The sequence below is a fragment of the Gilliamella sp. CG16 genome (assembly GCF_046635785.1).
Classification (GTDB): Bacteria; Pseudomonadota; Gammaproteobacteria; order Enterobacterales; family Orbaceae; genus Gilliamella; species Gilliamella apicola_I.
Genome location: NZ_JBIDFL010000002.1, coordinates 57,672 through 115,342 on the forward strand (window position 1 = coordinate 57,672; position 57,671 = coordinate 115,342).

Annotated in this window: 43 protein-coding genes (2 of these 43 cut by a window edge); 16 read left to right on the plus strand and 27 right to left on the minus strand. The window is 34.6% G+C overall.

Annotated elements, in window-relative coordinates; all coding sequences use genetic code 11:
• The 3 genes in view from ACGH47_RS02775 to ACGH47_RS02785 are tightly spaced (at most 40 nt apart) and all read right to left on the minus strand, a layout consistent with a single transcriptional unit that may run on beyond the window.
• Positions 1–1,492, minus strand: partial view of a restriction endonuclease subunit S gene (locus tag ACGH47_RS02775; RefSeq protein ID WP_411622654.1) — the 5' portion only. Its footprint begins 152 nt before the window's first position; only the first 1,492 of its 1,644 coding nucleotides appear in the window; it begins with the start codon at positions 1,490–1,492; the stop codon falls past the left edge of the window.
• Positions 1,489–3,195: an N-6 DNA methylase gene (locus tag ACGH47_RS02780; RefSeq protein WP_411622655.1), complete on the minus strand. Its 1,707-nt coding sequence runs from the start codon at positions 3,193–3,195 to the stop codon at positions 1,489–1,491. Before ACGH47_RS02780 ends, ACGH47_RS02775 begins: the two co-directional genes overlap by 4 nt.
• A 40-nt stretch (positions 3,196–3,235) precedes the next feature.
• A complete protein-coding gene (locus ACGH47_RS02785; protein ID WP_411622657.1) occupies positions 3,236–6,034 on the minus strand; it encodes a DEAD/DEAH box helicase family protein in 2,799 nt (932 codons plus the stop codon).
• Between the two features lie 814 nt (positions 6,035–6,848).
• On the opposite strand from ACGH47_RS02785, the gene mutS reads away from it, so the two are divergent.
• Positions 6,849–9,407, plus strand: coding sequence for a DNA mismatch repair protein MutS (mutS, locus tag ACGH47_RS02790; RefSeq protein WP_411622659.1), 2,559 nt, complete (start codon positions 6,849–6,851; stop codon positions 9,405–9,407).
• Positions 9,408–9,525: 118 nt separating this feature from the next.
• On the opposite strand, the gene dld is transcribed toward mutS, so the two are convergent.
• The gene (gene dld / locus ACGH47_RS02795; RefSeq protein WP_411622660.1) at positions 9,526–11,223 is read right to left on the minus strand and encodes a D-lactate dehydrogenase; all 1,698 of its coding nucleotides are present in this window, start codon (positions 11,221–11,223) and stop codon (positions 9,526–9,528) included.
• Between the two features lie 362 nt (positions 11,224–11,585).
• A complete protein-coding gene (gene rlmF / locus ACGH47_RS02800) occupies positions 11,586–12,545 on the minus strand; it encodes a 23S rRNA (adenine(1618)-N(6))-methyltransferase RlmF (RefSeq protein ID WP_411622661.1) in 960 nt (319 codons plus the stop codon).
• A 231-nt stretch (positions 12,546–12,776) separates the two neighbouring features.
• Between rlmF and ACGH47_RS02805 the strand changes: the two genes are divergently transcribed.
• A complete protein-coding gene (locus ACGH47_RS02805) occupies positions 12,777–14,198 on the plus strand; it encodes a sodium:proton antiporter (protein WP_411622663.1) in 1,422 nt (473 codons plus the stop codon).
• Positions 14,199–14,720: 522 nt separating this feature from the next.
• A complete protein-coding gene (locus tag ACGH47_RS02810) occupies positions 14,721–18,179 on the plus strand; it encodes an autotransporter outer membrane beta-barrel domain-containing protein (protein WP_411622664.1) in 3,459 nt (1,152 codons plus the stop codon).
• A gap of 379 nt (positions 18,180–18,558) precedes the next feature.
• On the opposite strand, the gene ACGH47_RS02815 is transcribed toward ACGH47_RS02810, so the two are convergent.
• A complete protein-coding gene (locus ACGH47_RS02815; protein WP_411622666.1) occupies positions 18,559–21,105 on the minus strand; it encodes an autotransporter outer membrane beta-barrel domain-containing protein in 2,547 nt (848 codons plus the stop codon).
• Between the two features lie 895 nt (positions 21,106–22,000).
• Between ACGH47_RS02815 and asd the strand changes: the two genes are divergently transcribed.
• The gene (asd, locus tag ACGH47_RS02820) at positions 22,001–22,849 is read left to right on the plus strand and encodes an archaetidylserine decarboxylase (RefSeq protein WP_411604076.1); all 849 of its coding nucleotides are present in this window, start codon (positions 22,001–22,003) and stop codon (positions 22,847–22,849) included.
• Between the two features lie 4 nt (positions 22,850–22,853).
• The gene (gene mscM, locus ACGH47_RS02825) at positions 22,854–25,463 is read left to right on the plus strand and encodes a miniconductance mechanosensitive channel MscM (RefSeq protein WP_411598852.1); all 2,610 of its coding nucleotides are present in this window, start codon (positions 22,854–22,856) and stop codon (positions 25,461–25,463) included.
• Here the strand turns inward: mscM and ACGH47_RS02830 are convergent.
• Complete coding sequence (locus ACGH47_RS02830) at positions 25,460–25,990, minus strand: DedA family protein (RefSeq protein ID WP_411598853.1); 531 nt, start codon at positions 25,988–25,990, stop codon at positions 25,460–25,462. The two genes, mscM and ACGH47_RS02830, sit on opposite strands and share 4 nt — an antisense overlap.
• A gap of 207 nt (positions 25,991–26,197) precedes the next feature.
• On the opposite strand from ACGH47_RS02830, the gene fdhD reads away from it, so the two are divergent.
• The 4 genes from fdhD (at position 26,198) to ACGH47_RS02850 (ending at position 30,455) form a co-directional block, all read left to right on the plus strand.
• On the plus strand, positions 26,198–27,004 hold the full coding sequence (gene fdhD, locus ACGH47_RS02835; RefSeq protein ID WP_267361211.1) for a formate dehydrogenase accessory sulfurtransferase FdhD: 807 nt from the start codon (positions 26,198–26,200) through the stop codon (positions 27,002–27,004).
• Positions 27,005–27,249: 245 nt separating this feature from the next.
• Positions 27,250–28,068, plus strand: a complete 819-nt coding sequence (locus tag ACGH47_RS02840; protein WP_411598855.1) for a purine-nucleoside phosphorylase — start codon at positions 27,250–27,252, stop codon at positions 28,066–28,068.
• Positions 28,069–28,123: 55 nt separating this feature from the next.
• Positions 28,124–29,365: a nucleoside permease gene (locus tag ACGH47_RS02845; protein ID WP_411622667.1), complete on the plus strand. Its 1,242-nt coding sequence runs from the start codon at positions 28,124–28,126 to the stop codon at positions 29,363–29,365.
• A 184-nt stretch (positions 29,366–29,549) separates the two neighbouring features.
• A complete protein-coding gene (locus ACGH47_RS02850; protein WP_411622669.1) occupies positions 29,550–30,455 on the plus strand; it encodes an EamA family transporter in 906 nt (301 codons plus the stop codon).
• A 62-nt stretch (positions 30,456–30,517) separates the two neighbouring features.
• Here ACGH47_RS02850 and dsdC read toward each other — a convergent pair whose 3' ends face one another.
• Positions 30,518–31,453 carry a DNA-binding transcriptional regulator DsdC gene (gene dsdC, locus ACGH47_RS02855; RefSeq protein WP_267361203.1) on the minus strand — a complete coding sequence of 312 codons (936 nt, stop codon included), beginning with the start codon at positions 31,451–31,453 and terminating at the stop codon, positions 30,518–30,520.
• 696 nt (positions 31,454–32,149) lie between these two features.
• On the opposite strand from dsdC, the gene ACGH47_RS02860 reads away from it, so the two are divergent.
• Positions 32,150–32,569 (plus strand): hypothetical protein, encoded by a 420-nt coding sequence (locus ACGH47_RS02860; protein ID WP_267351328.1) that lies wholly within the window; start codon positions 32,150–32,152, stop codon positions 32,567–32,569.
• A 347-nt stretch (positions 32,570–32,916) separates the two neighbouring features.
• A complete protein-coding gene (locus ACGH47_RS02865; protein ID WP_267351326.1) occupies positions 32,917–33,396 on the plus strand; it encodes a hypothetical protein in 480 nt (159 codons plus the stop codon).
• A 106-nt stretch (positions 33,397–33,502) separates the two neighbouring features.
• Here the strand turns inward: ACGH47_RS02865 and amtB are convergent, their stop codons facing one another.
• The 9 genes from amtB to ACGH47_RS02910 all read right to left on the minus strand — a co-directional run bounded on the left by amtB (position 33,503) and on the right by ACGH47_RS02910 (position 43,673).
• On the minus strand, positions 33,503–34,783 hold the full coding sequence (amtB, locus tag ACGH47_RS02870) for an ammonium transporter AmtB (protein WP_267361199.1): 1,281 nt from the start codon (positions 34,781–34,783) through the stop codon (positions 33,503–33,505).
• A gap of 14 nt (positions 34,784–34,797) precedes the next feature.
• Positions 34,798–35,136: a P-II family nitrogen regulator gene (glnK, locus tag ACGH47_RS02875; RefSeq protein ID WP_220216771.1), complete on the minus strand. Its 339-nt coding sequence runs from the start codon at positions 35,134–35,136 to the stop codon at positions 34,798–34,800.
• Between the two features lie 262 nt (positions 35,137–35,398).
• Positions 35,399–36,892 (minus strand): dGTPase, encoded by a 1,494-nt coding sequence (dgt, locus tag ACGH47_RS02880; RefSeq protein ID WP_411622670.1) that lies wholly within the window; start codon positions 36,890–36,892, stop codon positions 35,399–35,401.
• A gap of 18 nt (positions 36,893–36,910) precedes the next feature.
• Positions 36,911–37,975 (minus strand): 5-(carboxyamino)imidazole ribonucleotide synthase, encoded by a 1,065-nt coding sequence (gene purK, locus ACGH47_RS02885; protein ID WP_411622827.1) that lies wholly within the window; start codon positions 37,973–37,975, stop codon positions 36,911–36,913.
• 7 nt (positions 37,976–37,982) lie between these two features.
• Positions 37,983–38,483, minus strand: coding sequence for a 5-(carboxyamino)imidazole ribonucleotide mutase (gene purE, locus ACGH47_RS02890; RefSeq protein ID WP_411622671.1), 501 nt, complete (start codon positions 38,481–38,483; stop codon positions 37,983–37,985).
• Between the two features lie 143 nt (positions 38,484–38,626).
• Positions 38,627–38,977, minus strand: a complete 351-nt coding sequence (locus ACGH47_RS02895) for a RidA family protein (protein ID WP_411622828.1) — start codon at positions 38,975–38,977, stop codon at positions 38,627–38,629.
• 25 nt (positions 38,978–39,002) lie between these two features.
• Positions 39,003–41,006, minus strand: coding sequence for an excinuclease ABC subunit UvrB (gene uvrB / locus ACGH47_RS02900; protein ID WP_220216767.1), 2,004 nt, complete (start codon positions 41,004–41,006; stop codon positions 39,003–39,005).
• A 395-nt stretch (positions 41,007–41,401) separates the two neighbouring features.
• Positions 41,402–42,874: a molybdate ABC transporter ATP-binding protein ModF gene (modF, locus tag ACGH47_RS02905; protein WP_411622673.1), complete on the minus strand. Its 1,473-nt coding sequence runs from the start codon at positions 42,872–42,874 to the stop codon at positions 41,402–41,404.
• 10 nt (positions 42,875–42,884) lie between these two features.
• A complete protein-coding gene (locus ACGH47_RS02910) occupies positions 42,885–43,673 on the minus strand; it encodes a TOBE domain-containing protein (protein WP_267351313.1) in 789 nt (262 codons plus the stop codon).
• Positions 43,674–43,997: 324 nt separating this feature from the next.
• Between ACGH47_RS02910 and modA the strand changes: the two genes are divergently transcribed.
• Genes modA through modC form a run of 3 tightly spaced genes read left to right on the plus strand, consistent with a single transcriptional unit; the run spans position 43,998 to position 46,151 of the window.
• Positions 43,998–44,762: a molybdate ABC transporter substrate-binding protein gene (gene modA, locus ACGH47_RS02915; RefSeq protein WP_411622675.1), complete on the plus strand. Its 765-nt coding sequence runs from the start codon at positions 43,998–44,000 to the stop codon at positions 44,760–44,762.
• A 12-nt stretch (positions 44,763–44,774) separates the two neighbouring features.
• The gene (modB, locus tag ACGH47_RS02920; protein WP_411622677.1) at positions 44,775–45,464 is read left to right on the plus strand and encodes a molybdate ABC transporter permease subunit; all 690 of its coding nucleotides are present in this window, start codon (positions 44,775–44,777) and stop codon (positions 45,462–45,464) included.
• Between the two features lie 3 nt (positions 45,465–45,467).
• On the plus strand, positions 45,468–46,151 hold the full coding sequence (gene modC, locus ACGH47_RS02925) for a molybdenum ABC transporter ATP-binding protein (RefSeq protein ID WP_411622679.1): 684 nt from the start codon (positions 45,468–45,470) through the stop codon (positions 46,149–46,151).
• On the opposite strand, the gene ACGH47_RS02930 is transcribed toward modC, so the two are convergent.
• The 4 genes from ACGH47_RS02930 to ACGH47_RS02945 all read right to left on the minus strand — a co-directional run bounded on the left by ACGH47_RS02930 (position 46,130) and on the right by ACGH47_RS02945 (position 49,051).
• Positions 46,130–46,882, minus strand: coding sequence for a UDP-2,3-diacylglucosamine diphosphatase (locus ACGH47_RS02930; protein ID WP_411622681.1), 753 nt, complete (start codon positions 46,880–46,882; stop codon positions 46,130–46,132). The two genes, modC and ACGH47_RS02930, sit on opposite strands and share 22 nt — an antisense overlap.
• Positions 46,875–47,366 carry a peptidylprolyl isomerase B gene (gene ppiB / locus ACGH47_RS02935; RefSeq protein ID WP_065559211.1) on the minus strand — a complete coding sequence of 164 codons (492 nt, stop codon included), beginning with the start codon at positions 47,364–47,366 and terminating at the stop codon, positions 46,875–46,877. Before ppiB ends, ACGH47_RS02930 begins: the two co-directional genes overlap by 8 nt.
• 65 nt (positions 47,367–47,431) lie before the next feature.
• On the minus strand, positions 47,432–48,292 hold the full coding sequence (gene folD / locus ACGH47_RS02940; protein ID WP_411622682.1) for a bifunctional methylenetetrahydrofolate dehydrogenase/methenyltetrahydrofolate cyclohydrolase FolD: 861 nt from the start codon (positions 48,290–48,292) through the stop codon (positions 47,432–47,434).
• Between the two features lie 69 nt (positions 48,293–48,361).
• Positions 48,362–49,051 (minus strand): DUF2884 family protein, encoded by a 690-nt coding sequence (locus ACGH47_RS02945; RefSeq protein ID WP_267361175.1) that lies wholly within the window; start codon positions 49,049–49,051, stop codon positions 48,362–48,364.
• Between the two features lie 379 nt (positions 49,052–49,430).
• Between ACGH47_RS02945 and ACGH47_RS02950 the strand changes: the two genes are divergently transcribed.
• Positions 49,431–49,697 (plus strand): GrxA family glutaredoxin, encoded by a 267-nt coding sequence (locus ACGH47_RS02950; RefSeq protein WP_220216757.1) that lies wholly within the window; start codon positions 49,431–49,433, stop codon positions 49,695–49,697.
• A gap of 60 nt (positions 49,698–49,757) precedes the next feature.
• On the opposite strand, the gene tsaB is transcribed toward ACGH47_RS02950, so the two are convergent.
• From tsaB to rfaD, 3 genes are all read right to left on the minus strand, one after another.
• Positions 49,758–50,441, minus strand: a complete 684-nt coding sequence (gene tsaB / locus ACGH47_RS02955; RefSeq protein WP_411622683.1) for a tRNA (adenosine(37)-N6)-threonylcarbamoyltransferase complex dimerization subunit type 1 TsaB — start codon at positions 50,439–50,441, stop codon at positions 49,758–49,760.
• 30 nt (positions 50,442–50,471) lie between these two features.
• Positions 50,472–52,376 (minus strand): ATP-dependent DNA helicase, encoded by a 1,905-nt coding sequence (locus ACGH47_RS02960; RefSeq protein WP_267351295.1) that lies wholly within the window; start codon positions 52,374–52,376, stop codon positions 50,472–50,474.
• 318 nt (positions 52,377–52,694) lie between these two features.
• On the minus strand, positions 52,695–53,621 hold the full coding sequence (rfaD, locus tag ACGH47_RS02965) for an ADP-glyceromanno-heptose 6-epimerase (protein ID WP_267351293.1): 927 nt from the start codon (positions 53,619–53,621) through the stop codon (positions 52,695–52,697).
• 284 nt (positions 53,622–53,905) lie between these two features.
• On the opposite strand from rfaD, the gene ACGH47_RS02970 reads away from it, so the two are divergent.
• A complete protein-coding gene (locus ACGH47_RS02970; protein ID WP_267351291.1) occupies positions 53,906–54,913 on the plus strand; it encodes a glycosyltransferase family 9 protein in 1,008 nt (335 codons plus the stop codon).
• 60 nt (positions 54,914–54,973) lie between these two features.
• On the opposite strand, the gene ACGH47_RS02975 is transcribed toward ACGH47_RS02970, so the two are convergent.
• From ACGH47_RS02975 to msbA, 3 genes are all read right to left on the minus strand, one after another.
• Complete coding sequence (locus tag ACGH47_RS02975; RefSeq protein ID WP_411622685.1) at positions 54,974–55,903, minus strand: sugar glycosyltransferase; 930 nt, start codon at positions 55,901–55,903, stop codon at positions 54,974–54,976.
• An 11-nt stretch (positions 55,904–55,914) separates the two neighbouring features.
• Positions 55,915–56,862: a glycosyltransferase family 8 protein gene (locus ACGH47_RS02980; RefSeq protein ID WP_411604036.1), complete on the minus strand. Its 948-nt coding sequence runs from the start codon at positions 56,860–56,862 to the stop codon at positions 55,915–55,917.
• A gap of 151 nt (positions 56,863–57,013) precedes the next feature.
• A protein-coding gene (gene msbA / locus ACGH47_RS02985; RefSeq protein ID WP_411622687.1) for a lipid A ABC transporter ATP-binding protein/permease MsbA crosses the window boundary here: on the minus strand, positions 57,014–57,671 show its 3' portion. It continues 1,112 nt past the right edge of the window; the window shows 658 of its 1,770 coding nt (coding positions 1,113–1,770); the start codon falls outside the window, past its right edge; the stop codon is at positions 57,014–57,016.

Genomic DNA, 57,671 nt, shown 5'->3' on the forward strand with positions numbered 1-57,671 from the left:
GTATCCCTAAATTAAGATTATTTATTGCATCAACTTCATCACTGTTATTGTTTTTTTCAGCAATGTTAAATTGTTTATCTCTATACGGTTCGAAATTAAACTGTGCATTTTGCCAAAATGCTTCTATTGATAAAGGATTACCTTTTTTTATATTTTTAAAGAATTGTTCAAACCAGAATTTAATTAACTCCAAACGCCCTTTTACAGTTAATATATCCACTCCCTTTAAAAAAGGATAAAGATAACGTGATGATTTGGCTTGAGTAATTGTTTGAGTATCTTGTTCTTTATTAATGTTATCAAAATATTGTTGAGTTTGTGGTACTTCAATTAAAGGAATTTTTTCTAAATCTAACTCACCTTTAAACGCTTTTTGGCTTACAGCACCATAAAGATTTTCTAATTCAGTTAAACTTTGTTGGTTTTGTTCTTTAATTTTTTCTACTTTTTCAACGATAGTGGCAAAGTGATTTTGTAACTCGACTGGAGGCCTTCTCAATTTGGTTTGCTTTATTATCCTTAAATTTAGTCCATCCATAATAGCTCCTCGTCCTTTACTTTTAAATTGTTTCAAAATATCAGGATTAGAATGAATCGAATATGCAAAAAATAGCGAATTGACTAATTTATCGTTTAACGTGATTGCAGCCAAATGTTTTGTATTAATTGCTAATGGGATGTTTTTAGGAATAACAGCTGATCTACCAACCGTGCCCATTATAGTTATAATAACATCATTAGGATAAACTCTGTATTGCTTAAGTTGCTCGTACTTCTTTATTGATATAGTACGATTTAATTTCCAAGAAAACTTATTACTTACTGCATTATCAATGCCTAATACTGCAACTTCACCATTTTCAATAAACTCATTATGTAATAGATTGGAACCAAAAGGACCTGTTCTTATTGCTCCTTTATGTTTAGCCGCTAGACTTTCAATTGTCACATTAGACCACTTTAAATAATCTTTATTATCTGGACCAAACATATCTAAAAACACACTTTTTATAAAATCATCTAATTGTTGTAAATTCTGTTTACGTTGCTTAATTAACAGCTCTATCTTGGTTAATAAATAAGCGGTGCGAATTTGGTGATTGATATTTTCATAATATTTAATAGGGATTTTTGAAATATAAGCTTTGGATATATGTTTAAGACCTGCACCTTTAAATCCATTATCTAACAACTTTCTATTATATTTAATATATTGAAAAACATAATCTATATTAATCGATGTGTTTTTTTTCGGCGTAATTACAATACAATCAGTGGATGTTGCAAATTGATTTTTAGCTAAATGTATACTCGATTTTCCACCTGTTCCGAAAATTAAACAATCTGGATAATATAAGAAGCTATTAATATATTTGGACTGTATTTCACTAGATGTATAAAAAGGATATCGTCCAGTTTCTTTACCTTCTGCTGCTTTAATTTTTGATTTTGGAAGAAATTCGAAAAGATGCTCTATTTTATCAGACTTCATTTAATCATTCCTTTTAACTCTAAAAGCTCTTTTACAATACCACTTTTAATGTTCGCTAAATCATTTTCATCAGCATTTCCCACTTCAGCCATTATCAACTTATCTAAAATAACAGTTGGCGCTTCATATTCAATTTCTTCAAAAATCTCTTCTTTATAACGATTAAACGAAAGATCATAACCTTCATCCTTAATCTCTTGATAAGGAACAGAAAAGTATTTTTGAGTACGTTCAGATTGTATATTGTTGTCACGTTGATGATATTGGGTGACAATGTCTTGTAAATCGCCGTATCCATCAAGTTTGCTACGTTTATCATCTAACGTATAACCATCAGAATGCATATCATAAAACCATACCTGTTCTGTCGCTGGTTTTATCACCTCATCTTTAGCATCCCAGACTTTTGTGAAAAGTAAGATTGCTGTACTGACTCCGGCATAAGGTTTAAACACACCACTAGGCATACTGATTACGGCTTTTAATTGACAACGTTCCACTAAAATTTTGCGTAAATCTTTGAAGGCTTTTCCACTACCAAATAGCACGCCTTGTGGGATAATTACGCCGGCCGTACCACCTTTTCTTAATAATCGATAAATGTTTTCAACAAACAGTAATTCAGATTTTGTGGTGGCAACTTGCAGATTTTCGTTAATATCACCTTTATCGATACTACCGGTAAATGGTGGATTTGCCATGATAATGTCATAGCAAGATTCTTCATTAAATCCTTTGCTTAACGTATCTTGATAATCAATTTGAGGCTCATTAATGCCGTGCATCATCAAATTCATTAAACCTAAGCGAACCATGGTACTATCAATATCAAAACCAATTAATGAGTGTTCCAATATTTTTTGATTTTCTGGTGTCAACGCGGCCGCCAATGATGTCCGGATAAATCCATCTTCATCGGCAACTAATTCAGCAACGTCAGTACCATACTTTAGCGCGAGTTGAGTAGTAACATACTGGTACGCCCCCAATAAAAAACCCGCTGTTCCACACGCCGGATCGGCAATTCGATGTCCTAATTGTGGTTGCACTAATTCGGCAATCAGCTTGATAATATGGCGCGGTGTACGAAATTGACCGTTTTTTCCTGCTGAAGCAATTTCCGATAATAAATATTCGTACACGTCACCTTGAATATCTTGAAATGCTTGTCCGTTTTCTGCAGAATCTTGCTCCATTACCTCAAAAATTAGGTCAATGGTTTTTACAGCTTCGACTAATAATGCCGCTTTGGGAATAATAAAAACTGCATTTTTCATATGGTGAGTAAAATGGGATTCTTCACCATTAAGCTCCTTTAAAAACGGGAAAACCTTATTTTGTATATGTGGTAGCAACTCGTCAGCGGGTTCTCGTTTAAATTTACTCCAACGCAACTCTTGTTTAGCAATTGCATATTTTTTTTCTTCTTCATGTTTATCTTTGATCTGTTTTTCAGTATCACTTTCTGAAATTTTGGCACGGTATTCTGGTGGGATCCATGTGCCAAAAAATTTAGATTCATATGTTTCTCCTGTGAACTCTGCATCAGCCTGTTTTTTCAATTCAACTTCATCAATTCGTTTCATAAATAGCAAATAAGTTATTTGTTCAATTGCAGTTAAAGGATTGGAAATGCCACCACTCCAAAATTTGTTCCATAATTGATTGATCAGACTTTTAAGTTGGGGATTATTTTGTAACATTAATTGTGTACCTTATTTTAACTGTTTAAACTTGCTTGAATTAAGCCGCAAGTCTTTCTGTTAGCTGTAATATGTCATTTATTTCTATTTGACTAAATACACCTCGAATACCTTGAGGGTGAATTATCGTAAATGGTGCGCTAATTAAATCTTTACGACTGACTTTTTCGCGTTCAATAGTAAAATTTTTTAGCAAATTCAAAAATTCCAACTGACGACTAGTTAAGTGAGTATGCTGCTGAATAAATTGTTCGAACGCTTCATTAACAGTATCTGGAAAACTTTTTAACACCTCAACACCAAGTATATGCCGAATAAACTGGATAAAGTGAGCTTTACGATTTTTATACACTTGGCGCAGTAAATCTTCAGTAATATGTGGATGTTCGGCATGAAGTAACTCTGCTAGTTGCTTTGCTTCTGTAGCATCAAGAGATTGACCTTCTTTTATTTTTGCTAACAAAGGATTATGCGCTGTCAGTTCAAGAACTAATGTTTCAACCATTTCCCGATAGCGGGTTATGCTAACCGATTCATGTTGTGGTCCAAATTCAACCCATTCCTTATGATGTAAACTATCTTGTAAATTTAAATACACTGGACCAGAATAACTAGGATTAGTTTCACAGAACTTCATCAATGGTCCTAATTTGTTATTCAGGTTATCTAAAGCTGATTCGGTAATATTTGCCCAAAAATAATTTCGTTGAGCTTCTCGAATGAGCGGTTCTTCTAACTGAACAAAAGAGATATTCAAAGGTAAAAGACAAATTTTTTCAATAATAGCTTGCTGTAATAATTCAGCTCGTTCTTGCGCTTGATTTAATCGCGCTAATGAAAATTCTAACAAATCTCGTTCAAATCGCATCGCTTTAAAGTCGGTGTTAGAGAGAGTTCGAAATAATGGTTTAATGTCATTACGCAAATAAGCTATTTTTTGATGATCGACTTTTGCCCAGAAATCAACCAAATTAAGTTTCTCTAAAATTCCAGTAGCCTCTTTAATGACAATAGAGTCTTGTGGTAAGTCTTTAATTTGTGCTTGCAATTTTGAGATTTCATTTTGAGCAATGGCTACTTCGTCAATATCTAAAGCTTTTTCGATTTTATCTAACCGAATTCCAACTAAACGTACTGGCAACGGCAATTGAGGTTTTAGTTCTTTACCTTTAGGCGTTATCTTAAAGTATTCAAAATTGTCCCAACAATCTAAAATAAGAAATGTATCTTTCTCTATACACCATGGTTTTATTTTATTACTTTCCAATAATCGACTACCACGACCTATCATTTGCCAAAATTTAGTATATGAATATATCGGTTTAGCAAAAACTAAGTTAACAATCTCTCGAATATCAATACCAGTGTCCAACATATCAACACTTATTGCGATCCTAGGCATATCATTATTGGTGAATTGATCTAAAAGACCGCTTTTACCATAAACTCGAGAATCATCAGACACTAATACTTTAGCCAGTTCACCATTATATTGCGGATAGAGTTTATCAAAGGTTTCTTCAATACGTCGAGCGTGCGCCATAGAAGAACAAAAGAAAATTGTTTTACCTGGCAAAACTCCGTTTTGGTCTTTAATACATTCTTCCATAAACTCTTTGACAATCAGTGTATTAGTACCTTTATTTATAACTGTTTTTTCAAGCTGTGAACCTTCAAAATTCAACTCTTCAATATCTTTGCCATCTAAGATAAGCTTCTTTTGATCTTCTAAAGATATGGTACGTTTACTAATACCATCTATCTGGAATTTAGTTTGAATTTTCATTACCTGAAAATTACATAAATAAGGCGGTAAATTGTTCACTGCTTCTTCATAGGTATAAGCAAAGGTAGGAAGACCGTCCTCACAATCAAATAACCGGAAAGTGTTATGATCAATAATATCGGTTGGTGTAGCCGTTAGTCCTAATGTTAGAGTATTAAAATAGTTTATGATTTCGCCAAAAGTGTTATAAATAGAACGATGGCTTTCATCAATAACAATTAAATCAAAAAAATGTGGTGATAAATGCTGAATATCACCTCTGAGAATATTGAGCATTGAAGGATATGTTGATACATAAATACGCCGATCAGTGGTAATTAATTTCTCACCGACATTCGGCCAGCGAGGTTCATTGGGTAAATGCTCTTTAAATGCTGCTAATGCTTGCTCACGTAACGCTATTCGGTCAACTAAAAACAACACTTTTTCGATGTGTTTAGCACGCATTAAAGCATCAATCATGGCGATACAAGTGCGAGTTTTACCTGTTCCTGTTGCCATAACCAAGAGAAAATTTCGTTTTTTTTGCTCAATCGCCTCTAATACCGAACGTATTGCACGAATTTGATAATCTCGTCCAGCAATATCTGTATTAATCAGTTCTTGAGAGAGACTTTTTCGATGGCGACGTAGATACTGTAAACGTTCTAAATCATCTCGTGTTGGAAACCCTAAAATTTTTCTCGGAGGTGAATTTCCCAAATCCCAGAAATATATTTCAAGTCCGTTTGTATAAAAACAAAAAGGTAACTCATCATTAAACTGTTTTTGAATGTGATAGCAGTACTGTTTAGCTTGTTCTCGACCTAACTTTGCGTCTTTGCTTGTTTTTTTAGCTTCTACTACAGCAATAGGTTTGCCATTTTTACCTAATAAAACATAATCACTAAATTGGTGGCGTTGATAAGGAGGTACAGGCTCAGCAGCAGAATTCGGTGAAACAACGACATTAAACTCCTGTTTCACTTGCGTTAAATCCTTAACATTCCAGCCAGATTTAAGCAATTCACTATCAATAAGTTCTTGACGAGTTAGCTTTTCTGATTTCCCCATAGTTTTTAACTCATTTCTTTAACGTTTAAAGTCTCTAAAAATAATTTTTATTTTTTGAAGATAATATACCATAGAAGATTAAATATATTTAAAAATATTCAATTGCTAGATTGCAAATTATATTACTCCATGGTGTTGAGGATAGCCAATTGCCTTACCATAATAATGTTCATCAATTACAACTATTGGATCTAATAATTTATCACCCGCAAGTAAATCTGATAACTTTAGTTTATTTGTAGTTTAGAATGTTTTGCTATCAATATTTACTATATTCTTGAATCGTTAATTTAACTACTGAAATAAGATATAAATTCAAAAACTATGGATTCGTAATAAATCAATTTTACAAATCTTTTGAACTATTCAAAAATCTATCCCTTTTCTGTAACCATCCTCAACATTCATCATCGCAACGATATAAATAATATGTTGCTTTGATCCCTTTTCGTAAGTACTCATATGTATCTTCTGCTACCTCATTCAACACAATTGCCAATTATATAAAACTTACTTTTTACCTGTTTTAGATCCTCTATGGTTACATCCTGTTAAGATTTTAATCATTACCAGACTAAACTCTGTTATTAAACTTTAATGTGATTATGACTTAATCCCCTCATTTTCAATACAGCCTATAAAGTGATACAATCATTTAATATTAAACAATGCCTAATATAATAAGTTTCACCAATTTTTAGGTTTTTTAAGACAGTTACCTAGTTACTTAAGAGCAAAATCAAAGATTTTGCGATAAGTGAGTAAGAATAGAAATAGTAATCGCCTGAGTTTTAGATAAAAAAGAATTGATAATATGACCGAATACGACAACTTCACCGACCACACACCAATGATGCGACAATACCTAAAATTGAAAGCAGAAAATCCGGATATTTTACTGTTTTATCGTATGGGTGATTTTTATGAGATGTTTTATGATGATGCCAAACGGGCTTCGCAACTTCTTGATATCTCGTTAACAAAAAGAGGCTCTTCAAATGGTGAACCTATTCCAATGGCAGGCGTGCCTTATCATGCAGTTGAAAGTTATTTAGCAAAACTCATTGCGTTGGGGGAGTCGGTCGCAATTTGTGAGCAGATTGGCGATCCTGCTACAAGTAAAGGGCCTGTTGAGCGTAAGGTTGTTCGTATAGTCACCCCTGGCACAGTAAGTGATGAATTACTTTTAGAAGATCGAAAAGATAATTTGCTGGCTTCCATTTGGCAGCACAAAAATCATTTTGGTTATGCAACCCTTGATATCAGTTCTGGTCGTTTTTTTGTATTCGAATGCGATAACGTTGAAGCAATGCAAGCTGAACTACAGCGAACAAATCCGGTTGAACTTCTTTATCCTGAAGATTTCGAATCCATGTCATTAATTGACAATCGTAATGGCTTAAGACGGCGCCCATTATGGGACTTTGATCTTGAAACAGCAAAACAACAGCTTAAGTTACAATTTGGAACGAATGATTTAGTCGGATTTGGAGTTGAAGATTGTTGTTATGCATTGTCTGCCGCAGGTTGTTTATTACAATATGTTAAAGATACTCAACGCACAGCCCTGCCCCATATTCGCTCTATCATTAAAGAGTCAGCCTATGATTTTGTTGTTTTAGATGCGGCTACTCGCCGAAACTTAGAAATCACCGAAAATTTATGTGGTGGCACTGAAAATACGGTTGCCGATATATTAGACAAAACACAAACCGCTATGGGAAGCCGAATGTTAAAACGTTGGTTGCATTCGCCTATCCGTAATGTGGTTATTTTGCAAAATAGACAAGAAGCCATTAGCGAATTACAACAAGATCTTGGTGATATTCAACCGATCTTAAAGCAAATTGGTGATCTGGAACGAATTTTAGCCAGATTAGCGTTAAGAACCGCACGCCCACGTGATTTTGCTCGTTTACGCGATGCCTATAATGTATTGCCAGAATTACAACAATTTTTAAGTCATCACTCATCACCTTATTTAATTGCTTTACGATCTAAAATCAATCAATTTAATCATATAGCCGATCTTTTAAATCAAGCTATTGTTGAAGCCCCACCCGTTATTATTCGTGATGGAGGGGTGATTGCAACTGGCTATAATGCCGAATTAGATGAACTTCGTAATCTTGCTGACGGTGCAACGAATTATCTGGAACAACTTGAGATTCGCGAGCGTGAAACGCTAGGTATCGATACCTTAAAAGTCGGATTTAATGCGGTACATGGTTACTATATTCAAATCAGTCGAGGGCAAAGCCATTTAGCGCCGATTCACTATACCAGACGGCAAACATTGAAGAATGTTGAACGTTATATTATTCCAGAATTAAAAGAATATGAAGATAAAGTGTTAACCTCTAAAGGTCGTGCATTAGCTTTAGAAAAACAACTTTACGATCAACTTTTTGAGTTACTATTGCCTGATTTAGCGAATTTGCAAATGAGTGCTGATGCAATAGCTGAACTTGATGTACTAACTAACCTTGCTGAACGTGCTTTAACACTTAATTATCAGTGCCCGACATTATCTAATAGTGCAGGAATTGAAATTAAAGATGGTCGACATGTGGTTATAGAACAAGTATTAAAAACACCATTTATTGCGAACTCGCTTTTGCTATCACCAAACCGAAGAATGCTTATTATTACGGGCCCAAATATGGGCGGGAAAAGCACCTATATGCGTCAAGCTGCATTGATTGTTTTACTGACTTATATTGGTAGCTTTGTTCCTGCATCTAAAGCCGTGATTGGGCCTGTTGATCGCATCTTTACGCGGATAGGTGCATCAGATGATTTAGCATCCGGGCGTTCTACTTTTATGGTTGAAATGACCGAAACAGCCAATATTATGCATAACGCAACTGAACAAAGTTTGGTACTGATGGATGAAATTGGTCGTGGCACCTCAACCTATGATGGGCTTTCATTGGCTTGGGCATGTGCAGAAAATCTAGCTAATCACATTAAGGCGATGACCCTATTTGCTACTCATTACTTTGAATTAACTCAACTACCTGAACATATGCAAGGTGTCTATAACATCCATTTTGATGCTATTGAACATGATAATACCGTTGCATTTATTCATGAAGTTTCTGAAGGTGCAGCAAGCAAAAGTTTCGGTATCGCCGTTGCGGGTTTAGCGGGTGTGCCTAAAACGGTTTTAAAAAGGGCTAAACAGAAATTAAAAGAGCTTGAAATGATTTCAAAACAGACAGCGAACAGCCATGTTGATAGCTCGCAACTTTCGTTTGAAACAGAGCCAGAACCGTCTGAAGTTGAAGAGGCTTTAAAACGTATTGATCCTGATGCATTAACACCGAAACAGGCATTAGAAATGTTATATCAATTAAAAAAATTACTTTGATATACAAATGATTTTCAAGACAATATATTAATCGATTTATTGAACAATATGATTATTTAGTCATATCAACATAACACCGCCAGTTTATCGATACTGGCGGTTTTCGTTTAAGGTCAAATTACTGCCAATATTTGTTTTTCGATGTCTTACCAATACCTGGATTGAGGCTGTTAGTCGGATCTAATTGCTGATAGAATTTTTTCAAATCAGCGTTAGCTTGATATAAATGACCAACATTATGTTCAGCAGGATATTGTGCCCCACGCTGATCTAAAATGGCTAACATCTCTTCTTTCACTTTGTGACAATCTGTTCCTTTTTTGGCAATATAATCTTGGTGAAAAACAGAACAAAAGAAATGCCCATAATATAATTTATGAATAAAATGCTGACTTATATTTTCCGGTAATGTTTCAAACCAATCTTTATCATTACGTCGTAAAGCAATATCCAGTGCCACCAAATCTTCAACCGTATCCGAATGGACACTACGATAAACAGTTGCAGCACCAGCTGTCGCAAAACGATGCAACATCGCCGCTTCTGCTTCTTTCTCATTACAATGAAAATAGTCGCTTTGTTTGTTTTGAAAAAATGTTTGCAAAAATGCCTGAGCTTCCGCTATGCCATCATCGGCCATTTTTAAAATAAGATGATGTTCAAAACGATCACGATAATCACGAATAGATTTAGGTAAGTGGTTAGGAAGTAATTTACTCACAGACACCGCAAATCGATCTGAAAAATTATTGGGGAAGAATGGAATTTTTGTACTGACACGATCAACAAAATTTTTAAATGCATATAAGCGAGGAATCACATTTGTCCCTAATTTTTGTATGGCTAAATAGATATGTTTACCATATACAGCAGCGATATCAAATGCATCACGATGAATATATTCGCCCGATACCGGCAAGTTTTTAAAGTGAGCTAAAATATGACGTCGGATTTCATCAAGATCATCAGTATTATTAGTACCGATATAAAATACTGCACTATTTTTTTCAAGTGGAAATGTATCTAATCGTACAGCAAATACCATTAACCGACCTGCACTACCCGAAGCTTCGTAATGTCTAGTTGGATCGGCATTAAAACGCGCTGGCGTATCGGCATCAATCTCACGAACATGATCGCAATAATGATGATCGTGTCCTAAACCTGCATCATGATTAATGTCTTTTTCAGTATAAGTATGATTTTGAAGATTTTGTAAGATAGTCTCTGGATCGTCACCTAATTCAATCCCTAAATGGTTAACCAGATGCAATTGTCCTTGATCATCTAATTGAGCAAATACGGCCATTTGTGTATAGGCAGGCCCATGCTGGATTAAGGCACCACCAGAATTATTACACACCCCACCCATAACGGATGCACCAATACAAGATGAACCTATTACCGAATGCGGCCCACGATTATATTTTTTCAACTCTTTTTCAAGTTTAAATAGCGTACTGCCTGGCAAACAAACCACTTGCTCACCATTTTCAATCACTTGAATACCTTCAAGGCGACGAGTACTGACAATTACCACAGGCCTATCATAATCATTACCGTCAGGTGTAGAACCACCGGTTAATCCAGTATTTGCCGATTGAGTAATCACAATGACATCGGCTTCAACACACGCTTTTAAAACTAGCCACTGTTCAACTAACGTACCGGGTAAAACCACTGCAATAGCATCACCTTCCCCAAAACGAATACCTTTACGATAAAGTAATGTACGGGAAGGATCAGTTAATGTGTGCTTTTTGCCCACAATAGTTTCTAACTTTTCAATCAGTTCTGCCGTCGTATTCTTACTCATATTATCTTCCTTATACCTAAATGGATATCGCTTCAGTATTGATTATATTATAACCATTACTGTTCATTGCAAAGCATTTTAATTATCGTTAATTTTTTATAAGAAAAATAATAATTTTTAGTTATAACAAAGAATTATATAATTAATGAATACCCATTTTTAATATTAAACATTGATTACATATCATTTTTTTATTTATGTTAAAAATAGCATGTTGATTAAACATCTGATTAGATAAAACAAGAAAAGGTCAACTAACAACACAAAAATTATTGAATACTATTTGCAGGACACATTGGGGGATTAATCACTCGCCTTTGTAGTACTTAAATACCTGTCTGTTTGAGATATGTTACTAAACATTAATAATTTGCTAGAAGCTGTTGACGTTCCGCTTTATTAAAGTAAGTCCATGCTACAAAACGGCTAATTTTTTGTCCTTGTGCCATAGGCACAATTTTTGTCTCAATAGCTTTAACGGCTTTTAAGTGTTTTCTAATTACCGGTAATGATTCTTTTTTTGAAACCAATGTCGTAAACCATAAACACTGTGTTTTATAATTGGCACTCTCTTTTATCATATTACTGATAAATGTACTTTCGCCACCTTGACACCATAACTCCATATGTTGCCCACCAAAATTCAGTACTGTTTTTTGTTTTGAATCACCCAATTTTCCTAGATTTTTGAGTTTCTTCTGGGTACTGGCCAAGGCAGCTTGCGCTGACGCATGAAAAGGAGGATTACAAAGGGTAAGCATATAAAACTCTTTAGGCTGAATAATCTCATCAAAAATCGCCAAACAATTTTTTTGCAATCGACATTGAACAGATCCCTTGAGTAACATATTAGCCTTTGTGATTAATGATGCAACTTTTATCGCAGTTGGATTGATATCACTGCCCACAAATGACCAACCATACTCAGCTCGACCAATGATAGGATAGATCATATTGGCTCCCATACCGATATCCAACACCTGAACTTTTTTACCCGTAATCATGATATGTTGATTATCTTCTGCCAGCAAGTCGGCCAAATAATGCATATAATCGGCTCGTCCGGGTATTGGTGGACACAAATAATCGTTAGGAATATCCCAATAAGAAAGTTGGTAATAGGTCAATAGTAATGCTTTATTTAACATTCTAACAGCGTCAGGATCAGCAAAATCAATCGATAAATTTCCGTATTGATTTCGTTTAACAAAAGCTGAAAATTCTGGCACGGCTTTAATTAATTGTGCAAAGTCATATCCATGGCGATGTTTATTGCGAATATGTAAAGGCGATGTGTTGATAGTTGGTGATCGGTTTGGCATGTTTATTCCAGAAATATGTACTATTATTTATTATAATAGCGTTTTGCATTGAGAAAAATACAAACATGATGAATTAGGCATCATTCACATAGGTTACTAGCAAATTGCAACTATTAACATAGCAAATATTCAAACTTTTCAGCACAGTAACGGATACAACAATCAGCAATCATTATTACCTTTAAAATATTTGTTATAATAGGTGATAAATAAATAATTAAAATAGATCTAATGAAACAATTAATTAAAATATCACTCGCACCACTGATTATATTAACCTTCATCCCTTTCGACTTGTATGCTGATGATTTTAGTGGTCAACATCTATCACTCTGTTGGGGTACCCCATTTGTTGGTATTTTGTTGTCGATAGCATTGTTACCATTATTGATCCCCCGAATTTGGCATCATCATTATGGCAAGATCACCATTTTTTGGACGTTGCTCTTTATGGGATCAGCATGTTATTTTTTTGGGTGGCAATCAACTCTTGAGCTAACTACTCATGCAATATTCGCTGAATATCTCCCTTTTATTCTGTTATTGCTGGCGCTGTTTACCGTATCAGGTGGTATTTTAATTAAAAATGAAATAGTCAGTACCCCAAAATTAAATGTATGCTTATTAGCAGTGGGAACTTTATTAGCTTCAATCATGGGAACAACTGGAGCTGCCATGCTAATGATACGCCCCCTTATCAGAGCCAATCGCAATCGAAAACAAGCCGTTCATATCATTATTTTTTTCATTTTTTTAGTGGCCAATATAGGAGGGGGATTAACTCCACTTGGTGATCCGCCACTATTTATCGGTTTTTTAAAAGGTGTCGATTTTTTCTGGACAATGAGCCATATGCTATTACCAGTATTGTTAACCTCGACACTATTACTCACGATTTTTTATTTCATTGATCGCCACTATTTCCAATTACAATACGGAAAGCAACATTTAGCCACAATGCCCAAAAATAACAGTTCCATAAAGTTTTATGGATTAAATAATGTGTTGCTGTTAATCCTGATTATTGCAATGGTTCTATTATCTGGAATATGGCATTCTTCTATAGAGATAACGCTATTCGGGACGCATCTAAGTTTACCTAACCTTGTCCGAGATGGCGTTTTTATCATTATCACCCTAATTTCTATTTGCATAACTCCGAAAAACATTCGCACAGCTAATGAGTTTAATTGGGAACCTATTATTGAAGTAGCTAAACTATTCATTGGTATATTTATTACAATTGTACCTGTTCTGGCCATTTTAAAAGCAGGCAGTGACGGAGCGTTATCGCCACTAGTTTCGTTAGTCAATAATCAACAAGCGCACCCCATTAATAGTATGTATTTTTGGCTTTCCGGGCTCCTATCAGGCTTTTTAGACAATGCACCAACTTACCTTGTCTTTTTTAATTTAGCATCGGGTGATGCAACAATATTAATGACTTCGCTTGAAAAGACCTTGTTAGCCGTATCTATGGGGTCTGTTTTTATGGGGGCTTTAAGCTATATTGGTAATGCACCTAACTTTATGGTTAAAAGTATTGCGACCCAAAATCAAATCGAGATGCCTAGTTTTTTTGGGTATATGAAATGGTCAATTGGCATATTAATCCCTGTTTTTATTGTTAATAATTTATTATTTTTTATTTGACAACGTAAAAATAGAATGGGGTCAGTCAGTGACATGAGATGAATATTGCCTGTTAATAAATCCTAAAAGAACTTTAAATATTTCTTTTTTACTAGTTGAAGACACTTCACTTAATTTTATTTCATCGGGATTAGCATTATTTTTTAATGTTAACCCGATGCCTATCGAAATAATATTAATCCCTAATCACGGGTCGAAATGAACACTTACACATTTTAACAAAAATTTAATTTTTGATTTTAACCACTAATTTCACTGATCAAATTATGATCATAAAAAGATGATTTTTATATATACTTATTAATCGAATAAGAATAGAATTAATGGCCTTTAACGAGTTCCTGACAATAAAATCAATTTAGATACATAATTCACATCAAATTATTATTTAAATGTAAATATTGTTAGGATAATTTTTACGCAACCCGTTAAAGACAAGTAATAAGATCTAATTATAAAAAAAACTTTGTTGGCTTGATTTCTAACAAAGTTGACTAAGAAATACCTTAAAAGGATGAAAATATGAATAAAGTTTACAAAATAGTCTGGCACACCTCTAAACGACAATGGGTTGTTGTTTCAGAGCTGGCAAAAAAAGGGAAAACGAAAAGTTCAAAATTGTTAGCAGTAACAGCATTGGCTTCGCTTTCCGCTAATGCATTAGCTGGTCCTTGCTCAATCAATGTTCAAAACCAAATAAATGTCAATGGTAGTAACTGTGAACTTACTGATGACAGCTATACGGGCATTGAAACTAAAGGGCAAGATAATAAAGTCATTACTGTTGATAACGGCGGTAAACTGACTTTTAATCCAACTAACGGTAAAGTGACCATTACCAGCAAAAACCAAAATCATGCTTTGGTCGTTGGGACGACAGAACCTTATCCTAAGCAAGACCCAGTAAATAATCGTCCAAATTTAGGCGGAACGGTGACCGTTGACGGCGATTTAACGATTAATCTTAACGCTCAAACTTTACCACCAGATGCTACAAAAAAACAATACCGACCAAGTAGTATTTTATTAGGGGACAATAGTGAATTAGTGGTTAATGGTAATTTAAACATCAATCACACCGATTTCTGGCCCGATAAAAATGATCAGTCACAAACCGAATTTGAAACGGGTGCCCCGATCGATGTGTCTTTGACGAAGGCAAACTCAGCACGCATCACGGTAAAAGGAGAAACCAATATAAAATCGAATGGTGACGGTATTCGTAATGGTTCGGAATTAAATGATACCCAATTAGGGGGAATCTTAAATTTTGAGAAAAACGTCAATATTGAAGCAAATTATGTTGGTTTAAAAAACAGCGCAGGTGACACTACATTTCATAATGATCTAAATATTAATATGAAAGAAGGAAAAGGAATTGTTCAAACTTCTGGTTCGATTCATGTGAAAGGTAATCTGGGTGTAGAATCAAATAAATTAAGCGGTGCTAGCCATAACGCCATCGATATTTATGGTGGTGAAATGAATATTGATGGTATAACCACAATTGAATCATATGGTGCAGGGAATCAACATTATGCATCAGGCACTTCATTATATGTCTCAGGACAAGGGAAAGCGTCTTTTGGTTCCGAACTTAACGCAACCACCAATAGCGTCAATTCCAATAATACGGATACCGGTAACGGTGATGTCATAAAACTGCAAGATCTGGGAGAAATTAATTTAGCGAGCAAAACATCCCTTACTGCAAAAGGCGCCGGTAATGGTATAACTATGGGTGGTAATAGTAAATTAAACCTTAACCGACAAACGACTATTTTTACCGAAATGGGTGATGGTCTCAATATTAATGGTGGCACAATCAATAGTGATAAAGCCGATCAATTAAATATCAGTTCAAATGCGAATAATGGTAATTTAATTAAAGTTACAAACGGTACTGTCAACTTAGCCAAAAGTACCACGCTTAATGCTAAACATGCTACTCACGGTATTCATGTTGAAAATGGTACAGTTAATTTGAATCAACAAACCACTATCAATACCCAATTGGGCAACGGTATTCATCTTAGCGGAGGAAACATCATTGCCGCAGATGATTCACAGTTAGACATAACCACGACAGAATCAAGCGCTATTTATCAAACAGGTGGAAATTTAATATTAAAAAATACAAATATTAAATCTCCGCAAGGTTATAAAGCCATTATTCTCGATGGTGGTTCACTATCTAATTTAGGTAAATTGACTATTGAATCCGTGACGGATACGGCAGCGATACATAGTACTGTCGAATCTGGCAAAAAAGCGGTATTTAATAATGCTGGAACATTAGATACCAGTAAAATTGATAATATTCAATCTATTGTTAGTCATGATAAAACAGGTACGTTAGAAATTAACAATGCGAAAACGGGTGTATTGAATGCTAACAATGGTAATCTTTTTACCAACACATCTACAGGAACTATCGTCGTTAATAATGCTGGTAATTTGTATGGCAAGATAGAAACCGGAAATGGTAGCATTAATTTAAATAACTCTGGTCTTTGGGAAATCACTGAACATTCTACTCTCACCAATGTCAAAAATGCCGGAACCATTCACTTTAAACACCCAACATCGCTTAACCGCAGCGCAAGCGAATTCTATTCAATTGATATTGCCGGTGATTATGTTGGTGATCAAGGTACAGTGAAAATGCATACTATATGGAATGCTTCAGACGACCCAAATAATAGTAGCATCAAGTCAGATGTTTTAAATATAAGTGGAACAGCTAAAGGCACAACGACCATCGTTCCATTATCTGCTGATGGTACAGAACGCATTATTGATGGTAATATAAAGCAAATTGAAAAAAGTTTGAATAGTGTTTTAGTTGTCAATGTTGCTAATAGCGGATCAGAAGTTGCCTTTACGGGTAAAGCTCAAACGACCGGATTGACAGAAGTTCAGTTAGCTAAACGTACCGTCGATAATCGAGATGAATACTATTGGACAATGAAAGCAAGAACCAAATCACTTGTCGAAACCAATAAAACTATTTATGCCGATCCAATTGCGGCTTATGCACTTATGCCGAGTGTCAACTTTGAACAAGGATACACAACGTTAGCTAATTTAAGGGAACGTCGTGGAGATATCTATTGCTTGGACTGTGCTACTGACGATAGTCAAAATACTTGGGCTCGAATTTTTGGTAAACATCAAAAACAAGATGGTGAACATCGCCTCAATTTTGAGACCAATATCTATGGTTTCCAAATTGGGCACGACTTCGCCATCACATCGTTGGAAAATAATGGTCTGAATTTATTTGGTGGTTATCTGTCTTACAACAGAGCTAAAACTGATTTTTCTGATAAATATCGTACTAAAGACGGTATCCTTATCAGTAACAAAAAAACAGGGAAAGGCGAATCAGATAACTTCAGCTTGGGTATCACTAATACCTACTATACCGGTACTGGCACTTATGTTGACTTAGTGGGTCAATTATCTTATCTACGCAACAAATATAATGCTCGCACAGGTAAAAATCCATCCACTCAAGATGGTTGGGGTGTAGCGCTATCGGCTGAAGCAGGTCATTCAATTCCATTAAGTGGAACGAATTGGTCTATTGAACCTCAAGCACAACTGACATATCAGTATTTGAAACTTGACAGTTTTAATGATCATATTCGCCATGTCGATCAGAATAATCCTGATACATTACGTGGTCGTGTTGGTGTCATGTTTGCGTATAATGCAACAGATACAGAAGACCAAAAAACGTCAGTATATGGTATTGTAAATATCTTGCATGATTTCTTTAGCCCTGATGATGTAAAAATTGGACGTGATAAACTTAGCGAGAAGTTCAATAAAACTTGGGGAGAAATTGGTTTAGGTTTAAATATTCCAATTACTACCCAAAGTGAACTATATGGTGATGTCCGCTACGAACACAATTTTGGTGGCAGTAAACATCAAAGTTTTCGTGGTAACATCGGTTTAAAAATAAACTGGTAATTATCATCAATCTATTCTGCCACATGAAAGTAATGTTGAATTTATGTGGCAGAATATTCAACGCTTAATTTTCTATAATTAATTGAACTAAGATTAGCCTTAAAAAATGGCTTATTGACGTCATCAAAATTGGTTAACAATGACCAATAATGACAGACAAAACGATGTAATATTAAAAATTGTCAATTTAACCTAAGTTATAGGCTATGCAATCGGTAAGAGTAATCTATTTATACTGTTGTTTAGGATATGAAGGATAGAAGACAAATTTAGCGGTGTTAAATCGTTTTAAATTTTACTTTACTGGATCGTACAACATTATAAAACCAATGATGTACGATCCTTTTTATTATTAATTATTAATCGTTAATATTCCATACTACCAACGGATCATCATTCCAACATTCCCTGATAGACCTTGACGATGAGTACTACCAAAGTTATGTTCATATCGAACATCACTATACAGATTCATGTTGGTCACTATAGGTAACTGCATACCGATACCCATTTCTCCCCAAGTTCGTGCAAACTTTTCGTTGATATGATTACGACCGATATTGGTTTTTTCTGGATTCACGAAATCATGCCATAAATTTCCAATAACATAAAAAGATTTGCGTTGACTAAATTGGTTATCATCATGATAGGATAACTTTAAGCCTAAACGACTACGTAAACCGTCTTGTCCATTTTGATCAACATGACGAATACCATCTTTAAAGTGACTTAAATTGATATGTTGGTAAATCAATTGTGCTTGTGGTTCTATTGACCAATTTTTATCAAACACTGAAATAGCGTGCCCAACTTCAGCAGAAACAGCAGCAGCCCAACCATGTTGACTATCTGGATTATGGCTATTTTTAGCATGATATTTGTTAGTTAAATAAGATAATTGACCTACTAAATCTAAGTAACTCCCACCTTGGGTATAGTAAGTGTTCGTTAAGCCAAAACTAAAGCTTTCTGATTTACCATTACCTGTTTTTTTATCATGTGTGATAACGCCATCTTTTGCATGATATTTATCTGAAAAATCAGTATTGGCATTACTATAGGCAAAATAAGCACCTAACATCATGACATCTTGACTATCTGTCTGTTTAACAAAAAAATCATGACCAATTTGTAAACCATAAATATTTGTATCAAGATTTAAACGTTGTTTACCATCTTGTTTATGATGTTTCCCAAAAAAACGTCCCCAAGAATGATTTCCATTAATTTCACTACAATCATAACAAGTTATGTCACCTCGACGTTCTCTGAAGCTGGCTATACTAGAATACCCTTGTTCTAAATTGACACGAGGCATCAATGTATAACCTGACACTGGATTTGCGTAAATTAACTTATCAAATTTAGCATTTTGAGCATCTTTGCCTGATTTCGAATTAGCTGCCATAGTCCAAAAGTATTCATCGCCACTCTCTGTTGTGCGTTTGGCTAACTGAAACTCAACAACGCCATTCGTTTTTGCTGTGCCACTAAAGGCTTTTTCGTTATTACTTTCGGCAACATAAATGACAGGCGTTGTATTTATCGCTTTAGTGATTGATTTTATATCACCATCAATAATATTCTCTTTACCATCATTAGAAACAGGAACAACAACGGTATGCCCTTTAGCTGAACCGGCAATTTTTATTGTATCAGATTGAATATTTTTATCGCTTTCATTATCAGCAGCTCCCCATACAGTACGCATTTTCACGATACCTTTTTTTCCAACATAATCACCCTTCACATCCATAATATGAAATTCAGTTGGTGATTTATGAGCAAATGAAATGAGACCTGAATTTATGACATTATTTAAATTTGAGTCGCCATTAATATACCATTGACCACTATTATCAAGATTTATAATACCTACATTAGCATCCATTGTTCCGCTAAGTTTACCTGCATTATTAATATTAATTGTACCTGGTGTGATATTTTTAAATAATGAACCTTTATCAAAAGAAAGATCCCCATTATTGCTATTATTCACAATAAACGTTCCTGTTCCTTCATGAATAAACATATGTTCAATTGATGTCGAAGCGGGATCAGCTCTAAGTGTTCCATTATTGTTAAATGTTGTCGTATCATCACCCATGACAGCTGCATGGACTATTGACACATCATTATTTGAATTTAAGGTGATAATTCCATTATTCGTTAAGGTTCCGTACCATAAATGGATACCCTTTCCTGCAGTAGTAATTGTCGTATTTTTATTTAATGTTAGATTACCAGAATATTTTTCATTTCCATCCTTGTTGCCTAGACTGATTCCAATACCACTGACTTGACTGTTATTAATGATTAAATCATTATTAAAGGTAATGTTTCCACCATTACGTATCGCATCTGCTCCATCAGTGTTAAACGTTGCAACACCATTGACCGTTACCACATTGTTATCTTTTACAACTTCCAGTGGTGCACCAGTAGGGGTTTTTTTAGTTATCGTTAAATCACCTTTAATTAAAAGGGTACCCTTATTGTACATATAAATACCACGAGAAACTTTATTACCGGTAATAATTTCCAAATCACCATTAAATATTGTTGTCCCGCCTTCTACTTGAGGTCCGCCATTACCGCCACCTATCGCTAGCGTGTGATTACTTGAATAAGAAGGGCTTATCATTTTTACCTTATCAGCGGTAAATATTGCTGTTGTATTTTCACCTTCAATGCGTGATAAATTAGTTCCGTAGTAATCACCGTTTGAAAATTCACATGTTGAACCTTGGTTAGCATACGCTTTGTTACCGGCATAACAATCAGCATAAGAAATATAGGGAGCGCCCATTAATGCTGTTAATACTAATATTTTTTTAAATTTTGATTTTCCATGTCGTAATACTTCCGAAGTCATAATCCAACGTTGTAGTGCAACATTCCACTTTAATCTATATTTTTGATCCATATTTAAAACAACTCTCATTTAATCCCATCAATTAATTTTGTGTAAAACACAAAATTTCCATCTTGCCTTAAGCTTATTTATATATCGGTCATAACACTTAAATTCTTTATGTTTTTTTTCAACTTACCCCTTAAAACTATAACAAACTGATTAATATTTATTTTTTACTTTGCACTGAATACTACATTACCTATTTTTATTTACATGATATTTTTAACTCAAATAAAAAAATTTTATTGATATTGAGAAAAATGAATCAGTAATGACAACTTAATATCCAAATTTTATATGCTATAAAAAAATATTTACTTTTTTTATAAATAGAATTTAATATCAAACCCTAATGATTGTAAATAATTATTTATTTATGTATAGATTATGTTAATTCATTAACAATTATTTAATTTAGATAATCACAATAATTCCCAAAAATCATTTTAGAAAAGATAAGTTGTTTATATTGACGCATGTCAAAATGAGGTTGCAATTGAGTTTATAATAAAAATTACAGTCATTTTTTTAACTAAATGATGAACGCAAAAAAAGGCATTTTTTAAAAGCATCAACTAAATTAACATGAATATTTTAACCTTTTAACTTTTAACTATTTCATCAATAACTGTTTTAAATTGATAGCGAATTTACCCCAGCATCCATCAATATTCATTAGCAAATTTTTATTTAAATGCGTAATAGCTCATCCTGCTTGAGGCTTTAAATAAAACGTCTGGTTAAGTTCAAATATGTTTTCTTAATCCATGCAAAAACGATCATTTTATTACTCATAATAAAGCGAATAAACAATAAGGCTTCAGTTTTGGTTTTAGTTCGTTTTATACTTTCATAATAATTATTGTTATAATGACCTATTTTTACAATAATTTGAGAGTGACTTATGTTAAATCAGCTTAAAGCAATTATTCAGTATCTTCTTCCAAAACAGTTTTTAACAATTATCTTTGGATGGTTAGCCAAAAAACAGTTGGGAAAAGTCACAACATGGATGATTAAAGGCTTTTGTAAGTTATATCGAGTCGACTTAAGTGAAGCAAAGTTCACTAATGCCGCAGACTATAAAACATTTAATGACTTTTTTGCGCGGGAATTAAAAGAAGATGCTCGCGAAATTGATACGGCTGAAAATTCAATTATCATGCCCGCCGACGGCGTGTTAAGCCAATTTGGTACAATTCAAGATAGCCAATTATTACAAGCAAAAGGACATTTTTATTCACTCGAATCTTTGGTTGCTTGTCATCCAGATATGATTAAGTACTTCCAAAATGGATCTTATGCCACCACCTATCTATCGCCCAAAAATTACCACCGTTTCCATATGCCATGTGACGGTACATTACGCGAGATGATCTATGTGCCTGGTTCACTTTTTTCAGTCAGTAAAGCCACAACAGAAAGCATTCCGAATATTTTTGCGCGTAATGAACGTGTTATATGCCTTTTTGAAACAGAATTGGGGCCAATGGCACAAATATTAGTCGGGGCTACGATCGTCGGAAGTATTGAAGTAGATTGGGCTGGAATAATCACACCACCACGTGAAGGAATCATGAAACGTTGGACATATTCTGATGAAATTAAACTCAGCAAAGGTCAAGACATGGGATGTTTCAAATTAGGTTCAACCGTTATTACATTATTTGCTTCAAATGCGATTGAATTTTCAAACAATCTTAAAGTTGGGGATGTAACACGTGTGGGTCAAAAATTAGCTGAAAGGATTTAACAATATGTGGATGCGTGGATTGTTATGTTTTTTATTAATGGTTTTTTCTTCAACCCTATTCGCTGAAGAAAAAATAACGACTATTGATGATGTTCAACAACTTACTGAAATCGTTGATAAACTCAACGAGACTAATGAAGATCTTCGCCAAAATATGGAAAGCCAAAAGATTCATTTAACCAGTATAATTAACGAACAAACAAATATATCAACGCAAATCTCTCATGTTCAAAATACCCTAGCTACTCTCGATGAACAAGGAGAGTGGCTAAGCTTTTCAACGGCATTAGGTGAAACATTACGTCAACAATTATTACGTTTACCTGAAAAACCAAAATCTTTAGCGCTCGACGCAGAGATAGCCAAAGCCAAAGTTCAACAACTTAATTACAGTAATGTTCTTAAAAATTTGGATAATTATCCAAATTTATCTAATCAAATTAACGCTGGAAAACAAGGCTCGCAATATCGCCGTCTATTACGTGAACAAAGCGAGTTACTTAAGACGTTAATCGCAGGTACAGATACCACGATTTTAGAATTAACCAAATTAAAAATTGCCAATAAGCAATTAATTAATGCTATTGACGAAGTGAATGATGCTGCTCATCGATATTTCTTTTGGGTTGCTGATGTAAATCCCGTATCATTGAGTTTTCCGTTACAATTAGCTAAAGACGTCAATTATGTCATTTTTTCGATCGACTCGCTTTCACAATTATATAAAGCGGGAATCCAAATACTGACGACCCCGAAAACGCTTTTTTTACTGATTTTATCGATATTATTTGTCGTTGTGCATTTTAAAATGCGTAAAAAATATTACGCATTTTTGAATAAATCTGCCTCCCGTGTGGGTAAAGTAACGCAAGATAACTTTTCATTAACTTTAGAAGTCGTCATATATTCTTTAATAATGGCTTTACCGATTCCTATTTTATGGGCAGTCTTTGGCTATGCATTACAACTCAACTGGGATTATCCTGTTGCCGTTGCGTTAGGATACGGTGTTAATGCTGCTGCTCCAATTTTATGGGTATTTATCATCACGGCACATCTGGCATCACAAAACGGCTTGTTTATTAGTCATTTTGGTTGGTCATCTAAAAAAGTCCGTGCAGCCATGAAATATTATCAATTATCGGTATGGCTTGTCATACCATTGGTTATGGTTGTCATGAGCTTTGATCAGTTCAGTAATCGTCAATTTGCCGCAACTATTGGGCGTATTGCGTTTATCATTCTTTGCTTTGCGTTAGTGTTTATGACTAACTCTATCCACCGAGCAGGCGTTCCACTTTATATTGATAAAAAAGGATCGGGCGAAAATTTATTAAGCCGTATCGTTTGGCTAATACTTCTTAGTGCGCCATGGCTTGCCATTATTGCTGCTTGTTTGGGTTATCTATCAACGGCACAAGTTTTATTAGGTCGTCTTGAAGCATCGGTCGTGATTTGGTGTGGACTTCTCGTTATCTATTTTATGATTCGTCGCTGGATGTGGATACAAAAACGGCGTATCGAATTTGAACGAACTAAACAACGCCGTCTTGAACGTCTGCAACGCGCTAAAACACCCGAAGAAGATCTGGCTGACAACGTCGATGAGCCTGTTATCGATTTAGATGTGATTAGTGCACAATCTTTACAACTTGTACGTTCTATCATCATGTTAATTGCTTTAATTAGTATGATTTTACTTTGGTCTGAATTACATTCAGCATTCGCATTTATGAATAATATCAAACTTTGGGGAACTACCACGATCATCAATGGTACCGAAGTTGAACAATATATTACTTTAGGCGCGGTATGTATTGCTATTTTGGTGATGACAATTACCGTCCAATTAGTTAAAAATCTACCTGCATTACTGGAATTGGGAATATTGCAACACTTAGATTTAGCACCGGGCACCAGTTATGCAATATCAACCTTATCAAAATATATCATTTTAATGATTGGCTCCATGATGGCCTTTTCATTTATTGGGATAGATTGGTCTAAAATACAATGGCTTATAGCGGCACTTGGTGTTGGTTTAGGTTTTGGTTTACAAGAAATATTTGCAAATTTCATTTCGGGATTAATCATTCTTTTCGAAAAACCAGTCCGAATAGGCGATACCGTAACAATCAGGGATCTGACTGGTAATATCACCAAAATTAACACTCGAGCCATCACTATTGTTGATTGGGATCGAAAAGAGATTGTGATGCCGAATAAAGCATTTATCACCGAACAACTCGTTAACTGGTCATTGTCAGATTCTATTACACGAATTGTACTCACTATCCCGGCTACAATTGATGCCAATAGTGATCTGGTTATTGAATTACTTCAAAAAGCCTCGGATAAATGTGAATATGTGCTTAAAGACCCTGAACCGCAAGTTTTTTTAGTGGATATTCAAGAAGGTATTCAATTATTTGAACTGCGTGTTTTTGCTGCTGAAATGGGACATCGCATGGTGTTACGAAGTGCAATCCATAAATTAATCCTAGAAGCCTACCGTGAAAACGGTCTGACACTCCCTTTTCCACCATTACAAACCAATTTAGAGGCACTGGGTCGCAAAAGTGGGCGTCGTAGTTATACTGTAGGAACCATTTAACCAAAAAGTGTCTCTAACCAAGGCACGCCGAAGGCGCCTGGCGCTAACAGAACAAATGCCCATATCGGTGCTGAGGTGATGTTAGCTAAATTAAACTTAGTTGTTGGCATATGCATTGCGCCAGCAACTAACGGCACTACGGCTCTTAACGGACCAAAAAAACGCCCGATAAAAACCCCTAATGCGCCATAACGTTGAAAAAATTGTTCTGCTCGAAAAACCAATTTAGGATACTTTTTAAGTGGCCAAGAATGGATAACTTGATGATGATAATGTTTACCTAACCAATATGAAATTAAATCACCCAAAATGGCTCCTAGCGAAGCAGCAATCAATACCGGTACGAAAGAGAGTGTACCTGTTCCAATTAATGCACCTACACCTAATAATATAGCCGTTGCTGGAACCACTAAAGAAATAATGGCAAGCGATTCACCAAATGCTAATAAAAATATAATGGGCAAAGCCCAGATTTGATGATTTTCAATAAATTGCATTATGGTGTGTGTAATTTCATTTAATGACATAATTGCATCACAAATTTTCAATTGATTATGGTGACCTATTTTATCATAATAAGTAAGTATTAGCGTTAAGTTATCAGTGCATTATGAATTATCTTACAACTATTTTTAAGTATGCTAATACCCTATTTTCAACAAATCCAGATAGCGTATAATAGCTAATCACTTAGCCATAACGTTTTATAAAAGACAGATAGCCAGAGAAAGTCTATGACAATCGGTTTAGAACATATTACCGTTGAAAAATTTAACAGTAATCAACCCATCCATTCAGAACATGATGTTTTAGCTATAGAAACCCCTGTTGCATTGGTATATAACGGTATTTCACATGTTGTCATGATGGCAACCCCTAAAGACCTTGACTATTTTGCTATCGGCTTTTCATTAACAGAAGGAATTATTCAATCCCTAGATGACATCTACAGCATTGACATTATCAAAGTGACAAATGGTTTTGAAGTGCACATTGAGCTATCATCACGGCGATTTTTTGAGCTTAAACAAAAGCGCCGGAACTTAACAGGTCGAACAGGTTGCGGTATTTGTGGCACGGAACAGATTGAACAAGTCTGTAACATCTTGCCTACCTTGTCATCCACTCATTTCATTGAGTTATCCTATTTTAATCAAGCATTGTCAGCATTAAAACGTGTTCAAACTGTTGGTGAACAAACGGGTTGTACGCATGCTGCAATATTACTTGATTTAGCAGGTAATTTTATTGCTGGTTTCGAAGATATAGGTCGACATGTCGCATTGGATAAATTGTTAGGCTTTCGAGCGACACAACTTAAAAAAAATCCGAATTTTCCTCAAGGTGTTATTGTTGTTTCAAGTCGAGCCAGTTATGAAATGGTACAAAAAACCATTCATTGTGGAATTGAAATATTGATGGCAGTATCCGCTGCAACCTCGATGGCAGTCGATATGGCCAAGAAAAGTAATCTTACCTTAATCGGTTTTTTCAAAAATGATAAAGGTGTAATTTATTCAGCTAGTCACCGAATACGTTAAAAGGTGAACAATGCGAGTTTAATGATAAATTTTTATGTGATCTTTTTCGCGTTTTAAAAAAAAGATGATTAATTATTTTTTTAGATATGACATACTACGGCGATTTTAAGAATGTGCCAAAAATAACAACACCATCACACATTCTCAAAATGAATTTATTAATAATACATTAATCTTGAAAAGATGAATTAGCTTCATCAAAATTTATTCTTACAAACATCTACAGACAATTTAAGGATACATCCATGCATCAAACATCTGATATTCAACAAGCGGTCAACTATATTCAACAAAAAACCAATAAAAAACCATCTATTGGTATTATATTAGGTTCAGGATTAGGCCCTTTTGCCGATACGCTTGAAGATGCAGTTCATATTCCTTATGACACAATCCCTCATTTTGCAAAATCAGCTGCTGTGGGACATTCTAATGAGTTAGTTATTGGTCAAAGCGGCGATAAAACAGTAGTTGCCATGAAAGGACGTTTTCATTACTACGAAGGATTTTCGTTAGATCAAGTGACCTTTCCGGTGCGAGTCATGAAAATGCTGGGCGTTGAAAAACTGATTATCACCAATGCTTGTGGTGCAGTGAATACCAGTTTTAATCCTGGTGATTTAATGCTGATCACTGATCATATTAATTTGACGGCAAATAATCCTTTAATTGGCCCGAACAACGATGAACTAGGTGTACGTTTTTTAGATGTCAGTGAACTTTATAATAAACAATTACGTGCAACCGTTTTAGACGTTGCCAAAGAACTTAATATTACCTTACGCCAAGGCGTTTATGCTTGGTGGACAGGGCCAACTTATGAAACACCAGCAGAAATTAGAATGATTCGGGTATTAGGTGCAGATGCAGTCGGTATGTCCACTGTGCCTGAAGCCATTATTGCTCATCATTCGGGAATTAAAACGATAGGCATATCCTGTTTAACGAATATGGCTTGTGGTATTTTGGATCAACCATTAGGGCATGAAGAAGTGATTGAAACAGCAGAACGTGTAAAATCAACGTTTTTACAATTAATTACTAAAACGATAGCACGCTTTTAATCACTGTTTTATTGTGTTGATGTTGTATTAAGGGTTTACTTTGTAGGTATCTGTAATGAACATAAGCAATAGATTGAAAATAATGTTGTTTTTCCAATACTTTATTTGGGGAAGCTGGCTGGTTACCTTTGGCTCTTATATGAGTCATACTCTCCATTTTTCAGGGACTGAGATAGGATTAGTGTTTAGTTCAAAGGGACTTGCCGCATTAATCATGCCATGCATTATCGGCATTATTGCAGATAAATTTTTACAACCTAAATACCTTTTCATGCTATGTCATACAATCTGTGCCATTGCACTTTTTTATGCAGCATCAATCACTCAACCTAATCCATTATTTTGGGTAATGTTAGCGAATGCTTTAGCATTTATGCCCACTATCGCTTTATCGAATTCGATCAGTTATCACTGTTTAGACAACAATAATATTGATTCATTAAAAGCTTTTCCTAAAATAAGGGTTTTTGGTACCGTAGGCTTTATTATAGCAATGTGGATAATAAGCCTACTTAAATTAGAACAGAGTCATGCACAACTCTATGTAGCCAGTATCGCATCAATCATACTTGTCATTTACAGTTCGACACTACCTAAAATAACGATTCATAAAAAAATAAAACAGTCATGGCATTCTCGATTAGGATTAGACGCATTTGTACTTTTTAAAAAACCGACAATGGCGGTGTTTTTTTTATTTTCGGTATTAGTAGGCGCTATTTTGCAAATAACCAATACTTTTGGTACCACCTTTTTGCGTGATTTTAATAAGATTCCGCAATTTGAAAATAGTCTAATTACACAGTACCCGGCTATTTTATCTTCAGTTTCACAAATGGCAGAGGTTGCCTTTATCTTAACTATCCCATTTTTTCTCAAAAAATTGGGGATAAAAAAGGTCATAATGATAAGCTTAATCGCTTGGACTTTAAGATTCGGACTATTTGCATTTGGTGATCCAACACCATTTGGTTTTGTTTTACTCATGTTATCCATGATTGTTTATGGTTGTGCATTTGATTTCTTTAATATTTCCGGTTCAATTTTTCTTGAAAAAGAGGTTAATGCAAGTATACGAGCCAGCGCACAAGGTTTATTTATGACTATGGTAAACGGTGTCGGGGCTTATTTAGGTTCAATTATCAGTGGTTTAGTTGTCGATATGTGTACCCATAATAATGTAAAAGATTGGCAAGCAATATGGTTAATTTTTGCGTCTTATGCACTCATTTTAGCTATCGTGTTTTACTTTAGTTTTCATGATGACCATACAAGCAATAAACAGATTAAACAATAGGATAGTCAACTCATATAATGGATTATAACAACATGTTTATCTTCTAAATCGAATCAATTCGTATTCATTATCATCACTCATTTAATGAACTTGAATAAACGACAGGGCTAATCCCCCTGTGATTATGTTTTACATCGAAAATTATCGATGAAGTTTTTTGTTACAAAAGTATTGAGATTCAAATATGAAAGAAAAATTTTTAGGCAGTTTTCTAGTTTTTTTAGGGGCATGTAGTTTTGGTGTCCTCTCTTCTATTGTAAAAACCGCTTATCAAGCTGGATATACATTAGGTGAAGTTACCGGTGTGCAATGTTTTTTGGGTATGCTGATACTATGGGGCAGTCACCTAATCGTTAAAAGCTTAAATAAACCCAAAGCAACCCCTGTTAAACATTCTCCTTCTACCCCAAAATGGAAAGTATGTGCTGTTGGAATTTTTCCCGGCTTAGTTGGTATCTGCTACTATCAGTGTGTTCAATTAGTTCCGGCATCAATAGCCATTATTCTACTGATGCAATATTTATGGATCAGTATCATTATTGATTTTGTCATATTTAAAAATAAACCCAGTAGCGTTCAACTTTTGACAGTAGGCATTATCATCATCGGTAGTTGCTTAGCAGCAGGCGTTCTTAATCAAGACATTCATTTAAATTTTTCAGGCTGTTTATTTGGATTTTTAGCCGCTTTAATGTATTCCCTTTTTATCACTACCAGTAGTAATGTGGGTAACGATTTACCAAAGCTTGAAAAAAGTGCCTTAATGATAACGGGTGCATGTATTATTACGTTTTTAATTTTTCCACCGTTATTCTTTTTTAAATACAATATTTCAGACCCACTTTATGTATTAGGATTCTTATTGGCGTTATTAGGAACCGTTTTACCGCCCTTTTTATTTTCGGTTGGTATGCCAAAAATTGGCATTTCATTTAGTGCGATATTATCGGCAGCTGAACTTCCGATAGCCGTGACCTGTTCTTATTTCTATTTGAAAGAATCTGTCTTGTTAACGCAATGGATCGGCGTCATCATTATTCTATCAGCCATTGCATTGTTAAATCTGAAAAATCTTAAGAAAGGCTCATAACGGCGTTATAATTTACGAATAAGACTAATTCGCTTTATATATACAAATTCTGACATCAAGGCTTAAACATAACGTTTAAGCCATTTAATAAAAATATCCGCTTTCGGATTATATTTGGTTTGTGGTCTTAAAATGTAATAACGCTGTTTACATAATAATTCCATATCAGGAAAAGGCATAACCAACTCTTTCGTTTCCAAATATTTACTAATTAACTGTTTTCGTCCCATGGCAATACCGGTATGGTTAATAGCCGCAATAATAGCTAAATCAGAACGATCAAAGATGATTTTGGGGATATCATTAAGTTCAAAAGGTAATGAAAAATTATTTGCCCATGACTTCCACTCTTCTAAGTTGGAGTCATGTCCCCAAGCTTGTCCGTCATGCAACAAAGTACAATTGGTCAATTTATCCACATTACCATATAAATCCTGTTTAAGCGCATAAGCGTGGCTACAGACTGGAATAATGGTTTCATTCATCAAATGGTCATAACGAACTTCTTCATAGCGTAGCGCATCAAAATAGATGGCAAGGTCAATATGATGACGATTAAAATTACTCACTTCATTACCGGACAAAATATTTAAACTGATATACGGATACTGCCGAGTAAATTCAGCAAGTTTAGGGACTAACCAACATTGAGTAAATGACGGTTTTGCATAGACCGTTAATGTTCCAGCTGCCTCTTGATTCGTTATTTCCAGAATTTCTTGATTCAAATTACGAAGCGAATTTTTTACTGCACTAAAAAGATTTTTGCCATTATAAGTCAATTCAATACGACGATGAAAACGCTGAAATAACTTAAAACCTAGCTCATCTTCTAATTTATTGATTTGATGACTGACAGCACTTGGGCTAATACAAAGCTCTTCTGCGGCTAAAGCGAATGATAAATGGCGAGCTGCTGATTCAAAAGTATGTAGTTTAGCTAATTGATAACGATTAACGATACGGCTTTGTGCCAAATATTTATTTTCATCATACATCTGTAATTCTCCTGTACTTCGACGGTCAAACTTCAGTTAGCTGTTTTTCAACTTTCATCTTTACATTTACAAACAATAATATGTAGGACAAGTATTGAAAAGAAGGACTTGCTGGTTTTAAATTACTTTTTTAGATGAATCCAGTTCATGTTAAGTTGTTTATTTATCATTTGTCAAATATTAATCAAAAACATCTAATAATAACAGTATTTAACAGCTTAAAAAGACGGCATTTTTAATTCAAAATTTATAATTTTTACTAAATTAATCATTAGTATAACGTAGATTGAAGTTTTTGTCGTGAATTGTTATTCATTCATCTGGTCTGATTAGCCTATTTAGTGAGTTAAACCGGCTTAAAAGAATGGTGATCGATAAAATTGAGATGAATGTAATGAGTTTGTTGTAGTCAATATTGGTTAGACAACTTAGCCGTTAATTTAAGTTACTGCTATATAGTCATCCTAATATTTTAATAAGAATGTGAGAGTGAATAAGATCGAATAAATATTAAATTTAAATGCGTCTAGCAAAATGTCTTATCCATTTTTTATGTTTAATTTAAACATATTCCTCCACAATCTTTATTGCAATGAACAATTTCTATACTTTTGTAACCTTAATAGTTTGATTTGTTATACTTGTTTCTACATTTTTATTTTTTAAATCAATAAAATAATATAGAGGAATAGGATTATGATGTTTCAAGACCTTGAAAAACGTCTACTAAGCCACCATTTAGTGATTAGTCTTGTTAAATTGGCAATATTTTCTTGGTCTAAACGAAGAATAACCGTTTTAACTCAAAAATTATTTTTTCAAGTATTAACAAAAATAGGCGTAATGGAATGTGATCAACAACTAGTAAGAAGTACTTCTTATCACGAGAAATCATCTCCAAAAGCGGCTGTAACAAAAGGAATTATTAAGCCAAATAAAATTATCATATCGAACACAACATTATTTCCAGAAAAACACTATCATCTCGACAGTTTAAGTAATTATTTGCTTAACAATATAGTTATTTTCTTAGGAAAGCTTATACCTATGTCGATATTTTCTCATTATGGAGATCAAGCTGAATTTGATTTAAAGAGTGATATGAAAACGAGTTAGCCGAACAGAATTGGTAATTTTATTGGTATTTTTATTCGAAATTAGTGTTAAGTTCTTGGTTAGTTTTATCCATTATAAAGTGTATTAGTAATGACAGGAGGCATTAAATTTTAATTTTCGTCTTGTAAAAATAAAGTAAATAATAATTTTTTAACTTGATTTATTAATTGTTGAATAGCATTTAATCGACTTGTTATAAGGAAATTACAAAAAAACTGGAAGTTAGTTATTTTATACTGATGTAGCACCGTAACAAGAAGTATCTTAAGAAAACAAGTAACAATCGTTTTTTTCATTGTCCGACACATTGTTATATTATTGTCCTGAAATAGAAAGGAAGTTATAGAATGAAGACACATAAAAAACCATTATTTACCTTAGTACAAAACAGTGAATCAGTAACAAAACAAAATACTTTAAGCTATTTAGACTCTAAACTAAATTATCCGGATTGCGTAGATGAAATCATTGCATTACGTATTAAGGAGCTTAAATTACATCATACTGAGTATAAAGAAAAAGAGTACAACGAAAAAAATACTTTTCGTAAAAATAAAGAGTTTTCATTTATATTTGGGGAAATATTTGAATCCGAACACCATGAGAAACAAATCGGTATGTTAAAAGATGAGATAGCTTTGGCTAAAGAGTCCAATAAAGTAAAGGAATTACTTGGTACTCGATTGAAAGAGATGGCTAAAGTATACCCAGATGTTGAACTTGATCTAAGTGATGTTGATGTGATCCCAACACAAATAAAAGAACATTTGTTTGCTCCACCTTTAATCTTAACTGAAGATAATGCCATTATGCTTTGGGATGATTAAAAAATAGTTTTAACAATAATTAATACTAGGTCTAATAAATTACAGGGTATAAGCCCTGTAATTTATTTAATAGGTTTGTTAGAACAAATACTAATATTTATCAGTGCTAACTGTTAAAGGCACTTTCACCATGGCTGTTAATATCTAATCCTTCACGTTCATGCTCTTCTGATACACGTAATCCAACTGACAAATCGGCAATTTTATAACCAATCAATGCGATAATAGCTGTCCAAACAACACAGGTAATCACACTCAATAATTGGATACCTAATTGGCTTAGCATATTCATGCCTTGGGCATAACCAATGCCGCCTAACGATTCTGCTGTAAATATACCTGTTAGCAGACAACCTACAATACCACAGACGCCATGTACTCCAAACACATCACAGGTGTCATCAATTTTTAACCTTTTTTTAAGAGAAGATACGCCCCAAACACCGGCAAAACCACAAATCAAACCAATTAACATTGCGCCACCAACGCCGACAAATCCAGCGGCTGGCGTTATGCCAACTAATCCAGCAATAACCCCTGAAGCAGCGCCTAAACATGATGGTTTACCTCGCAATACCCATTCGGCAATGGTCCACGCTAAAACGGCGGCTGCCGTTGCTGCGACCGTATTAATAAAAGCCAAGCTGGCAATCTCATCGGCTTGTGTTGCCGATCCCGCATTAAAGCCAAACCAGCCTATATAAAGAATTGCTGCCCCTAAGTACACATAAGGTAAATTGAAAGGTTTTAAGGGCTCACGATTATAACCGATACGATTTTTGAGCAGATAGGCGCCAATTAATCCAGCAACTGATGCATTAATATGAACCACCGTACCACCAGCAAAATCTAATGACCCTTCATCGCCTAATATACCCCCGCCCCAAACCATATGAGCCATCGGTATATAGGCGAATGTAAACCAAATTACCATAAAAATTAATACTGCTGAAAATCGAATACGTTCCGCAAAAGCACCCAGTATTAAACAGCAGGTAATACAGGCAAAAGAGCCTTGAAAAGCGATCCAAATCAGCTCATAAATCGTTCCCGAGAAGTCCGTTATCTTCACGCCAATTAATAAAAAATGGTCGAAGTTACCAAAAAACCAATTTCCTTGACCAAAGGATAAGGTATAGCCATACGTTATCCAAAGCACGGTGATTAATGAAAAAGTAACCAATACTTGTGACAACATGGATAACACGTTTTTAGAACGTAATAATCCACCATAAAAGAGTGCGATACCCGGTACGGACATAAATAGTACCAGTGCAGTACAAATCATCATAAAACCATTATCCGCTTTATTAGCAATAGGAACTTCATTTGCCAATACTGAACCAGAAACCAATAATCCAAACACTAAACTTAATTTTTTTAACATAATATTATCCCTATTTATAGTGCTAACTCATCGGTTTCACCCGTTCGGATCCGAACAACGTGCATCAATGGCGTAACAAAAATTTTTCCGTCGCCAATTTTGCCGGTATAAGCTGCCTGACAAATTGTGGTAATAGCTTCGTCGAGTTGATCGTCACTGATCGCTAACTCTATTTTTACTTTAGGTAAAAAATTAACAGTGTATTCTGCACCCCGATAAAGTTCGGCATGACCTTTTTGCCGCCCAAACCCTTTTACTTCTGTAACAGTTAATCCAGTGATACCAATATTTGAAAGTGATTCTCTGACCTCTTCTAATTTGAAAGGTTTAATCACAACAGTCACTAATTTCATCTATGTAACTCCTCATCTTTTACTATGGGTAATCAACATAATGCAAAGGTTATGCCAGCTTTGATTAAGATTAATTTGTTGTGATTTTAGATAAGCAATGATGAAGCGTTATCATGCAGGTATAAAACATGAATTGTATAACAAATGATTGAGCTGATAAGCTCTATTAGGTTATCAAGAAAATTTAACTCGATAGCGTTTGATGCACTAATCTGGTGCTATTGCGTTTTTGTAGTGCCTTTTAATCTATTCATTAATTTAATTAGAAGGTCACCATTAACTTGCGGTATTCATCAAAAGCAAAGTGATCAGTCATGCCGCTAATATAATCTTGCAACAAACGACAACGATAATAGAACTCCCAACTTTGAAAAGTCTCTTTCGTTTCATCTTTATTCTTAATAGCTTGTTGATAAGCATCCCGATGTTTAGCGGAAAGTTTATGATAAAGCCGTGTTTCAATCGGGTATTCTTTGTGATTATCGTCTTTTACTAATTTTAAAAAATCATGGGTTGGCATATCGAGTAAAGGACTATAGATATCTAACAATCCACTGATAATTCGGTGACCTTGTAATTCAATATTTTCAACAGATTCATGATTAAAAACATATTTGACCCCAACCGTTTTAAAGATATTTAATAATTTATATTCAGCCCCGTTACCTTCTAAGAGCGCATTATTAAATGAACCATGGTATATCTCCTCGATATTTTCAATAAAACGTTCAGCAGCATGAGGGACGAGTTTTGTGATAGTGTTAACACGTAAATACATGAAAAATTGCCCAATAGCTATCGCATTAAATTGATTTTGTCTTAGATTTTCATATGAACGCTCGACAACTTTATCAAAAAGATCACCAGGTTTGGTTGGCCCCCAAGCGTCCTTTAAATATTCATAAAGTTGTTGTACAGAAAATAATTTTTTTTCAACTGCATCTTCAAGATCGGCAATACAGTAAGAGATATCATCTGCTGCTTCCATAATATAAGTGAGTGGATAACGGTGAAAAGGTTCAATATCAAGTTGTTCAGATAACTCTTTGATAAAAGGCTCTTCAGATAAGTAATATCCCGGTTTTTTCATCAAATAGGAAAATTGAGCGGGAACTTCACGCAACCAATAGGCAGGTTTGGAATATTTTAATATTGATGCAATTTGCGAATAAGTAAGATTTAATCGCAAAATGGTATGAACTAATCGTATGGCTTGTGCATTACCTTCAAAATTGCATAAGTCTTGACGGATTTTACTTTTCAACTCCTGAAGCTCAGTATTATCCGTTTTTTGTATTTCAAGCACAGGATAATAAGATGATGCATGAATTTTTAATCGTGAGCCAAACCATTGGTTAATTGCTTTTTCACCAAAGTGTCCGAAAGGAGGATTACCAATATCATGCATTAAACAAGCCATTTCAACCAAACTTTCAATCGGCATAATAACTTGTTCTAATCCCAATTGTTCCAGTTTTCCGGCGTTGCTAAGACGATGAATGATCTCTTTAACAATATAACGCCCTACCTGTTGTACTTCCATGGAGTGGGTTAATCGTGTTCTGACAACTGAATTACGCTCTAATGGAAAAACTTGTGTTTTTTGCTGTAAACGGCGAATCGCAGCAGAGTTAAGGATCCTTCCTCGATCGCTTTCAAAACAACCAATAATAGAGTAGGGATCGGTTATTTTTTCTTGTTTATTTCTTTCGTTACGTTGATAATTAATTTTTTTATTAAATTCGATCATGCTCAATCCCTTGTATTCATATTATTATAATTTCTGTTTCGCCCATTCAATAGCCGATTGATATTCCACCGGTAATAACGATATCAAACTAGCTAAAGATTGCTTTAATTTATCTGGATTATCATGTGTTAAATTGATATGCCCTACTTTACGCCCAACTCGAACTTCCTTTTCGTACCAATGCAGATGCACTAAATCAATCGATAACCATTTTTTATTGAGTTCTGTACCGATTAAATTCACCATAATTGAAGGGGTAAAGACATCTGGCTTAGGTAGTGGCAATCTTAATAAAGCCCTTAAATGCAGTTCAAACTGACTAATTGAAGCACCATTTTGTGTCCAATGTCCACTATTATGCACACGAGGCGCCAGTTCGTTAATGAGCAAATCATTACCCATCACAAAACACTCCATCGCCATGACACCCACATAATTTAGTTTATCCACAATAGCCGATAACATGTGTTCAGCTTTTGACTGTAATGTTTTGTATTCATCGGGTAAGACAACACTCATTTTTAGAATACCGTCTTGATGTAAATTGTTAGTCAATGGATAAAAAACTTTTTCCCCATTAGCATTACGAGCCCCAATTAGTGAAACTTCTTTTTCAAATTTAATGGTTTGCTCAACGATCGCATGTCCATAAACTTCATCGGGTATATTGACGTTATTTTCATCATTAATCCGCCATTGACCACGACCGTCATATCCGCCTGTTCGACGTTTGACAATCAAACGTTGTCCTAACTGAGCAAACAGATTTGACCACTGTTGTTGATGTTCAAGTGAATGCCATTTCGCTGTTGGTAGACCAAGTCCATCGAGTAACTGTTTTTGCGTTGAACGATCGGCAATAATAGGGAATACATGGCGATTAACAAATTGAGGATGGTTAGCTAAAAGCTTGGTAAAAGGCGTATCAGGCCAACGTTCAATTTCAGCAGTAATCACCGACTGTTGATAAGGAATTGAATCGGGTTCAACATCTATGCCAACAGGATAGACTTTTATCCCTAAAGGCTCCCCCGCTTGTCTTAACATTCGTCCTAATTGCCCGTTTCCAAGTACACATACCGTTTTCATTGTCATGTTAATCTTCAACTCGCGGATCGGGATGATTAAGGACATCATCCGTTTGGCTTAATCGCCAAAGGGATAATCGTTGGAAAATATCGGCATCATGCAGGGCAAGAATTTGCGCAGCAAGTAAAGCAGCATTTGCTGCCCCAGCTTTACCAATCGCTAGCGTACCAACAGGAATACCTTTAGGCATTTGCACAATTGAATAAAGACTATCTACCCCACTTAAAGCCGCGGTTTGAACGGGTACACCCAGCACAGGGACAAGTGTTTTAGCCGCTAACATACCCGGTAAGTGAGCTGCACCGCCTGCACCAGCAATAATCACATCAATGCCCTTTTGCTTAGCGTCCTGAGCAAATTGAAACAGTTTATCGGGAGTACGATGAGCTGAAATGACTTCAACATGATAAAGAATACTGAGTGTATCAAGCACATCAGCAGCATGTTGCATCGTTGCCCAATCACTTTTGGAGCCCATAACAATAGCAATTTTAGGTTGAATACGCATAGAAAATTGTATGAATATTTAAAAAATTAAGTAGATAAAGTATACACTAAAATTTTATGAATGGGGATAAAAAGGATCGTTAAGGATATACACCATGCTACCATTGCCTACATAACAAAGGTAGCATGTGCATCAATTTGAATTTACGCTTTAACCGCAGCAATAACTTTTATTTCAACCAGATACGCTTCTACCATCAGCGCACAATGTACCGTACAACGAACGGGCGCACTACCTTTTGCTACCCATTCATCCCATGCTTTATTCATTGCGGTAAAATCACTTTTGTTGGCAAGAAAAATGGTGACATCTAAAAGCTGTGTTTTATCACTATTTGCTCTGGCTAACATATTATCTATTTCAGCCAGTGCACTTTTAGTTTGTGCATAAGCATCATTGATTAAATTAGTCGGTACACTGGTATAATAAATTACATAATTGTGTATTACCGCTTCAGACCAACGTTCTGCTGGATCAATTCGTGTTATTGTCATCATTTATTCCTTATAAGATGATTAATTAAGAAACCTTAATAAAATCTGCACGTAATTTTTTTATTTCATCACGCAACACACCTGCTTTTTCAAATTCAAGATTTTGTGCTGCTTCATACATCATTGCTTCTAGCTCTTTCACTCTGGCTTGAACCTCTTTGACAGAGACATAATGATACGGTTTACCTGGTTCAAAAGCTTGGACTTTCGCCGTTGATTTTTTAGTGCTTAATCCTGCTTCTAAAATATCTTTAATCTCTTTACGTACTGATTTTGGTGTAATGCCATGTGCAGTATTAAAATCTTCCTGTTTTTTTCGACGTCGAGCGGTTTCATCAATGGTTTTTTGCATTGCTGGCGTAATTTTATCAGCATACAAAATCGCTTTACCATTTACATTACGCGCGGCACGTCCTACTGTCTGAATTAAAGAACTTTCAGAACGTAAAAAGCCCTCTCGGTCAGCATCTAAAATCGCAATAAGCGAGACTTCAGGAATATCTAATCCCTCACGTAATAAGTTAATTCCAACAAGCACATCTACCTTGCCTAACCGTAAATCCCGAATAATCTCCATGCGTTCAACCGTATTAATATCAGAATGCAAATACTTCACTTTCACATTATGCTCCGATAAATAATCGGTTAGATTTTCTGCCATTTTTTTGGTTAAGGTGGTAACTAATACCCGCTCTTCATTTTGCATGCGGATTTTAATTTCCGAAAGCAAGTCATCAACTTGCGTTGCCACCGGTCTTATTTCAATAATAGGATCTAGCAAGCCTGTTGGTCTAACCACTTGTTCGATGATTTCGCCACCCGATTTTTCGATTTCATATTTTGCCGGTGTTGCCGATACATAAATTGTTTGCGGCATAATATTTTCAAATTCAGAAAATTTCAATGGACGGTTGTCCAACGCTGACGGCAAACGAAAACCATATTCAACCAAATTAAGTTTACGTGAACGGTCGCCATTATACATTGCACCTAGTTGGGGAATAGCAACATGGGATTCATCAATAAACAATAATCCGTCAGCCGGTAGATAATCAAATAACGTTGCCGGCGGATCGCCCGGTTTGCGCTGTGATAAAAACCGTGAATAGTTTTCGATACCCGAGCAGTAGCCTAATTCGGTCATCATCTCAATATCAAATAACGTACGTTGCGTTAAACGTTGTTCTTCTAACAGTCGTTGATTATCAAGTAGTACTTTCTGACGCTCTTTAAGTTCGAGCTTAATTTGAGCAATCGCATTTTCCATAATGTTTCTTGGTGTAACATAGTGGGTTTTTGGATAGATAGTTATACGTGATACCTCATTAACGCTATTACCTGTCAATGGGTCGAATAATGTAATTCGATCGACTTCATCATCAAATAGTTCTACCCGTACCGCAAGTTCATCCGAATCAGCCGGAAAAATATCGATGACATCACCACGAACTCGGAAAGTACCACGACTAAATCCAAGGTCATTACGCGTATATTGTAATTCAGCCAAACGGGTTAATATCGAGCGCTGATCGGTAATCGTACCTTTAGTTAAATGCAAAATCATTGACATGTAAGTTTCTGGCGCACCTAAGCCATAAATCGCTGATACCGAAGCGACTATGACGACATCACGACGTTCCAATAAAGATTTTGTTGCCGAAAGTCGCATTTGTTCGATATGTTCATTAATCGATGCATCTTTTTCAATAAATGTATCGGTTGAAGGTACATAAGATTCTGGCTGGTAATAATCATAGTAAGAAACAAAGTACTCAACAGCATTTTCAGGAAAAAAAGCTTTCATCTCGCCATATAACTGTGCAGCAAGTGTTTTATTTGGCGCTAAAATAATCGTTGGACGATTATGTTTAGCAATGACATTTGCCATCGTAAACGTTTTACCTGAGCCAGTCACGCCTAATAATGTTTGATGTGCTATTCCGTCATCAAGATTTTGATTAATCCTTTTAATCGCTTCTGGCTGGTCGCCGGCAGGTTTAAAATCGGAACACAATTTGAATTTTTTCATTACGTCGTAACCTAAAATTTTACCTATTAATAAAAATTATCCCCAAAAGGGCTTGACCTTTTAAAATGTTATATTTTTTGTTCAGTTAACATAAATTCAATTAATCGCCGCTTACTAATGACAACTTGATTTATGATAACTTATTGATATTATTAATTTCATTCCATTACGCTTACAATCTAAACAGTTCAATACAAAACCTTATAGAAACTGAGTTTTTTACTGTTTTGAATAAACTACTCACAGAGTTATCCACAGGGTTGGGGGATAACTCCATAAGTATAGTCTTTTTAAAATTTTTTCAAATTTCAACAAAAAATTTAGGGATTAAATCGCCTTTATTTAATTGTTTTTTTCTATTTTTAAATAGTTTTTAATAGCAAAAAACTAACAAACTAATTAATCTCTTCAATCTTATATTGATAGTTAACATCAGTTGTAGGTACAAAAGTTAATCGATGAGTGATGCATTTAGGGGCATCTTCAGCATGATGAGACACAAATAACAATTGTGTATGCCCATCAACAATTAAGCAATCTATCCAACGTTTGACTAATTCTCGATTTAAATAATCTAATCCTTGTAAGGGTTCATCCAATATTAATAATGTAGGATGTTTAACCAATGCTCTGGCAATCAAAACTAAGCGCTGTTGCCCCCAAGAAAGCGATTGAAACGGTTTATTAGCCTGAGAATATAAACCAAGTAGTTGTAGCCATTTATCCGCTAGCTTATTTTGTTTATCACTCGCTGTTTGATAAACCCCAACAGAATCAAAATAACCGGACAAAAGGACATTTTTAACGCTGGTACTCACTCGATAGTCTAAATGGAAGCTACTGCTGACATAGCCTATATGACGTTTTATGTCCCAAATGGTTTCACCAGAGCCACGTTTACGCCCAAAAAGTGTCAAATCATTGCTATAACCTTGAGGATGATCGCCTGTGATTAAACTTAATAGTGTCGATTTACCGGCACCATTAGGCCCGATAATTTGCCAATTTTGATGCGCTTTAACTTGCCAAGTTAATCCATTAATCACCGCTTTATCGTCATAATAAACATAGCCGTTATTTAAAATGATACGATCTAAGTGATCGGCAAGTTCAATAGGTGATTCATCTGCTTCTGGTAATGACATCTCAGGCAGATTTTCCAAATTAACCAGCTGCTGGATTGTTTCATCCTTTAATATTGTATCTTTTTTGCCCATTTTCAAGAGTTGACAATCGGCTAATAGTCCAATATTTTCAATGAATGGAGGAATATCATTAAATCGATTTAAAACCAATATGATAGTAATTCCTTGTTTGACTAACCCCTCAAGGATTTGAGATATGTTTTCACGTGATTGCACATCTAATCCGTCAAAGGGTTCATCTAAAATCAATAAATCGGGTTTTACCATTAACGTTCGACAAATCAATGCTTTGCGAGTTTCACCAGTTGACAGATATTTAAATCGACGGCTTAAAAGTTCGCTAATACCAAATTGTTGCGCTAATTGATGACACAAAGATTCATTTGCATGGGCTTGTTGAATAATTTGCGAAGTCGTTAATCCAGTATCGTGCTCACCTTCACTTAACATATCTGTATTATTTCGCTTCCATTCGTCATCAACCAATTTTTGCAGTTGCTCAAACGAGATATGGGCAATGGATTTAAATTGGTTAACAATTATACCAGATAATAGGGGTAACTCTCCAGCGATAGCTTTCACAAAAACCGATTTACCGCTGCCGTTACGACCAATACACGCTAAACTACTGCCTGAGTTGAGCGTCAAAGATTCAATATCAAATACACGATAATCACTGATCTTATAAACCGCATTTTCAATTCGTAACATGGATACCTCCATTTATTCAATATTATATTAAGGTGGCGATAATAATGTGCTGTGGATCAATAGACAGCATAATCTTCTTGTCTTTAGTTATTGCCAATTTTTCTATTTCTTGGGTTAATTTGGTCGCATAAATGGCAAGCCCAGAGGGCAATAATAATTGAATTTCACTCCAATGTTTATCGCTTTTAATTTGCACCACTTTTGCCGATAAACAGTTTTCATTGAGATGATTAAATTCAATGGCAGGGGCTTTAATGAGTAACATAACAGTTTTATTTGGACTCAATTTTAATCGTTGCACGCTTGATTGGGTAATATTAACTTTCAATTCAGTTTGATTATCGCTTAATAGAACGGTGATATAACCAGCGACCTCATTGATCTCTAATTGCTTAATACTACCATATAACTGATTACGTGCACTGGTCTGCAAAGATAACTTTGCTGTCGTTTTTAAAATATCATCGAGTGGAACTTTATCATCACTCAATATATTAAAAGCATTTTGCTGTAATTGCGTTAGCAACTCATAAAGCTGAATAAATCTTACTGCATAAGGACTAAGCTTTGTTCCACCGCCCTTCTTGCCACCAATTGAGGTAATAAAAAAAGGAGTCGGGGCTAACGCATTCATTTCATTAATAGCATCCCATGCAGTTTTGTAACTCATGCCGACTTGTTTTGCAGCCTGACTTAATGAGCCTGTTTGCTCAATCGCTTTAAGTAAGGCTATTCGACGAGGATCGACAAACCGGTGTTGATTCAGATTTAATGTCAGTAAAATTTCAGGATAAAACATGATGTTAGCCATTATTGCGCTTATTTCAAAGCGACCCGTCACCAAAAGATTTCTGTTATTGTAAACGCTTTTTAGCTATCCACCAAAAAATGAATCGATCTTACTAATTGATTGATTAGCAATAAAATGACTTAGCAATTTCCCTATACCGTTAAACACGCTTTCGATTGTCGAATCAATCCTAAATATCAAAAAGTTTAATTGTACTTTATTAACGAATTTTGATAGCATCGCTATATAATATTTTATATAACGATTAGCTATCTGTTATGACAACTTTAGTTAAACCAATATGATAGGTCATATTAAAACAACCTATATCGAGCGAGGAAGAGGATGAACAAATACATAAAAACATTGTTAGCCGTAACACTGTTGACAGCAACCACTCTATTTAGCGTTTCTGTTTCAGCCATTGAGAAGATAACTGTTTTTGCTGCGGCTTCACTGACGAACGTTATGCAAGATATTGCAAATGAATATCAAACCGATCATAAAAATGTTGAGATTGTGTTTTCATTTGCCTCATCATCCGTGTTAGCCAAACAGATTGAACAAGGTGCACCGGCTGATATTTTTATGTCTGCCGATCAGAAATGGATGACTTACTTGATTGATCATCATCTTGTTAACCATAAAGATAACTTACTCAAAAATGCTTTAGTACTTATTGCACCAAAACAGTCTTCGATTGATAAAGTTGAGATTAATTCTACAACGAATTGGAATGCTATTTTGCCTAAAAATGAAAAACTGGCTATTGGCGATCCCGATCATGTGCCAGCAGGACTTTATGCTAAAGAGTCATTAACAAATTTAGGGGTATATGATCAATTATCCCCTCAGTTTGCACCGGCAAGTAATGTTCGTGATGCTTTAATGTTAGTTGAACGCAACGAAGCCGTACTTGGGATTGTCTACAGCACAGATGCTAAAGTAAGTAAAAAAGTGAAAATAGTAGGGACGTTTCCTGCCAATACATTTACCTCGATTGAGTACCCGATCGCTTTATTGAAACCTGAAGCACAAAATTTCTATCAATATTTGCAATCACCCAATGCTAAAATAATTTTTGAAAAATATGGATTTATCACGCAATAACACATTATCACTATGCTACTGACAGACTTTGAATGGCAAACCTTATTGCTAAGTTTAAAAATTGCAGGCGTAGCCATTGCTTGCAGTTTACCCATCGGTATTTTCACCGCATGGATTTTGGCTCGATGCCAATTTTGGGGAAAATCTTGTTTGGATAGTTTTGTTCATCTTCCTTTAGTTTTGCCACCTGTAGTGTTGGGATATTTGTTACTGTTGACCATGGGCAAACAGGGAATAATCGGTAAATGGCTTTATCGTTATTTAGATATTAGTTTTAGTTTTAATTGGCAAGGTGCCGCGTTAGCTTCAGCCGTTGTTGCTTTTCCCTTAATGGTACGTTCAATTCGCTTGGCGATAGAATCGATTGATTACCGCCTTGAACAAGTCGCTCGCACGTTAGGTGCAAAACCGTTACGAGTGTTTATAACCATAACATTGCCATTAGCCTTTCCCGGTATTTTAATGGGCATAATTCTTGGTTTTGCTCGCTGTTTAGGTGAATTTGGTGCAACGATTACCTTTGTTTCAAATATACAGGGTGAAACCCGTACTTTGCCTTTAGCCATGTATACTTTATTGCAAATACCAAATGGTGAATTCGCCGCTTTTCGACTTTGCATTATCTCCATTATCTTATCGTTAGTGGCGTTATTCTTATCTGAAATATTAAACCGCTGGCATAAAAAAAAGTTAGCAGGCTGATAAATGATGTTAAATCTTGATGTAAAAAAACAACTTCCCCGTTTTTTATTTGAATTTAAACTTCAAATTCCTTGTCAAGGTGTGACTGCCGTATTAGGGGTATCGGGTGCGGGTAAATCGACACTGATTAATTTGATTAATGGTTTAATTAAACCTGACCATGGCTTTATCCATCTTAATGGCACAATCTTATATGATGGTGAACAAAAAATTTTTGTTTTGCCTGAAAAAAGAGATATTGGCACCGTTTTTCAAGATCCTTTGCTCTTTCCCCACTACCGAGTCATAAAAAATTTAACCTATGGTGCCAAAAAAATCACAATGTCACGATTTGATGAAATCGTCGATGTACTCAATATTCGCCCTTTATTATTACGCTATCCAGCCATGTTGTCAGGCGGTGAAAAGCAACGAGTCGCTATTGGTCGAGCACTATTAACTCATCCTAAACTATTATTAATGGATGAGCCTTTATCAGCGTTAGATATGCCGCGTAAAAAAGAGATGTTAAGCTACATCGAAAAATTGGTTAATGAACTAAACATCCCAATAATTTATGTCACTCATAACATAAACGAAGTCAAACGTATCGCTCACGATGTGGTCATTTTGGAACAAGGAAAATTATTAGATTATGGAAAAACCGATTCTATTTTGCAAAGCGATTATTTACAAGAGTGGTTATAAAGATTTAATTGATCACTATCTTTTTCTTGTTTAATATACGAAATACCATCATGCCATGCACCTAGTACGAGCCTTTTTACAGGTTTATTGTCCACTAAAAAATCATGGACAGCAGGTTTATGTGTATGACCATGTACCATTATATCTGCATGATAATGCTTCATCATACTGTCAACCGTTTGCTGATTAACATCCATAATATACGCTGATTTAACTTGATTACGTTCACGACTTTGTTGTCTTAATTTTGCAGCAATTTTCAAACGGATGAATAATGGCATCATTAAAAAGAGTTTTTGCAACCATCGCTTATGCATCATTTTACGAAACTTTTGATATTGAAGATCATCTGTACAGAGCAAATCGCCATGTAAAAATAGAATTTTTCCGTTTTGATTTGGTAAGCAATTTATATCTGGTAATAAGATCATATCACAAGTTTCAGCAAATCTTTTACCTAATAAAAAATCACGATTACCATGAACAAAATATTTTTTAATATGACGTTGAGAGAGTAATTTTAATGCATCTGCAACTTGATTTTGTAATTTAGAATTAACATCATCACCCACCCAATAATCAAATAAATCACCTAAAATGTAAAGTTCACTGTATTTAGGTAATGTTTCAAGAAACGAGAAAAAGCCTGCGCTGATATTAAATGAATCAGCCACAGGCTCACTATCTGATAAATGGATATCAGCGATAAAGTAACGGACAGGATTATTCAACCGTGACACTCGTAATAATCACGTCTTCGACTGGAACATCGGAATGCATACCATTACGTCCCGTTTTAACCGCTTTGATCTTATCAACGACATCAAGTCCATCAACCACTTCGGCAAAGACACAATAGCCAAAACCGTTAACATCTGCTGAACGATAATTTAAATAATCATTATCAACCACGTTGATAAAAAATTGTGCTGTAGCTGAATGCGGATCTGATGTACGTGCCATCGCCAATGTACCACGATTGTTTTTTAATCCATTTGCGGCTTCATTTTGAATCGGTGCTTTCGTCTTTTTTTGTTTCATACCCGGTTCAAAACCACCACCTTGAATCATAAAATTATTAATAACACGATGAAAAATAGTGTTATTATAAAACCCCTCTTTACAATACTCGACAAAGTTTTTAACCGTTTCCGGTGCTTTATCATCAAAAGTATTAATTTTTATATCACCATATGTAGTGTGAAATACGATCATAAATGTTCCTTATTTTCATTTTTATTTAATATAAATCTAACAAATCAACCTTAAATGAGTTTCGATTAATTGAACTCATTACTTAATTTTTCACAAGCTTGAAGTGTATTGCTCATTAACATAGCGACCGTCATTGGCCCTACACCACCGGGAACAGGTGTTATCCAACCCGCGCGTTTTACGGCAGTATCAAATTCTACATCGCCAACAAGCTTACCGTCAGGTAAACGATTAATACCGACATCAATAACAATAGCGCCGGGTTTAATCCATTCGCCTTTCACATAATTGGCAATTCCAACCCCAGCGATAACAATATCAGCATTACTAACATGCTTTGCTAAATCGACCGTTCTGCTATGTGTAATTGTCGTTGTGCAACCCAATAAAAGCAGTTCTAACGCCATGGGACGACCAACAATACTTGAAGCACCAACCACAGTGGCATTTAATCCAGATAAATTGATACCGGTCGATTCAAGCATTTTAACCACACCATAGGGTGTACATGGACGTAAAAGTGGATCACGCTGTAACAAATGACCAATATTATACGGATGAAAACCATCAACATCTTTATTCGGATCGATTCGTTCAAGCACTTTAGTTTTATCAATATTTTCAGGGAGAGGAAGTTGCACCAAAATACCATGCACATCAGATCGCTGATTTAATTCATCTATCAATGCTAATAATGCTTCAGTTGTTGATGTAGGAAAATCATAAGCAAATGAAGCAAAACCAACATCATCACAAGCTTTTTGCTTATTGTTTACGTATATTTTTGATGCAGGATCTGAACCGACTTGAATAACAGCAAGCCCAGGAATAGATAACCCATTTTCAACCCGAACTTTTACCTTATTAGCAATTTCGTTTCGTATTTGTTGTGCTAACGCTTTACCATTAATTATATGTGCAGTCATGAGCTTCTATACTTACTTATTTTAAACACTAAAGTCTTTATTTTCGCAAAAGTTGTTATTAATGTCTATTCACTTATCGTTTGCTTGACTAAGTTCAGATAATATCTGTTTATATTGTGTATCAACATTTGTAATTACCGAACAAATTTTACTATCAAAAGCTTTTAATTTTGGTTTTTGAGTTTTCCACTCATTTTTCGATATTTGTTTAATTCCCCCATAATTTTTGAACAGGCGAAAATGCAAAATACTATTACCGACAATATTATAAAAAATTCGTTGCCCAATCTGTTCACCATCTTTTTTTAAATTATTAAAATTTTTATAATAAAAATGGGTTTCATTATTTTCAGTGATAATCGATTGGTGTAATAAGTTTACTAATCGTTTATATAATTTTTTGAGTTGTTCATGTAATCCGCTATCATCATCCAATTTTGTAATAATGGCTTTTTTGAAGGTTGTATTAACTTCATCTAACAAGTTCAATGCTTGTTGTTCTAATTCTGGAAGTTGTTGACGTAAAGCACGCTGAAATTTTAATGCATTTTGCTTCAATTGAGGAGAAGGCGAAACCGACTGATTATTGAAAATAATCTTTCCTGTTGGTGAAATCAATAAATCATTTTTATCATTAAAAATATGGACATTCTGTTTACTTATTACAATGTCATAGCTGGGTTTTACTGCACATTCTTGGTTAGCAGCAAAAACAGTGAATGAATTAAACAATAATAAAAACAATAGCTTTTTTAACATATCAACTTTTATATATTAAGATTAGTTAAATTATAACCAGACTTTAAATAAAAAACATAACAAAATTTTTATTTGCCATAATAAAATGATCAATTACATGACATAAAAAAACGCCATTAACAAAACCATATTTAGCATAATAACAACGAAACTTATCTTTATAAACAATATTAGTTTAAAACTAGGTAAACACGTTTTTTAATAATTAACCGTTGTTAGAAATAATTAATTTAAAATCAGACGTATTCATTAATCTTAACAGCTAATAATAAATTATTAATAGGTTTAAACTATAAAATTAAATATGATTTAGTGCTTTTTTTTCTAGAAAAGTTAAGTATAGTAACTATTATTAAATAACATATAACCGAGGTGACCAATGTTTACTGTAATTTTTGGACGTTCAGGCTGTCCTTATTGTGTACGGGCAAAAGAATTAGCTGAAAAACTGTCTCAAGAGCGAGATGATTTTTCTTATCGTTATGTCGATATCAATGAAGAAGGTATCACTAAAGAAGATTTATCAAAAAGTGTTGGCAAACCTGTTGAAACAGTACCTCAAATCTTTATTGATGAAAAACCGATTGGCGGTTGTACTGATTTTGAAGCTTATGCTAAAGCACACTTAGGATTATTTAAAGAGTAGTTTAAACACTTTTCCTTGATTGGTTATTAATACTATGCCACCGTTTCAGTGGCATTTTTTTTAACGCCCTGGCAACTTCTTCCAAGTAACTTCGTTACGCAAATAAGTTGGTTCGACATCTTCGACATTCACTAACTCTTGTCTTTGCCATTTTTGGTTGGCAATAATGATCAAATCTTGTGCATGAGGTAATAAAAGATCGCTGCTTTTAATATCTGTTAACATTTCAGGATAAGTTTGCCAACCGGTACCTGCGCTATAATAGTCATCTGTACATTTTCGTTTGACTTTATCAGCGACCTTTTCAGGAGCAATCACGCATTCATCGATCATGGCTTGCCATTGCTCATTAACATATTGATATTGTCCTAAATAAACTTCGTTCATTCTGGCATCGATTGCGGCAATTACGTTTTTGGCTTGATTCAAACGTAAAGCGCCTTGGGCTAACGTCATCAATGTCGAGACACCGATCATCGGTCTGTCAATGCCTAACGCTAATCCTTGAGCAACGCCAATACCTATTCTTACACCCGTAAAACTACCAGGACCTTGTCCAAAAGCGATAGCATCAACTTGTGATAATAGGCAATCGGATTGTTTTAATATTTTATCCACCATAGGCAGTATCTGCTTGGTATGATCTCGAGCAGAAACAAGAAAATCATGCGTGATTTCATTTTGATATAATAGCGCAACTGAACACGCTTCAGTTGAGGTATCAATGGCTAAAATAGTACTCATTTTTTTTCCAAAATAGTCCGTTTTTAAAAGCTAGTGTTTGGCAAGCAAAAAATCAATAACTTTGTTCAGATCACGTGTTCGTGGCGACGGTGGCAAGCTATTAAGAAATATTGCGCCATAAGGTCTCATGACTAAACGATTATCACAAATAATGATTGCCCCTCGATCATCATGATGACGAATCAATCGCCCTACCCCTTGTTTTAGCGTGATCACTGCTTCGGGTAATTGCACATCATTAAAAGCATCGCCACCTTGTAATTGGCAATCTTCCATGCGAGCTTTAATCAAGGGATCATCCGGTGATGTAAAAGGTAATTTATCTATAATAACACAAGAAAGCGTATCCCCTCTAACATCAATTCCTTCCCAAAAACTACTGGTTGCAATCAACAGCGCATTGCCACTATTAATAAATTGTTCTAGAAGTTTAACTTTACTGGTTTCACCTTGAACTAATACTGGTAACGCTGTCAGTTCCCGAAACTGCTTGGCTAACGCATTCATCATCGCATAGGATGTACACAGAAAAAAACATCGCCCATTATTCGCCTCAATCACTGGTAACAGTAGCTCTACCAATTTTTCTGCAATGCCATGTTCATTGGGTGAAGGCATATAACGAGGAACGCACATTATCGTTTGGTGCAAATAATCAAACGGACTTTCTAATATTAACGAATCCGCATTTGTTAACCCTAAACGCTGGGTAAAATAGTCAAGTTGATTATTTACAGACAAGGTTGCTGACGTAAATATCCAGCTCCCTTTGCGTTCTGTTAGTAATTCCGTAAATTTATCCGAGACAGATAATGGCGTTAAAGCAAAGACAAAATGATGATGAGTGCTTTCATACCAATAACTAAAACCAGTCACATGGGTTTCAGTCAATCTATTAAGCAATGTTTTATATTGATTAACACGCTCAAAACAATTATCTAAAGTTGATGATCGTCCGACCGCTAATAATAAAACCTCATGACAAAAATTCAACGTATCAAAAAGGTAAGCTATCTCTTTTTTGACTGGTTCTTGATTGAATAAAAACCGCAGATTTCCTTTAGGTGCTTGTTGATTAATCACAAGACGTAAATCTTGTGTGCATTTTTGCAATTTATCGGCACACTGCTGCAACTGTGACATATCTTTAACTTCAGTTCGATAGGTAAGATTAATCTCTTTAGCTAAATCAAAAAGCTGTCGACTGGTTAGTTGTTGCCCAAAATAGTGACAAGCAAGATCGGGTAATTGATGTGCTTCATCAAAGATCATTACTTCCGCTTTAGGGATTAATTCCCCAAAACCGGTATCTTTCACAACAACATCGGCTAAAAATAGATGATGATTCACAACGACAATATCAGCGTTCATGGCTCTTTTACGCGCTTTAACCACATAACAATCGTTGTAATGTTCACAATCACTACCTAAACAACTATCATTAGTGCTGGTTAATATAGGCCATATCGCATTGTCTTCTGTTACCGTCGTACATTTACTAATATCACCATCTTTAGTTTTGATTGACCAATTTTTAACGCGAGCTAAATCAACCCGTAATCCTTTATCAAGGTCACCGGCTGCCGCGTATTGATGATATAATCGTTCCAAGCAAAGATAATTTGCTCGTCCTTTCAATAACGAAATTTTACCGGTGTAGTCTAATGCTTTTTTGATAATGGGCAGGTCTTTACTAAATAACTGCTCTTGAAGATTTTTCGAACCGGTTGAGATGATAACTTTTTTATCGCTCCGTAGCGCAGGAACTAAATAAGCAAATGTTTTTCCGGTACCCGTTCCCGCCTCAACAACCAATGATTTTTGTTTTTTAATTGATTCAGAAACTTTACTTGCCATATGTCGTTGTGGCTCTCTTGCCACAAAGCCTTGAATAGTTTGAGCAAGCAAACCATTTTCAGAAAAATCATCAATCACTTAAATGCACCTAATTTAAAAAGATAATTTAGTTTATATGTAAACGCTAGAAAGTTTATTTAAGGAATAATTCAATATAAAGAAAACATAGTATTTTCATAAAAAAGGGATGAATTGATTGTATTGGAATTGAACAACCCGTAACTTAAATAACCAATATACTATACCAATTATTTACAGCCAGCACTAGATATTATTAAAAACTTGAGGAAAATTACTTAATCAACCCGCCCCTTAATGATATGACGATAAAACGGTTTATTAAGGGACGATGTTGTTAATATGATTAAAAATGCTATTGCCCAAAAAACGTAAACTTTATTGGTTATTTAACCATTTCATGTATTCGGTAGTACCTTCGGTCACCGATTTGAATTGAATCGGACAACCTGAATTTCTAAATTTGGTTAAATCAGCTTGGGTAAAACGTTGATAACGTCCTTCTAAATGTTCCGGGAACGGTATATACTCAATTTCACCTTTTTTATGATAGTTAAGTACCGCATCAGCTACTGTTTGGAATGATTCAGCTTTACCAGTTCCACAGTTATAAATGCCTGATACTTTATTTTCCCAAAACCATAAATTGACATCAACCACATCTTCCACATAAATAAAATCACGTTTGAAAGTATCACTTCCGGCGAATAATTTAAGTTTTTCGCCTTTGTGAAGCTGTTCATTAAGATGATATGCAACGCTTGCCATACTACCTTTGTGTGTTTCACGAGGCCCATAAACATTAAAATAGCGAAAACCACATACTTGTGATTTAGCCGTTGGTAATACTTGTCTTACGTATTGATCAAATAAAAATTTTGAATACCCATATACATTCAACGGTTTTTCATAAGCTCTATCTTCGATAAAGTTGTCGCTACGACCACCATAAGTTGCAGCAGAAGAAGCATATAAAAATGGTATATCAAATTCTAAACAGTAGTGTAGTAGATCTTTAGAATATTGATAATTGTTTTCCATCATAAATTTGCCATCCCACTCAGTCGTTGAGGAACATGCACCTTGATGAAAAATGACATCGATATTTAAATTTTCGTTGGATAAAATGGCGACAATAAAATCATCTTTATCCATATAGTCAGCAATATCGAGATCAACAAGATTTGAAAATTTTGTCCCATCTTTTAAGTCATCAACAACAAGGATATCTTTAAATCCTTTTTTATTTAGACCTCTTACAATATTACTACCAATAAATCCTGCTCCACCGGTCACAACAATCATAATAATTACCTTTTTAATTAATGAATAAAGATATTATATTGTATAATATCGTTATTTTCGAGTGTTCTTATTCAATCAGATTTAAATATTCTTTATTTGTTTTTCATAATTTGAAAAACATTTTATCTTATTAATGGTTATGTTTTACTGATACAAATTTTGGTACAATAAAAAAATCAAGACAAAACAATTAGACCTAGCCGATGCTTAAAAAAATTATCAATACAATTAGCAAATTAAACAGAAAACGAAATTATTTATTCAAAAATGTAAAACTTTTTATTTTGTCCTTTAAGCTGAAACGGTCTCAATTAGATTTATCAAAAATAGATAAAGTCACCATTCAAGCATGTAAAAATGGACTTGGCGATGCTGTTATCATATCAGGACTGCCTAAAATTCTCGCCACTCACGGTTTTGAAGTGACAGTGCTGACAAAAAAATCCAATGCTTTTTTATTTGAATCTAATCCTTATGTCAGTCAAGTTATTTGTCTTGACAGACCATTAACCAAATCACAGATTCGTGTTTTAAAATCTTTAGAATGCGATCTATTTATTGATCCAAACAATAGAACCAGTTATTCCAATTGGATTTTTAAGATCATCAAGAAAATAAAACCTAAACATACTATTGGCTTTAACTATCCCAATTGTTACCGTGTATATGACTCAATCATCACCTATACGGATTTTAGTGCACATTTTAGTCAAAGATTTAGGTATATTTTAAATAGAATTAATATACAAACAAGCGAAAATGATTACAAATATGATCTTCATTATTCCGATGAATATGATTTACAAGTTGAAGGTCTTTTATCTAATTATCCATCTAAAAAGATCTGTATTTTTAATCCTTATGCATCCTCAGATCGCCGAAGTTTTTCAAGCAAACAGGCACAAGATATTATAGATCTTATGTCTAGTTACCCCAATATAGTAACCATTGTCGTTGGTTTGCCAGATAAAATCAGTAAATTACATCCATCACCAAATATAGTAATTAATCCACTCAATCATTTTTTTCATGCTGCGTCGTTAATTAAACATTGTGATTTTGTTATTTCGGTTGATACCTCTATTGTACATCTTGCCAATGCTTATAATAAACCTTTAATTAGTGTTTATAGTTCTGAGATTGATACTTTTGATCCCCGATATAAAAATAACGATGTGTATAAACCTAATTATGAAAATGCAATACAGATCATTGCACCCGAAAACTCAGCCCAAAATTTAGATATAATGAACTTAAAGCACTATATAGATCAGCTGACAATAAATCTTTAAATCAGATTTCACTTAAAAAATATTATTGTCATGAAGTTTATATAGCGTAAGCTTACTCAGTTATAATGAATTAAAAACATCGTTATAAGCCTGTTTTTCGAAAATATCCGTATCAAGAGCACTATCTAAAGACATATTTTTAACCTCTACTTTTAACACTTTCATGACAGAACTTGCGTGCTCAAAAGCAGGGAGAATATTTTTTTCAAAATCAGATGCTAATTGTGAATAGGTGATATTGTCTGGTGTTTCATAAAATCGAGGTAAATGGAAATTATTTAAATCAACACCAGCTAAAAAAAGTTGGTTAAAACCTAAGTAAACGGCTATTTGAAGCGCCCAATAAACAACAGTTTTAGCCGGAAATACGCCATTGACAATATTTGTCTCAAAGGCTAACGGCTCATATTCCCGATGATCATCATGATAGAAGTAAATACTTTTATTTCGGGTAGGATCTTTTTCAATTTCAGACAATGTTTGGATCGGTTGATAAGTCAGTTTGAACGCATCTTCAATTAACGCTACTTTACAACAGATGGATTGGTTACCGAAAAGGTTTATGATTTTCACTAAACCATCAACTTGCAAAAATAAGAGAAGATCTGGGTTAGCAATAATTTGTTCTACAATCTCAGGTCGTTGAGAAAAAAAGTGAATATCCGTGATAACGTAAAAATTAAAGTTTATCTTGTCCTTTAGACAATATGAGCCATTTACCCCTAAAGTTAATACCGAAGGAGAGTGTTTAAACGTTATTTGATTAATGGATGGCCCAGAAGCAACCATGACTAATTGACCGGTAAAGGCATGTTTTAATGACTTAAGATCGATGATAGGAATCGAGATCCCTTTATAAGCAAAATCGACTATTTGCCCACAATCCCCACGAGAGATTTTGACATGAGGCCAACGTTTACGGTTATGTTTATAACGCTTAGAGTGCGTTAGTCGATAGATTACTTTAAACAATTCATCACTTAATTTCATTTTGATTAACTTTATTTTTTGTTTTTAAGTTTAATATACATAAATGCATATTTTAAGGCTTTTAATACATGACCACTTTTAAAGAATTTTTTTGCATAGACACGGCAATCAGTTGGTCTCATTTTATCTTGATAGCTGTCTAAACAACTATCTCGCCATGGCGTAAAATGTTTATAAAAAAGATACCAATTCTGGGCAGCACCCACATGCTCATGGTACCAAGGTTTTCTCGCTCCCGTAAAATGAATAAAGTAAGGTAAATTTTTTTCAGTTTCAAAAAACTTATCTTTATTTTTTTCGTTAATCCATGTGAATAAGTAGTTCCAACTAGGATCAACGATTAACACATCATTTTGTAATACCATGTTAAGCGCATCTTGATCAGGATAACGCAACTGACCTTTATGCGATAATAAAAGCGTATTTACTTTATCTTCGGTGTTAAAATCATTCCAATTTTTTACATTAATGTATAAAAAACCTGAATTAAAATAATGTGTAGTCGACAAGTTTAATCGTTGAATATTTTTAGAAACGTTTTCATTATTTAATGAATCAATACCGGCCGCACACACGACATTATCGATGTCGATATTATTTATTGCAGATATATCTTTGAAACAAAGGATGTCAGCATCTAAATAGATTAATTTATCCACTTTTCCATTTAATAACCGCGGGACAAGTAGTCGAATAAACATGGAACGATTAAGATGCTTTATCGCATGTTCGTTATCATATTTGTCCAAACATGCTTTAGGTATAGGATAGACGATAATATCTGAGCTTAAACGACTCAATTGATCAATATCGTCTTGTTCGACATCATAAAGAAAAACATGAAATTTTAACGCATTATTCAAATTGTTAAAATAGATTGATTGAATAGCTATCGCTACATATTTTAAGTAATTTTTATCTGAGCAAAAAGCGATGTTAATCGTATTATGTTTATTCATCTAAATTATTTCCATGATGCACCATTTACTACAAATAATATTTTTAAATTAAATATCTTGCAATTATTCTTTTTACCCTCAAAAATCCAATAGTAGCGACTTTTCCGGTTTGACTAATACAGCTTTTGATTATAGTTTGCGTTCACTTAATTTATTGGAATTGTTTACCTGTATATAAATTAAAGTATATTCCTTTTTTCTCTAATAAAGCTGCGTGATTACCTTGCTCGATAATATGTCCATCATCAATGACTAGAATCTCATCGGCATTTTCAATCGTTGAGAGTCGATGTGCAATCACTAAAGATGTTCGGCCTTTTTGTAATTCATCTAACGCTTTTTGAATGGCACGTTCAGATTCCGTATCTAATGCAGAAGTCGCTTCATCTAAGATTAAAATAGGGTTATCACGCAATAATGCTCTTGCAATAGCGATCCGCTGGCGTTGACCACCTGATAATAATACGCCACTTTCGCCAACTTTGGTGTCAAAGCCTTTTTCAAAATTCATAATAAAATCATAAGCGAAAGCCTTTTTAGCGGCTGCTTCTATTTCAGCTTGTGAATACTGATCAAGTCGACCATATGCAATATTATTGGCAATGGTATCATTAAACAGAAAAACATTTTGCGAAACTAATCCAATTTGGTTTCTTAAACAAAATAGAGTTAAGTCTTGAATGTTATGTCCGTCAATCAATATTTCACCTTCAGAAATATCATAAAAACGTGTCAGTAAATTTGTGATCGTCGTTTTCCCTGAACCCGAACGCCCAACAAAAGCCACGGTTTTTCCTGCCGAAACAGTA

Coding starts and splice junctions, on each gene's coding strand:
- ACGH47_RS02780 (WP_411622655.1), bottom strand. CDS start 3,195: ATGTTACAAAATAATCCCCAACTTAAAAGTCTGATCAATCAATTATGG.
- ACGH47_RS02785 (WP_411622657.1), bottom strand. CDS start 6,034: ATGGGGAAATCAGAAAAGCTAACTCGTCAAGAACTTATTGATAGTGAA.
- mutS (WP_411622659.1), top strand. CDS start 6,849: ATGACCGAATACGACAACTTCACCGACCACACACCAATGATGCGACAA.
- dld (WP_411622660.1), bottom strand. CDS start 11,223: ATGAGTAAGAATACGACGGCAGAACTGATTGAAAAGTTAGAAACTATT.
- rlmF (WP_411622661.1), bottom strand. CDS start 12,545: ATGCCAAACCGATCACCAACTATCAACACATCGCCTTTACATATTCGC.
- ACGH47_RS02805 (WP_411622663.1), top strand. CDS start 12,777: ATGAAACAATTAATTAAAATATCACTCGCACCACTGATTATATTAACC.
- ACGH47_RS02810 (WP_411622664.1), top strand. CDS start 14,721: ATGAATAAAGTTTACAAAATAGTCTGGCACACCTCTAAACGACAATGG.
- ACGH47_RS02815 (WP_411622666.1), bottom strand. CDS start 21,105: ATGGATCAAAAATATAGATTAAAGTGGAATGTTGCACTACAACGTTGG.
- asd (WP_411604076.1), top strand. CDS start 22,001: ATGTTAAATCAGCTTAAAGCAATTATTCAGTATCTTCTTCCAAAACAG.
- mscM (WP_411598852.1), top strand. CDS start 22,854: ATGTGGATGCGTGGATTGTTATGTTTTTTATTAATGGTTTTTTCTTCA.
- ACGH47_RS02830 (WP_411598853.1), bottom strand. CDS start 25,990: ATGTCATTAAATGAAATTACACACACCATAATGCAATTTATTGAAAAT.
- fdhD (WP_267361211.1), top strand. CDS start 26,198: ATGACAATCGGTTTAGAACATATTACCGTTGAAAAATTTAACAGTAAT.
- ACGH47_RS02840 (WP_411598855.1), top strand. CDS start 27,250: ATGCATCAAACATCTGATATTCAACAAGCGGTCAACTATATTCAACAA.
- ACGH47_RS02845 (WP_411622667.1), top strand. CDS start 28,124: ATGAACATAAGCAATAGATTGAAAATAATGTTGTTTTTCCAATACTTT.
- ACGH47_RS02850 (WP_411622669.1), top strand. CDS start 29,550: ATGAAAGAAAAATTTTTAGGCAGTTTTCTAGTTTTTTTAGGGGCATGT.
- dsdC (WP_267361203.1), bottom strand. CDS start 31,453: ATGTATGATGAAAATAAATATTTGGCACAAAGCCGTATCGTTAATCGT.
- ACGH47_RS02860 (WP_267351328.1), top strand. CDS start 32,150: ATGATGTTTCAAGACCTTGAAAAACGTCTACTAAGCCACCATTTAGTG.
- ACGH47_RS02865 (WP_267351326.1), top strand. CDS start 32,917: ATGAAGACACATAAAAAACCATTATTTACCTTAGTACAAAACAGTGAA.
- amtB (WP_267361199.1), bottom strand. CDS start 34,783: ATGTTAAAAAAATTAAGTTTAGTGTTTGGATTATTGGTTTCTGGTTCA.
- glnK (WP_220216771.1), bottom strand. CDS start 35,136: ATGAAATTAGTGACTGTTGTGATTAAACCTTTCAAATTAGAAGAGGTC.
- purK (WP_411622827.1), bottom strand. CDS start 37,975: ATGAAAACGGTATGTGTACTTGGAAACGGGCAATTAGGACGAATGTTA.
- purE (WP_411622671.1), bottom strand. CDS start 38,483: ATGCGTATTCAACCTAAAATTGCTATTGTTATGGGCTCCAAAAGTGAT.
- ACGH47_RS02895 (WP_411622828.1), bottom strand. CDS start 38,977: ATGACAATAACACGAATTGATCCAGCAGAACGTTGGTCTGAAGCGGTA.
- uvrB (WP_220216767.1), bottom strand. CDS start 41,006: ATGAAAAAATTCAAATTGTGTTCCGATTTTAAACCTGCCGGCGACCAG.
- modF (WP_411622673.1), bottom strand. CDS start 42,874: ATGGAGGTATCCATGTTACGAATTGAAAATGCGGTTTATAAGATCAGT.
- ACGH47_RS02910 (WP_267351313.1), bottom strand. CDS start 43,673: ATGGCTAACATCATGTTTTATCCTGAAATTTTACTGACATTAAATCTG.
- modA (WP_411622675.1), top strand. CDS start 43,998: ATGAACAAATACATAAAAACATTGTTAGCCGTAACACTGTTGACAGCA.
- modB (WP_411622677.1), top strand. CDS start 44,775: ATGCTACTGACAGACTTTGAATGGCAAACCTTATTGCTAAGTTTAAAA.
- modC (WP_411622679.1), top strand. CDS start 45,468: ATGATGTTAAATCTTGATGTAAAAAAACAACTTCCCCGTTTTTTATTT.
- ppiB (WP_065559211.1), bottom strand. CDS start 47,366: ATGATCGTATTTCACACTACATATGGTGATATAAAAATTAATACTTTT.
- folD (WP_411622682.1), bottom strand. CDS start 48,292: ATGACTGCACATATAATTAATGGTAAAGCGTTAGCACAACAAATACGA.
- ACGH47_RS02945 (WP_267361175.1), bottom strand. CDS start 49,051: ATGTTAAAAAAGCTATTGTTTTTATTATTGTTTAATTCATTCACTGTT.
- ACGH47_RS02950 (WP_220216757.1), top strand. CDS start 49,431: ATGTTTACTGTAATTTTTGGACGTTCAGGCTGTCCTTATTGTGTACGG.
- tsaB (WP_411622683.1), bottom strand. CDS start 50,441: ATGAGTACTATTTTAGCCATTGATACCTCAACTGAAGCGTGTTCAGTT.
- rfaD (WP_267351293.1), bottom strand. CDS start 53,621: ATGATTGTTGTGACCGGTGGAGCAGGATTTATTGGTAGTAATATTGTA.
- ACGH47_RS02975 (WP_411622685.1), bottom strand. CDS start 55,903: ATGAAATTAAGTGATGAATTGTTTAAAGTAATCTATCGACTAACGCAC.
- ACGH47_RS02980 (WP_411604036.1), bottom strand. CDS start 56,862: ATGAATAAACATAATACGATTAACATCGCTTTTTGCTCAGATAAAAAT.